At 58.0% G+C, this 55,306-nt stretch carries 59 protein-coding genes and 1 tRNA gene (1 of these 60 cut by a window edge); 30 read left to right on the top strand and 30 right to left on the bottom strand.

Annotated elements, in window-relative coordinates; all coding sequences use genetic code 11:
* From TG4357_RS13880 to TG4357_RS13920, 9 genes are all read left to right on the top strand, one after another.
* A partial coding sequence (locus TG4357_RS13880; protein ID WP_199484655.1) for an electron transfer flavoprotein subunit alpha/FixB family protein occupies window positions 1-321 on the top strand: 321 nt, incomplete at its 5' end.
* 153 nt (window positions 322-474) lie between these two features.
* Window positions 475-852 carry a fluoride efflux transporter CrcB gene (crcB, locus tag TG4357_RS13885; protein WP_058263510.1) on the top strand — a complete coding sequence of 126 codons (378 nt, stop codon included), beginning with the start codon at window positions 475-477 and terminating at the stop codon, window positions 850-852.
* Window positions 849-1,904: an RluA family pseudouridine synthase gene (locus TG4357_RS13890; protein ID WP_058263511.1), complete on the top strand. Its 1,056-nt coding sequence runs from the start codon at window positions 849-851 to the stop codon at window positions 1,902-1,904. Before crcB ends, TG4357_RS13890 begins: the two co-directional genes overlap by 4 nt.
* Window positions 1,901-2,587, top strand: a complete 687-nt coding sequence (locus tag TG4357_RS13895; protein WP_058263512.1) for an HAD-IA family hydrolase — start codon at window positions 1,901-1,903, stop codon at window positions 2,585-2,587. Before TG4357_RS13890 ends, TG4357_RS13895 begins: the two co-directional genes overlap by 4 nt.
* Window positions 2,584-3,297 carry an ATP12 family chaperone protein gene (locus TG4357_RS13900; protein WP_058263513.1) on the top strand — a complete coding sequence of 238 codons (714 nt, stop codon included), beginning with the start codon at window positions 2,584-2,586 and terminating at the stop codon, window positions 3,295-3,297. Before TG4357_RS13895 ends, TG4357_RS13900 begins: the two co-directional genes overlap by 4 nt.
* 221 nt (window positions 3,298-3,518) lie before the next feature.
* Window positions 3,519-4,535 (top strand): amino acid ABC transporter substrate-binding protein, encoded by a 1,017-nt coding sequence (locus tag TG4357_RS13905; RefSeq protein WP_058263514.1) that lies wholly within the window; start codon window positions 3,519-3,521, stop codon window positions 4,533-4,535.
* Between the two features lie 124 nt (window positions 4,536-4,659).
* Window positions 4,660-5,907, top strand: coding sequence for an amino acid ABC transporter permease (locus TG4357_RS13910; RefSeq protein WP_058263515.1), 1,248 nt, complete (start codon window positions 4,660-4,662; stop codon window positions 5,905-5,907).
* A gap of 1 nt (window position 5,908) precedes the next feature.
* On the top strand, window positions 5,909-7,198 hold the full coding sequence (locus tag TG4357_RS13915; protein WP_058263516.1) for an amino acid ABC transporter permease: 1,290 nt from the start codon (window positions 5,909-5,911) through the stop codon (window positions 7,196-7,198).
* 11 nt (window positions 7,199-7,209) lie between these two features.
* Window positions 7,210-8,001 carry an amino acid ABC transporter ATP-binding protein gene (locus tag TG4357_RS13920; RefSeq protein ID WP_058263517.1) on the top strand — a complete coding sequence of 264 codons (792 nt, stop codon included), beginning with the start codon at window positions 7,210-7,212 and terminating at the stop codon, window positions 7,999-8,001.
* Between the two features lie 113 nt (window positions 8,002-8,114).
* Here the strand turns inward: TG4357_RS13920 and TG4357_RS13925 are convergent, their stop codons facing one another.
* A complete protein-coding gene (locus TG4357_RS13925; RefSeq protein ID WP_058263518.1) occupies window positions 8,115-8,609 on the bottom strand; it encodes a MarR family winged helix-turn-helix transcriptional regulator in 495 nt (164 codons plus the stop codon).
* Between the two features lie 86 nt (window positions 8,610-8,695).
* Between TG4357_RS13925 and TG4357_RS13930 the strand changes: the two genes are divergently transcribed.
* Window positions 8,696-9,574, top strand: a complete 879-nt coding sequence (locus TG4357_RS13930) for an EamA family transporter (protein ID WP_058263925.1) — start codon at window positions 8,696-8,698, stop codon at window positions 9,572-9,574.
* Here TG4357_RS13930 and TG4357_RS13935 read toward each other — a convergent pair.
* From TG4357_RS13935 to argB, 4 genes are read right to left on the bottom strand one after another with little or no spacing between them, the layout of a single operon-like run.
* On the bottom strand, window positions 9,571-10,062 hold the full coding sequence (locus TG4357_RS13935) for a SixA phosphatase family protein (protein WP_233487508.1): 492 nt from the start codon (window positions 10,060-10,062) through the stop codon (window positions 9,571-9,573). The genes TG4357_RS13930 and TG4357_RS13935 overlap by 4 nt on opposite strands.
* On the bottom strand, window positions 10,059-10,697 hold the full coding sequence (locus TG4357_RS13940; protein ID WP_058263519.1) for a hypothetical protein: 639 nt from the start codon (window positions 10,695-10,697) through the stop codon (window positions 10,059-10,061). The genes TG4357_RS13935 and TG4357_RS13940 overlap by 4 nt, the downstream gene beginning before the upstream one ends.
* A complete protein-coding gene (locus tag TG4357_RS13945; RefSeq protein WP_058263520.1) occupies window positions 10,694-11,488 on the bottom strand; it encodes a sterol desaturase family protein in 795 nt (264 codons plus the stop codon). The genes TG4357_RS13940 and TG4357_RS13945 overlap by 4 nt, the downstream gene beginning before the upstream one ends.
* Window positions 11,489-11,548: 60 nt before the next feature.
* Entirely contained in the window at window positions 11,549-12,412 is an 864-nt protein-coding gene (gene argB, locus TG4357_RS13950; RefSeq protein WP_058263521.1) for an acetylglutamate kinase, read from the bottom strand.
* 116 nt (window positions 12,413-12,528) lie between these two features.
* Between argB and TG4357_RS13955 the strand changes: the two genes are divergently transcribed.
* Window positions 12,529-13,263: an SDR family NAD(P)-dependent oxidoreductase gene (locus tag TG4357_RS13955; protein WP_058263522.1), complete on the top strand. Its 735-nt coding sequence runs from the start codon at window positions 12,529-12,531 to the stop codon at window positions 13,261-13,263.
* Between the two features lie 52 nt (window positions 13,264-13,315).
* Here TG4357_RS13955 and yihA read toward each other — a convergent pair whose 3' ends face one another.
* The 5 genes from yihA to ttcA all read right to left on the bottom strand — a co-directional run bounded on the left by yihA (window position 13,316) and on the right by ttcA (window position 19,086).
* Entirely contained in the window at window positions 13,316-13,966 is a 651-nt protein-coding gene (yihA, locus tag TG4357_RS13960) for a ribosome biogenesis GTP-binding protein YihA/YsxC (protein WP_058263523.1), read from the bottom strand.
* A complete protein-coding gene (locus TG4357_RS13965; RefSeq protein ID WP_058263524.1) occupies window positions 13,966-14,715 on the bottom strand; it encodes an MOSC domain-containing protein in 750 nt (249 codons plus the stop codon). The genes yihA and TG4357_RS13965 overlap by 1 nt, the downstream gene beginning before the upstream one ends.
* Window positions 14,712-16,523, bottom strand: coding sequence for a membrane protein insertase YidC (yidC, locus tag TG4357_RS13970; RefSeq protein WP_058263525.1), 1,812 nt, complete (start codon window positions 16,521-16,523; stop codon window positions 14,712-14,714). Before yidC ends, TG4357_RS13965 begins: the two co-directional genes overlap by 4 nt.
* 112 nt (window positions 16,524-16,635) lie before the next feature.
* Window positions 16,636-18,156 carry a putative bifunctional diguanylate cyclase/phosphodiesterase gene (locus TG4357_RS13975; protein WP_139193566.1) on the bottom strand — a complete coding sequence of 507 codons (1,521 nt, stop codon included), beginning with the start codon at window positions 18,154-18,156 and terminating at the stop codon, window positions 16,636-16,638.
* Between the two features lie 60 nt (window positions 18,157-18,216).
* Window positions 18,217-19,086 (bottom strand): tRNA 2-thiocytidine(32) synthetase TtcA, encoded by an 870-nt coding sequence (ttcA, locus tag TG4357_RS13980; protein WP_058263526.1) that lies wholly within the window; start codon window positions 19,084-19,086, stop codon window positions 18,217-18,219.
* A 267-nt stretch (window positions 19,087-19,353) separates the two neighbouring features.
* Between ttcA and TG4357_RS13985 the strand changes: the two genes are divergently transcribed.
* Both TG4357_RS13985 and TG4357_RS13990 read left to right on the top strand, forming a co-directional pair.
* Window positions 19,354-20,013: a ferritin-like domain-containing protein gene (locus TG4357_RS13985; protein ID WP_058263527.1), complete on the top strand. Its 660-nt coding sequence runs from the start codon at window positions 19,354-19,356 to the stop codon at window positions 20,011-20,013.
* Between the two features lie 195 nt (window positions 20,014-20,208).
* The gene (locus tag TG4357_RS13990; protein WP_058263528.1) at window positions 20,209-20,538 is read left to right on the top strand and encodes a hypothetical protein; all 330 of its coding nucleotides are present in this window, start codon (window positions 20,209-20,211) and stop codon (window positions 20,536-20,538) included.
* A 22-nt stretch (window positions 20,539-20,560) separates the two neighbouring features.
* On the opposite strand, the gene yidD is transcribed toward TG4357_RS13990, so the two are convergent.
* From yidD to rpmH, 3 genes are read right to left on the bottom strand one after another with little or no spacing between them, the layout of a single operon-like run.
* Window positions 20,561-20,824, bottom strand: coding sequence for a membrane protein insertion efficiency factor YidD (gene yidD / locus TG4357_RS13995; protein ID WP_058263529.1), 264 nt, complete (start codon window positions 20,822-20,824; stop codon window positions 20,561-20,563).
* Window positions 20,821-21,240, bottom strand: coding sequence for a ribonuclease P protein component (rnpA, locus tag TG4357_RS14000; RefSeq protein ID WP_058263530.1), 420 nt, complete (start codon window positions 21,238-21,240; stop codon window positions 20,821-20,823). Before rnpA ends, yidD begins: the two co-directional genes overlap by 4 nt.
* A 22-nt stretch (window positions 21,241-21,262) precedes the next feature.
* A complete protein-coding gene (rpmH, locus tag TG4357_RS14005; protein WP_058263531.1) occupies window positions 21,263-21,397 on the bottom strand; it encodes a 50S ribosomal protein L34 in 135 nt (44 codons plus the stop codon).
* Window positions 21,398-21,685: 288 nt separating this feature from the next.
* Here rpmH and TG4357_RS14010 point away from each other — a divergent pair, with 288 nt between their 5' ends.
* The 11 genes from TG4357_RS14010 to TG4357_RS14060 all read left to right on the top strand — a co-directional run bounded on the left by TG4357_RS14010 (window position 21,686) and on the right by TG4357_RS14060 (window position 34,102).
* Window positions 21,686-22,423, top strand: coding sequence for a TVP38/TMEM64 family protein (locus TG4357_RS14010; protein WP_058263532.1), 738 nt, complete (start codon window positions 21,686-21,688; stop codon window positions 22,421-22,423).
* Window positions 22,423-23,838, top strand: a complete 1,416-nt coding sequence (locus TG4357_RS14015; protein ID WP_058263533.1) for a dihydrolipoyl dehydrogenase family protein — start codon at window positions 22,423-22,425, stop codon at window positions 23,836-23,838. Before TG4357_RS14010 ends, TG4357_RS14015 begins: the two co-directional genes overlap by 1 nt.
* A 19-nt stretch (window positions 23,839-23,857) precedes the next feature.
* Window positions 23,858-25,276: a sensor histidine kinase gene (locus TG4357_RS14020; RefSeq protein WP_058263534.1), complete on the top strand. Its 1,419-nt coding sequence runs from the start codon at window positions 23,858-23,860 to the stop codon at window positions 25,274-25,276.
* 107 nt (window positions 25,277-25,383) lie between these two features.
* A tRNA-Arg gene (locus TG4357_RS14025) sits at window positions 25,384-25,460 on the top strand.
* Between the two features lie 270 nt (window positions 25,461-25,730).
* Window positions 25,731-26,417, top strand: a complete 687-nt coding sequence (locus TG4357_RS14030; RefSeq protein WP_058263535.1) for a hypothetical protein — start codon at window positions 25,731-25,733, stop codon at window positions 26,415-26,417.
* 91 nt (window positions 26,418-26,508) lie between these two features.
* Window positions 26,509-27,357: a serine hydrolase domain-containing protein gene (locus TG4357_RS14035; RefSeq protein WP_058263536.1), complete on the top strand. Its 849-nt coding sequence runs from the start codon at window positions 26,509-26,511 to the stop codon at window positions 27,355-27,357.
* 72 nt (window positions 27,358-27,429) lie between these two features.
* Window positions 27,430-28,287, top strand: a complete 858-nt coding sequence (locus tag TG4357_RS14040) for a PhnD/SsuA/transferrin family substrate-binding protein (RefSeq protein ID WP_058263537.1) — start codon at window positions 27,430-27,432, stop codon at window positions 28,285-28,287.
* Window positions 28,287-29,717, top strand: a complete 1,431-nt coding sequence (locus TG4357_RS14045; protein WP_058263538.1) for an ATP-binding protein — start codon at window positions 28,287-28,289, stop codon at window positions 29,715-29,717. The genes TG4357_RS14040 and TG4357_RS14045 overlap by 1 nt, the downstream gene beginning before the upstream one ends.
* The gene (locus tag TG4357_RS14050) at window positions 29,711-30,952 is read left to right on the top strand and encodes a sigma-54-dependent transcriptional regulator (RefSeq protein WP_058263539.1); all 1,242 of its coding nucleotides are present in this window, start codon (window positions 29,711-29,713) and stop codon (window positions 30,950-30,952) included. Before TG4357_RS14045 ends, TG4357_RS14050 begins: the two co-directional genes overlap by 7 nt.
* Before the next feature lie 159 nt (window positions 30,953-31,111).
* The gene (locus tag TG4357_RS14055) at window positions 31,112-31,630 is read left to right on the top strand and encodes an arsenate reductase (azurin) small subunit (RefSeq protein ID WP_058263540.1); all 519 of its coding nucleotides are present in this window, start codon (window positions 31,112-31,114) and stop codon (window positions 31,628-31,630) included.
* Window positions 31,631-31,645: 15 nt separating this feature from the next.
* A complete protein-coding gene (locus tag TG4357_RS14060) occupies window positions 31,646-34,102 on the top strand; it encodes an arsenate reductase (azurin) large subunit (RefSeq protein WP_058263541.1) in 2,457 nt (818 codons plus the stop codon).
* Between the two features lie 62 nt (window positions 34,103-34,164).
* Here the strand turns inward: TG4357_RS14060 and TG4357_RS14065 are convergent, their stop codons facing one another.
* Genes TG4357_RS14065 through TG4357_RS14085 form a run of 5 tightly spaced genes read right to left on the bottom strand, consistent with a single transcriptional unit; the run spans window position 34,165 to window position 37,083 of the window.
* Window positions 34,165-34,569 carry an OsmC family protein gene (locus TG4357_RS14065; RefSeq protein ID WP_058263542.1) on the bottom strand — a complete coding sequence of 135 codons (405 nt, stop codon included), beginning with the start codon at window positions 34,567-34,569 and terminating at the stop codon, window positions 34,165-34,167.
* Entirely contained in the window at window positions 34,569-35,489 is a 921-nt protein-coding gene (locus tag TG4357_RS14070; protein ID WP_058263543.1) for an MBL fold metallo-hydrolase, read from the bottom strand. The genes TG4357_RS14065 and TG4357_RS14070 overlap by 1 nt, the downstream gene beginning before the upstream one ends.
* Complete coding sequence (locus tag TG4357_RS14075) at window positions 35,486-35,722, bottom strand: thioredoxin family protein (protein WP_058263544.1); 237 nt, start codon at window positions 35,720-35,722, stop codon at window positions 35,486-35,488. Before TG4357_RS14075 ends, TG4357_RS14070 begins: the two co-directional genes overlap by 4 nt.
* Before the next feature lie 12 nt (window positions 35,723-35,734).
* The gene (locus tag TG4357_RS14080; RefSeq protein WP_058263545.1) at window positions 35,735-36,799 is read right to left on the bottom strand and encodes a permease; all 1,065 of its coding nucleotides are present in this window, start codon (window positions 36,797-36,799) and stop codon (window positions 35,735-35,737) included.
* Complete coding sequence (locus tag TG4357_RS14085; RefSeq protein ID WP_058263546.1) at window positions 36,796-37,083, bottom strand: ArsR/SmtB family transcription factor; 288 nt, start codon at window positions 37,081-37,083, stop codon at window positions 36,796-36,798. Before TG4357_RS14085 ends, TG4357_RS14080 begins: the two co-directional genes overlap by 4 nt.
* Before the next feature lie 119 nt (window positions 37,084-37,202).
* Here TG4357_RS14085 and TG4357_RS14090 point away from each other — a divergent pair, with 119 nt between their 5' ends.
* From TG4357_RS14090 to arsB, 4 genes are read left to right on the top strand one after another with little or no spacing between them, the layout of a single operon-like run.
* Window positions 37,203-38,042 (top strand): arsenate reductase/protein-tyrosine-phosphatase family protein, encoded by an 840-nt coding sequence (locus TG4357_RS14090; RefSeq protein WP_058263547.1) that lies wholly within the window; start codon window positions 37,203-37,205, stop codon window positions 38,040-38,042.
* Window positions 38,039-39,037: an ArsJ-associated glyceraldehyde-3-phosphate dehydrogenase gene (locus tag TG4357_RS14095; protein WP_058263548.1), complete on the top strand. Its 999-nt coding sequence runs from the start codon at window positions 38,039-38,041 to the stop codon at window positions 39,035-39,037. The genes TG4357_RS14090 and TG4357_RS14095 overlap by 4 nt, the downstream gene beginning before the upstream one ends.
* Window positions 39,034-40,299 carry an organoarsenical effux MFS transporter ArsJ gene (gene arsJ / locus TG4357_RS14100; protein WP_058263549.1) on the top strand — a complete coding sequence of 422 codons (1,266 nt, stop codon included), beginning with the start codon at window positions 39,034-39,036 and terminating at the stop codon, window positions 40,297-40,299. The genes TG4357_RS14095 and arsJ overlap by 4 nt, the downstream gene beginning before the upstream one ends.
* Window positions 40,296-41,306, top strand: a complete 1,011-nt coding sequence (gene arsB / locus TG4357_RS14105; protein ID WP_058263550.1) for an ACR3 family arsenite efflux transporter — start codon at window positions 40,296-40,298, stop codon at window positions 41,304-41,306. Before arsJ ends, arsB begins: the two co-directional genes overlap by 4 nt.
* 133 nt (window positions 41,307-41,439) lie before the next feature.
* Here the strand turns inward: arsB and hemE are convergent, their stop codons facing one another.
* The gene (hemE, locus tag TG4357_RS14110) at window positions 41,440-42,486 is read right to left on the bottom strand and encodes a uroporphyrinogen decarboxylase (protein ID WP_058263551.1); all 1,047 of its coding nucleotides are present in this window, start codon (window positions 42,484-42,486) and stop codon (window positions 41,440-41,442) included.
* A gap of 131 nt (window positions 42,487-42,617) precedes the next feature.
* On the opposite strand from hemE, the gene hemC reads away from it, so the two are divergent.
* On the top strand, window positions 42,618-43,574 hold the full coding sequence (gene hemC, locus TG4357_RS14115; protein WP_058263552.1) for a hydroxymethylbilane synthase: 957 nt from the start codon (window positions 42,618-42,620) through the stop codon (window positions 43,572-43,574).
* 94 nt (window positions 43,575-43,668) lie between these two features.
* Here hemC and TG4357_RS14120 read toward each other — a convergent pair whose 3' ends face one another.
* The 9 genes from TG4357_RS14120 to TG4357_RS14160 all read right to left on the bottom strand — a co-directional run bounded on the left by TG4357_RS14120 (window position 43,669) and on the right by TG4357_RS14160 (window position 53,032).
* A complete protein-coding gene (locus TG4357_RS14120; RefSeq protein WP_058263553.1) occupies window positions 43,669-44,439 on the bottom strand; it encodes a bestrophin-like domain in 771 nt (256 codons plus the stop codon).
* A 122-nt stretch (window positions 44,440-44,561) separates the two neighbouring features.
* Window positions 44,562-45,857: a flavin-dependent oxidoreductase gene (locus TG4357_RS14125; protein ID WP_058263554.1), complete on the bottom strand. Its 1,296-nt coding sequence runs from the start codon at window positions 45,855-45,857 to the stop codon at window positions 44,562-44,564.
* 73 nt (window positions 45,858-45,930) lie between these two features.
* Window positions 45,931-47,331, bottom strand: a complete 1,401-nt coding sequence (locus TG4357_RS14130; RefSeq protein WP_058263555.1) for an FAD-binding oxidoreductase — start codon at window positions 47,329-47,331, stop codon at window positions 45,931-45,933.
* A 177-nt stretch (window positions 47,332-47,508) separates the two neighbouring features.
* Window positions 47,509-48,309, bottom strand: coding sequence for a 2-oxo-hept-4-ene-1,7-dioate hydratase (hpaH, locus tag TG4357_RS14135; RefSeq protein ID WP_058263556.1), 801 nt, complete (start codon window positions 48,307-48,309; stop codon window positions 47,509-47,511).
* Window positions 48,306-49,163: a fumarylacetoacetate hydrolase family protein gene (locus tag TG4357_RS14140; RefSeq protein ID WP_058263557.1), complete on the bottom strand. Its 858-nt coding sequence runs from the start codon at window positions 49,161-49,163 to the stop codon at window positions 48,306-48,308. The genes hpaH and TG4357_RS14140 overlap by 4 nt, the downstream gene beginning before the upstream one ends.
* A 65-nt stretch (window positions 49,164-49,228) precedes the next feature.
* Window positions 49,229-50,209, bottom strand: a complete 981-nt coding sequence (gene hpaD / locus TG4357_RS14145; RefSeq protein WP_058263558.1) for a 3,4-dihydroxyphenylacetate 2,3-dioxygenase — start codon at window positions 50,207-50,209, stop codon at window positions 49,229-49,231.
* A gap of 25 nt (window positions 50,210-50,234) precedes the next feature.
* A complete protein-coding gene (gene hpaD, locus TG4357_RS14150; RefSeq protein WP_058263559.1) occupies window positions 50,235-51,086 on the bottom strand; it encodes a 3,4-dihydroxyphenylacetate 2,3-dioxygenase in 852 nt (283 codons plus the stop codon).
* 47 nt (window positions 51,087-51,133) lie between these two features.
* Complete coding sequence (gene hpaE, locus TG4357_RS14155) at window positions 51,134-52,645, bottom strand: 5-carboxymethyl-2-hydroxymuconate semialdehyde dehydrogenase (protein WP_058263560.1); 1,512 nt, start codon at window positions 52,643-52,645, stop codon at window positions 51,134-51,136.
* Window positions 52,646-52,648: 3 nt separating this feature from the next.
* A complete protein-coding gene (locus TG4357_RS14160) occupies window positions 52,649-53,032 on the bottom strand; it encodes a 5-carboxymethyl-2-hydroxymuconate Delta-isomerase (RefSeq protein WP_058263561.1) in 384 nt (127 codons plus the stop codon).
* A 105-nt stretch (window positions 53,033-53,137) separates the two neighbouring features.
* Between TG4357_RS14160 and hpaR the strand changes: the two genes are divergently transcribed.
* Window positions 53,138-53,587, top strand: a complete 450-nt coding sequence (gene hpaR / locus TG4357_RS14165; protein WP_058263928.1) for a homoprotocatechuate degradation operon regulator HpaR — start codon at window positions 53,138-53,140, stop codon at window positions 53,585-53,587.
* Between the two features lie 12 nt (window positions 53,588-53,599).
* Here hpaR and TG4357_RS14170 read toward each other — a convergent pair whose 3' ends face one another.
* Together TG4357_RS14170 and TG4357_RS14175 are read right to left on the bottom strand one after the other, a co-directional pair.
* Window positions 53,600-53,926: a hypothetical protein gene (locus tag TG4357_RS14170; RefSeq protein WP_058263562.1), complete on the bottom strand. Its 327-nt coding sequence runs from the start codon at window positions 53,924-53,926 to the stop codon at window positions 53,600-53,602.
* A protein-coding gene (locus tag TG4357_RS14175) for an OmpA family protein (protein ID WP_058263563.1) crosses the window boundary here: on the bottom strand, window positions 53,919-55,306 show its 3' portion. It continues 592 nt past the right edge of the window; 1,388 of the gene's 1,980 nt are visible here — the last part of the coding sequence; the start codon falls outside the window, past its right edge; the stop codon is at window positions 53,919-53,921. Before TG4357_RS14175 ends, TG4357_RS14170 begins: the two co-directional genes overlap by 8 nt.

Raw genomic sequence — 55,306 nt, forward strand, 5'->3', positions numbered from 1 at the left:
GTCGGGTCGGAAGACGATTTCAAGATCATCGAAGCGCTGGCCGACAAGCTCGGCGCCGCTGTCGGGGCGTCGCGCGCCGCGGTCGATTCGGGTTTTGCCCCGAACGATTGGCAGGTCGGGCAGACCGGCAAGGTGGTGGCCCCGGATCTTTACATCGCGGTCGGCATTTCCGGCGCGATCCAGCATCTCGCCGGGATGAAGGATTCCAAGGTGATCGTGGCGATCAACAAGGACGAAGAAGCGCCGATCTTCCAGGTTGCCGATTTCGGCCTCGTGGCCGACCTGTTCCAGGCGGTGCCGGAACTGACCGGGAAGCTCTGAGGCGATCTGTAGCGTTTGGCGCTGCAAATCGCACATATCGCATCAAAAAAATGTGCGAAGGCCCGCCGTTCCTTGCTGCCCGGTTTTGCCTGATTTGCCTGTTCCGGCTATGAAAACTTGACAATCCGGTGGTAGCAGATCAGGAGAGGCCGCATGTTGAACACGGCTTTTCAAGTCGCCCTAGGGGGCGCATTCGGCGCAACGCTGCGCTATCTTTCCGGTGTCGCCATCTTCAAGCTGATGGGGCCCGGTTTTCCTTTGGGTGTGCTTTTCGTCAATATCCTCGGATCGGGGATCATGGGCGCGCTGCTGGTCTTTCTTGGCCAGCGCGGAATGAGCCATCTCAACCCGTTCTTGATGACCGGTGTTCTGGGCGGATTCACCACCTTTTCGGCCTTTTCGCTGGAAGCCTTCACGCTGTATGAACGCGGCGCGGTCGGGCAGGCGGCGCTTTATGTCGGGCTGTCGGTGGGGCTGTCGTTGATGGCGCTGGTGGCCGGGGTAAATCTGATGCGGTGGGCTTTGACATGAGTGCTGTACAAACCTTGACCGTGGGGCCGGAAGATGGCGATCAGCGGCTTGATCGTTGGCTGAAACGGCTGTTTCCGCATCTGGCCCAAGGCCGGATCGAAAAGATGTGCCGCAAAGGCGAATTGCGTGTCGATGGCGGCCGCGTCAAGGCATCGACACGGCTGGAACCCGGGCAACAGGTGCGAATCCCGCCAATTCCGGACCCGGAAGATATGCCGAAGCCGGCGGCCAGACCCAGACCGTCCACGGTGTCGCCAGAGGACGAAAAACTGATCCAATCCTGTGTGTTGTATCGCGACGACGATATCATCGCGCTGAATAAACCCGCCGGCTTGCCAACCCAGGGCGGCAGCAAACAGACCCGCCACGTTGACGGTTTGGCCGAAGCGCTGAAATTCGGGATGGAGGAAAAGCCGCGGCTGGTGCATCGGCTGGACAAGGATACTTCGGGCGTGTTGCTGCTGGCGCGCACCCGGTCGGCGGCGCAGGCATTGACGGCGGCGCTTCGGCACAAGCAGACCCGCAAAATTTACTGGGCCTTGGTGGCCGGGGTGCCAACCCCCTATCTAGGCGAGGTCAAATACGGGCTGGTCAAGGCGGGGGGGCACGGTGCCAAGGGCGAGGGTGAAAAGATGGTTTGCGTGCATCCGCACGACATCGACAGAACCCCCGGTGCCAAACGGGCGCATACGCTTTATGCCACGCTTTACCGGGTTGCCGGGCGGGCGTCATGGGTGGCGATGGAGCCACTGACGGGGCGGACCCACCAGCTGCGCGCGCATATGGCCGAAATCGGTCATCCGATTATCGGCGACGGCAAATATGGCGGTTCCAGACAGGAAAATATGGGCGATGGATGGGGCGCGCAACTGGGCGGGGTGATCAGCAAGAAGCTGCATCTGCACGCCCGCAGCATGACTTTCCTTCACCCGGTGACGAAAAAAGCGGTGACGATCACCGCACCTTTGCCCGAACATATGAAACACAGCTGGGACACCTTCGGCTGGACCGAAGATCTGGCTGCCGACGATCCTTTCGAGACCCTGCAATGAGCGATGCGCTTCGGTTGATCCTGTTTGATGTCGATGGAACGCTGGTGGACAGTCAGGGCGATATCGTTGCCTCGATGACCAGCGCCTTTGCTTCTGAAGGGATGGCTGTTCCCAAGCGCGATGCGATTCTTGGCATTGTCGGCCTGTCGCTTGACGTGGCAATACCGAAGCTGGTGCCGGGTCTGGACGCCGCAGTTTATGCCCGATTGGTCGACGCTTATAAGGCGGCCTATATGGCGCTGCGCGGGGCGCAGGGATCACAGATAAGTTCGCCACTTTACCCGCATATCCGCGCAGTTCTGGATCAACTGTCGGCGGTTGATCATTATCTATTGGGGGTTGCCACGGGCAAATCCCGGCGCGGGCTGGATGCGCTTTTGGCCGGGCATGGCATGGAACATTTGTTTCTGACCCAGCAGGTTGCAGATCATCACCCGTCGAAACCGCATCCGGCGATGATTCTGGCGGCCTTGTCTGAAACCGGGGTGGCCGCGCAAAACGCGGTAATGATCGGAGATACTAGCTTTGATATGGACATGGCGCGGGCAGCCGGGGTCAGGGCACTAGCTGTCGGCTGGGGCTATCATCGGGCCGAAGATCTGGTGGGGCGGGCCGATGACGTAATCTATGATGCCCGCGCTCTGCCCGGCGCAATCGAACGTATTTGGGAGAGCAAGCAATGAGCATCCTTAAACCCAAGCGTTTCTGGAAAGAGGCCACGCCGGAACCGGTCGAAAACGGCTGGCAGGTGGCATTGGACGGACGTCCGGTGCGAACCCCTGCCAAGCGGTTGATGGTGTTGCCCACGCAGGAATTGGCCCAAGCGGTTGCATCCGAATGGGATGCGCAGGAGGCCGAAATCGACCCATCGGTCATGCCATTTACCCGGATGTCGAATTCGGCGCTGGACAAAGTGGCGGTGCAGCATGATGCGGTTGCCGAAATGCTGGCCGAATATGGCGGTTCGGATTTGCTTTGCTACCGCGCGACCCACCCGCAAGCACTGATTTCGCGGCAGGCGGACGCCTGGGACCCGGTGTTGGACTGGGCTGCTCAAAATCTGGGCATTCAGTTGCAGGTCGTGTCGGGGGTGATGCCGGTGGTCCAAAGTCAAGCAGATTTGACCCAGATGCAGCAGTTGGTGCAGCAGCTGGACGATTTCCGCTTGGCGGCATTTCACGACCTTGTGAGTATGTCCGGATCTCTGATCCTAGCCTTTGCGGCGGTGCGGAACTTCAGTGAAACAGAGTATATTTGGCAGGTCTCGCGGGTGGATGAAACATGGCAGGCCGAACAATGGGGCGTCGACGAAGAAGCCGCAGCACAGGCCGAGTATAAGCGGCAGGAATTTCTGCACGCAAAGCGCTTCTTCGATCTCAGCTCGCCTGCATGATCTGACGCCTTATGAGCTCTGCAATGGGAAAAAATGTGATCTTTCCCTCGCGGAAACCCTTTGTAGCGTTTTCTTTTGGTGAAGTGTTACTTGACCTTTTGAGATGAATTCGCCCAAACTTTGGTCACTGACGGGGAAACGACCTGTCATATTCGTCCTCGATTCCGAGTAGGGATCGAAAACCGCTCAACTACAGGGCGGACAATCAGGAAGAGGTAAACATGAAAAAATCCGTATTTCTTGGCGCGCTTACCGTTGCTGGCCTTGCAGCTGGTGTCGCGGCAGCCGGGACACTCGACGATGTGAAAGCACGCGGCAAACTGAATTGCGGTGTGACCACCGGTCTGGTCGGTTTCGCAGCGCCTGACGCAAACGGCCATTGGGAAGGCTTTGATGTTGGCGTCTGTCGTGCGGTTGCCGCAGCTGTCCTTGGTGATAAGGACGCCGTCGAATTTGTCCCGACCACCGGGAAAACACGCTTTACTGCGCTCGCCTCGGGTGAAATCGACATGCTCGCCCGCAATACGACTTGGACCTTCTCTCGTGATGTCGATTTGAAATTCGATTTCATCGGCGTGAACTACTATGATGGTCAGGGCTTCATGGCTCCCAAGGCACTGGGCGTGTCGTCGGCCAAGGAACTGGACGGGGCAACCGTCTGTATCCAGACCGGCACCACCACCGAGCTGAACTTGGCGGATTTCTTCCGTTCCAACAACATCAGCTACGAGCCGGTTCCGATCGAAACCAACGCCGAAGGTCAGCAGCAATTCCTCGCTGGTGCCTGTGACGTTTACACCACCGACGCCTCCGGCTTGGCCGCGACGCGCGCAACTTTCGAAAACCCGGGCGACTATGTCGTTCTGCCGGAAATCATTTCGAAAGAACCGCTAGGTCCGCTGGTCCGTCACGGTGATAATGAATGGGGCGACGTTGTGCGCTGGTCGCTGAACGCGCTGGTTGCCGCTGAAGAGCTGGGCATCACTTCGGCCAATATTGCTGAACTGTCGGCTGGTACCAATAACCCGGAAATCAACCGTATCTTGGGCACCGAAGGCACCTTGGGCGAAATGCTCGGGCTGGATGTCGACTGGGCCAAGCGCGCCATCATGGCGGGCGGCAACTATGGTGAACTGTTCGAAAAGAACATCGGTGAAAGCACCCCAATCGGTCTGGCGCGTGGTCTGAACGCACAGTGGACCGAAGGTGGTCTGCTCTACGCTCCGCCGTTCCGGTAATATTATAAAACTGAAGGGCGCGGCATAGGTCGCGCCCTTTTTCCAACTATCAGTCTGACAAGATCGACCATCGGCCCTTGAGGCCATTGAAAACAATAAGGTCGAATGACGGGGAACATCCCAAATGACAACACTTACCGACCCTCCCAAGGAGTCGTTTCGGCTATCTATGCTGATTTACGACACCCGGTATCGATCGATGACCATTCAGGTCGTCGCCCTGATCGGATTCATGCTGCTGATCGGCTGGCTGGTCAACAATACCGCTCAAAACCTGCTGGATCTCGGAAAAGAACCGAGTTTTAGCTTTCTCGGAGAAGCTGCCGGCTATGATATCAACCAGCGCCTAGTCGATTATGACAATCAAAACAGCCATCTGCGTGCCTCGTTTGTAGGTCTGCTGAACACCCTGTTGGTGGCAGTAATGGGCTGTATCACGGCGACAATTCTAGGCGTGATCATCGGCGTTCTGCGGCTGTCCAAGAATTGGCTGATTTCCAAGCTTATGACGGTTTATGTGGAAACTTTCCGCAATGTGCCGGTGCTTTTGTGGATCGTGTTCACCATGGCGATCCTGATCGAAACGCTGCCGGTGCCAAGATCCTTCAAGGGGGTCGACGTCGGTGCCGTTGTGGTCACCAACCGTGGCATTTATGTTCCCGAGCCACTGTTTTCCCGCAGCTTGGGCGATATCCACCTGTTCGGGGCGTCCAGTTTTCGGTTCGACATTTCGTTGGACCTGATTGCTTTCCTGATCGCATTGGCGTTGGGCCTATTTGTCCGCCATAAGATCAACCAGCGGGCGCATCGCATACAAGAAGAAACCGGCATCCGACCGACCACTTGGTACTTGAGCTTGGCCGCTGTGGCGGTGCCGGTTCTTGTCGTGCTGGTGACGCTGGGGTTCTATCTCGGATATCCCGAATTCAAGGGGTTCAATTTCAGGGGTGGGACCCATATGCGCAATTCGCTGATTGCGCTGTGGCTGGCTTTGTCGCTCTACACGGCCGCTTTCATTGCGGAAAACGTACGTGCGGGCATTTTGGCCATTTCCAAGGGCCAAACCGAAGCCGCCGCTGCATTGGGTCTGCGGTCCAATCGAATCATGAGTCTGGTGATCCTGCCGCAAGCGTTGCGGGTGATCATCCCGCCGCTGATTTCGCAGTATCTGAACCTAACCAAGAATTCATCGCTGGCGATCGCCGTGGGTTATATGGACCTGACCGGTACATTGATGGGCATCACTCTGAATCAGACCGGCCGAGAGCTGGAAACTCTTTTGCTGGGCATGCTGATCTATCTGTTGATCAGTCTGAGCATTTCGTTGGTGATGAACTGGTACAACAACCGTGTCAAACTGGTGGAGAGATAATATGAGCGACGTATTTTTTGTCCGCACCGAAATGTTGCAGCAGCAGGCACCGCCGTCCACGTCGGTCGGGATCGTCGGTTGGATGCGGGAAAATCTGTTCTCGGGATGGCTGAATTCAATTCTGACCGTGGTGTCGGCTTTGTTCATCTTCTTTGTGGCGGGGGGGTTCCTGAGCTGGGCCGTATCGCCGACATGGGGGGCGACGTCTTTGACCGAATGCCGCGAAATCCTGGCTGGCCACGAAGGGGCCTGCTGGGGGGTGATCCGGGATCGATGGGTGCAGTTGCTGTTCGGGTTCTATCCGTCTGAACTGTACTGGCGCCCGATATTGACCTTTGTGTTGCTTGCGGTTGCTTTGGCCCCGGTTCTGTTTGCGGAAAAGGTTCCGGCCAAGCTGGTCTATTTTACTGCCGCGTTCCCGTTCCTGATGCCTTGGCTTTTGTGGGGTGGATCAATCTGGGGCCCGTTGGCTGCGGCTGCTGGCTTTGTGATCGGTTATTTTGTCTATGGCGCGGTGGTCAAAGCCGCCGGGAGCCTCGCCGGGTTGATCGTGGGGGTTGCTGCGGCGTTGATTTGGTGGCTGTTTCTTGCACCGGTCGTGGTGGATTTGCTAAGCGGTACCGTGTCGATCGGTCTGGAAGCCGTGGAAAGCCGGAAATTCGGTGGCATGATGTTGTCGATTACCATCGGTATTGTCGCCATCGCCTGTTCGCTGCCGATTGGCATCGTTCTGGCTTTGGGCCGTCAGTCCGATTTGATGATCCTGAAATCGCTTTGCGTGGGATTTATCGAATTCATCCGCGGGGTGCCGCTGATCACGCTTCTGTTCGTGGCGTCGACCTTGTTGAATATCTTCATGCCGCCGGGAACCAATTTCGACATCATCATGCGGGTCATCATCATGGCGACCCTGTTTGCATCCGCCTATATGGCCGAAGTGATCCGGGGTGGTCTGGCCGCTTTGCCGAAGGGTCAGTATGAGGGGGCCGATTCTCTGGGCCTTAATTACTGGCAGGCGCAGCGGCTGATCATCATGCCGCAGGCGTTGAAGATCTCGATCCCTGGTATCGTGTCCACCTTTATCGGCCTGTTCAAGGATACAACGCTGGTATCCGTGATCGGGTTGCTGGACCCGCTGGGTCTGTCGAACGCTATCCGCGCGGATACGGATTGGAACGGGGTTGTTTGGGAATTGTATGGCTTTATCGCTTTGCTGTTCTTCATCTTCTGTTTCTCCATGTCCCGTTATTCCATGTATCTCGAGCGCAAGCTCAGAACCGACCATCAGTAAGGAGATCGCATATGTCTGATCTTGCAACCGACCGTAAAATCGACCGTTCCAAGATGCAGGTCTCGGATGAGGTCGCCATCGAAATCAATGGAATGAACAAATGGTACGGGGCATTCCACGTGCTGCGTGACATCAACCTGACGGTTAATCAGGGTGAACGGATCGTGATCGCCGGCCCTTCGGGATCGGGGAAATCGACCCTGATCCGCTGCATCAACCGGCTGGAAGAACACCAGCAGGGACGTATCGTGGTGGACGGAACCGAACTGACCTCGGATCTGAAGAATATCGACAAGATCCGATCGGAAGTGGGGATGTGTTTCCAGCACTTCAACCTGTTCCCGCATCTGACGATTCTGGAAAACTGTACGCTGGCACCGATATGGGTGCGCAAGACGCCCCGCAAAGAGGCGATCGAAACAGCGATGCATTTCCTGGAAAAGGTCAAGATCCCCGAACAGGCTGATAAATATCCCGGCCAATTGTCGGGCGGTCAGCAGCAGCGGGTGGCGATTGCCCGAAGCCTGTGCATGAAGCCGCGGATCATGCTGTTCGACGAACCGACTTCGGCGCTGGACCCCGAGATGATCAAGGAAGTGCTCGACACCATGATCGAGCTGGCCGAGGAAGGCATGACCATGCTTTGCGTGACCCACGAAATGGGTTTCGCGCGGCAGGTCGCCAACCGGGTGATCTTCATGGACCAGGGCCAGATCGTGGAACAGAACGAACCGGAAGAGTTCTTCAACAACCCGCAAAGCGAGCGGACCAAGCTGTTCCTGAGCCAGATCCTTGGGCACTGAAGTCTAGCGAGATCGGGGGGCGTTCGTCGCTTCCCACCGGGCGCGCCCTACAAGGCGCGCCTTTTTTATTTGTGCATGGGCCGGTTCGACCCCCGAAGGGCTTTTGCGGGTGATTACCCCTCAGGGGCTTCGAAGGCAGCAAGCCATTTGGCCAATAGCCGGTCGAGTTGTTCCTGTTCTTCAGGATTCAGCGCAGCAGCCAGACGATTCTGATTTGCGACATGCTTGGTAACGCTGTCATTGATCAGGTCCAAACCCTGCGGGGTCAGCTGCACCACCACGCTGCGGGCATCCTGATCCGATTTCTTGCGGTCGATCAGCCCCTGCGCTTGTAGCCGGTCCAACCGGTTGGTCATCGTTCCCGAAGTGACCATGGTCCAATCCATCAATTGCGAAGGTGTCAACGCATAAGGCGCGCCGGAACGGCGTAGGGTGGCCAGAACGTCGAAGCTGGCCGCGTTTAGGCCATAAGCGGAAAAAACCTGATCCAGCCCTTGTGTCAGATGAGTCGTCAATCGGCTCATCCGCCCCAACACCCCCATGGCGCGTAATTTGAATTCCGGGTGTTCGACCCTCCATTGGGCCAGAATTTTATCGACATGATCCATGGTTAGCAGTTTTTCCGAATTATATCTTGACGTCAAGGTTTTTCAATATATCTTGACGTCGAGATAAAATGGACTGGATGTTTGATATGTCACGACACACCGATCTGGCCTTGACCGGCCTGGCTCCGTTGATCTGGGGCAGCAGTTATATCGTCATCACCGAATTGATGCCTGATGGCTTTCCGCTGACCATCGCGATGTTGCGCGCCCTGCTGGCGGGGTTGATCCTTTTGGCGCTGGTACGGCAATTGCCGGGGCGTGACTGGATTGGTCGCCTGCTGCTGCTGGGGGCGCTTAACTTTTCGATCTTCTGGGCGGCTCTTTTCGTGGCGGCCTACCTGCTGCCCGGCGGCGTCGCGGCGACTTTGGGGGCCGTACAGCCTTTGATCGTGCTGGGTCTGGCGCATCTGTTGCTGGGCAACCGGGTAACTGCGATGGGCGTGGGGTCGGCACTGACTGGCATGATTGGTGTTGCCTTGCTGATCCTTGGGCCTGATGCGCGGCTGGATGCGTTCGGCGTGATCGCCGCATTGATCGGGGCGGCTTCGATGGCGACGGGAGTGGTGCTGAGCCGCAAATGGCAGCCGCCGGTTGCGCCGGTCACCTTTGCGGCGTGGCAATTGACCGCCGGAGGGTTGATCTTGCTGCCTGTCGCGATCGTGCTGGAGCCCGGTTTCCCTCGACCCGATTTTGATGTTGCCATCGGTCTTGCCTGGCTGAGCGTTATCGGGGCGGCTGCGACCTATTACCTATGGTTTCGTGGCATTGCCCGGCTGGGACCGGCGGCGATTACCGGATTGGGCTTTCTTAGCCCGCTGAGCGCGGTTTTGCTGGGTTGGCTGGTGCTGGGGCAGGGATTGTCAGCGTTGCAGATCGCAGGCGTTGCCATCGTTCTGGTCAGCATCTGGGCCGGTCAGCGGGCACAGCGCCCCGGCGTGGTGCGGTTTGGGCTGGCCAAGGCCTAGATCAGTTGGCGCGGGATGATGAAATCAGCAAGACTGCCGTTGCCGGTCTTCGCCCTTTCCCAGTCGGCAATTGGCAGGTCGATCACGCTGGTCGCACCGGTGGGATAGCGACGGAAATCGGTATCCCCCGGTGCAGCGATCATCGCCGCCGCGAATGCCGCGATACCGGGATTATGAGCGATCATAAGAACGGTGGGCATCTGTTCCGACTGATGTAGGTGCTGCAACAAGATGCCAGGCGGAGCGAGATAAAGCGCGGACAGGACCCGGGCTTCGGTTTCTAGGTTCAACCGGTCCAAAGTTTCCCGGGTGCGGACCGCATCCGAACACAGCACCAAGTCGGGAAAATAGCCCTCCCGGCGCAGCCAAACCCCCAACGCCGTGGCCGATTGTCGTCCGCGTTTGTTCAGCGGCCGTTCATGGTCGGACAGGCTGGGGTCATCCCAACCGGATTTAGCATGACGCATCAGGATCAGTCGCAGGGTCACAGGAACGCTTTCATATGGAAGGACGATTGTTCAGGCAGCCTGCCAGAGCCTTGGCTGATCGGGCAAGCGCGACGAACAAGGCAGCCACCGGTCATGCAATCGATTCCCGCATCCGTATGCAGGAAAGACTTGCAGGCTGGCACGTCATAGCTTTGCTCTGAAAGGGCTGCGACGGGGCAGGCAGACAGACATGGCTTGTCGGCGCAGCTGTCGCAGGGAGATGCCGCGGAACGAAGGGACATCGGCAACCGATCGGCAAAGCCCAATGCGCCCCTGTAGGACACAAAAAGCCCCGCCTTATCATGCACCAGCAGCTGAACCGGGGATTGCCAAGCCTGGCCACTGTCCAGCGCCCAGCGGTAGAAGGGGCGATGGGGCGGGCCGTCAAAGGGGAAATATGCCGTTGCCCCGAACTCATCCGCCAAGGACCCGATCACTCGGGTCGACCAGCGGTCCATCGCATGGGACCTGTCATCGCGATACTCAGGGCTTTGGCGAAATTCGGACCAGAAGCCGGGTTCGCGCGGTCCCAGCAGGACCAGCGTTGCGATCCCATCCAGATCGGTCGGATGCAACGCCCCGAAAATAGCCAGCGCATGTTCATCGGCGCGGGTTTCCAGCGCGGCCAGCGTCATTTGCGGAAAAACGGCAGGGCCAGCGCCCAGCCAAGTCTGGTGGGTCTGTCATCCTGCCATTGCAGGCCGATAGTCATGCCGTCATGGCCCGCTTGCGGTTGCGCGATATAAGTGTGGAAAACCCGGTCCCAGATTGACAAGGCAAAGCCATAATTGCTGTCATGTTCCTGCCGGAGTACCGAATGATGCACCCGGTGCATGTCCGGCGTGACCAGCACCAGCCGCATAATTGCATCCAACCCCAGAGGCAGACGCAGATTGGCGTGGTTGAACAAAGCAGTGCCATTGAGAATGATCTCGAACAGGATGATTGTTACAGCAGACGGCCCGATCAGATAAACCAATCCTATTTTCAGCAGCATTGAAAAGGCGATTTCTACCGGATGAAAACGGATCGCGGTGGTGACATCGATATCGCGGTCGGCATGATGGACCCGGTGAAACCGCCACAGGATCGGTATTTTATGGGTGATCAGGTGTTGAAACCATATTGCAAGATCGAAAATGAGGATTGCCAGCACGACTTCTGCCCAGACCGGCATCTCGATCCGGTTGAAGACCCCCCAACCATTCTGCCCGGCATCTATCGCCGCACCCACCGCCAGCAACGGCAACACCAAGGCCAGCGTCTTGAGTGCCACAGCGTCGATGATCTGCATCGCCCAATTGGTCGCCCAGCGTTTCGTCAAAGCCTGTGTGCGCGTTTTGCGCGGGACGAGCGTTTCGAGAAGGGCAAACAGCACGAACAGACCCAGAAAGGCAGACAGCCGAATGATGGTTTCGTTTTCCATAGGCCCAATCTAAGCCCTCTGGAGAGTCTGGCAATAGACATATTCCGGAAAATAAATACCTTACCCGCGGATCAACGACCCGGCACCATGTTCAGTATAAAGTTCCAGCAATGCGGCGTTGGGCGCTCGCCCGTCCAGAATTACCACCCCGCGCACACCTTTTTCGATCGCATCGAGCGCGGTTTCGGTTTTCGGGATCATCCCACCGGCAATGGTGCCGTCAGCAATCAGCGCACGCACCTGTTCCGATGTCATTTCGGTCAGAACCTCGCCATCCTTGTTCTTGACCCCCGGTACGTCGGTCAAAAGCAGCAGGCGGTCGGCTTGCAATGCTCCGGCTATGGCCCCGGCTGCGGTGTCGCCATTGACGTTGAAGGTTTCGTTGTCGTTCACGCCAGTACCCACCGGCGCAATCACAGGGATGATACCGGCGTTGTAAAGGTCACGGATCACTTGCACGTTCATTTCGACCGGCTTGCCGACAAAACCCAGTTCCGGATCGTCCGCTTCACAGACCATCAGATCGTCATCCTTGCCGCAGATGCCTACGGCGCGGCCACCTTCGTCGTTGATCGCCTGCACGATTCGTTTGTTGACCAGCCCTGCCAGCACCATTTCGACCACTTCGACAGTAGCTTTGTCGGTGACCCGTTTGCCGCGCACGAATTTGCTTTGGATGCCAAGTTTGTCCAGCATGCTATTGATCATCGGACCGCCGCCATGCACCACGACCGGGTTGACCCCGACCTGTCGCATCAAAACGATGTCACGGGCGAAATCCGCCATCGCTTCGTCGTCGCCCATCGCGTTGCCACCGAATTTCACGACAACAATCGCCCCGGTAAAGCGCTGCAAATACGGAAGAGCCTCGGACAGGGTCCGGGCGGTGGCGATCCAGTCGCGATTCATGCTTTGCTTTCTCATGTGATCCATCCCTAGCCGGGTCCCGTGTTACCGGCTTCGTATCGTTAAGCCAAGTGTCCCGTTGCGCTTGGCCATGCGAATGCTAGGGTCTGCTGGCACAGTTTGAGGCGGCATCAATGGAACAGTATAAGAAAACGCTTTTGTTGACGGGAGCGAGTCGGGGCATCGGCCATGCTACGGTGCGACGGTTCAACCGCGCCGGTTGGCGGGTCATCACCTGTTCGCGGGCCCCGTTTCCCAAGGAATGCCCTTGGGGCGGAGGTGAAGAAAACCATGTGCAGATTGACCTGTCTGATCCTTCCGACACGATCAAGAAGGTCGAGGTGATCCGTGACCGACTCGATGGGCGTCTGGACGCGCTGGTCAACAATGCCGGGATTTCACCCAAAGGCGAAGGCGGTGCGCGGCTGAACACGCTCGACACCGACCTGAAGACCTGGGGTCATGTCTTCCATGTGAATTTCTTTGCCTCGGTGGTGCTGGCACGCGGTCTGCGCGAAGAATTGGCCGCAGCCAAGGGGGCCGTGGTCAATGTGACATCGATTGCGGGCTACCGGGTGCATCCCTTTGCCGGGGCGGCCTATTCCACGTCCAAGGCGGCGCTGGCGGCGCTGACGCGCGAAATGGCCCACGATTTCGGCCCTCTGGGGGTGCGGGTCAACGCGATTGCGCCGGGTGAAATCGAAACCGACATCCTGTCGCCCGGCACAGACAAGATGATCGAAGACATTCCGTTGCGCCGGTTGGGCCATACCGACGAGGTGGCCAATACGATCTATTTCCTGTGTACCGATGCGTCGTCTTATATCTCGGGCACTGAAATAGAAGTGAACGGTGGTCAACACGTCTGAGCGGCCTGAGCGGAGGCACCGGCAGTCCGGAGCCCCGTAACAGGTGATCCCATCAGATCAGCGAGGCGATGGTGCTGCGTAGGGTGGCGATGCCGTCGCCTTTTTCGCTCGATGTCAGGATCAGTTCGGGAAATGCTGCCGGGTGTTTCGCCAATTTTTCACGCACCTGTTTCAGCACCGCGTCGCGATCTTGCGCCTTGATTTTGTCAGCTTTGGTCAGAACGCATTGGAACGTGACGGCGGAACTGTCGAGCAATGACATGATTTCTTCGTCCACCGGTTTGATACCGTGGCGCGCGTCCACCAGAACGAAGGCGCGGCGCAGGTTCTGGCGGCCCGACAGGTATTGTTTCAGCAATTTTTGCCATTTTTCCACCACTGCCAGCGGCGCATTGGCAAAGCCATAGCCGGGCAGGTCGACCAGATAATGGTCGTCATTGACGGTGAAGAAGTTGATTTCCTGCGTCCGCCCCGGCGTGTTGGACGCCCGCGCCAGCCCTTTGCGCCCGGTCAGTGCGTTGATCAGGGAAGATTTTCCGACATTGGAACGCCCGGCGAAACAGACTTCAAGCCGGTCCGAGGGTGGCAGGCCGGACATCGCCACGACCCCTTTCAGGAAATCGGTCTGCCCGGCGAAAAGCTTGCGGCCTTTTTCGGTGCTGATTTCATCGGGGTCATCGGCAAGGGGGAAGGGCAGTTGCATTACAGGGTCTCCACCATGTCATTGATCGTTACCGTGCCCGATTTGACGACCCGGGCATAGACACCAAAATCCTGATGCCCATAGGCGGCGTTCAGCGCGGCCAATGTATCGGCGTCGCAATGGCCTGTTTCGGGATTTACGGTGGTCGCTTGGCAGCGGGTGATGCGGGTTTCTACCTTCAGTTCGGCAGCACCGATCCGAATGGTTTTCCCGATCAGGTCGAATTCGGCGAAAGGGGGCCAGCCTTCGGTCCACAGATTGCCCCGGAAACGGTGAATCGACAGGTCACGCCCCATTCTGTCCCCAAGTGCCTGCAGCGAACCGAGGCTCAGAATCGCGACATAGGGGTCGGGGACATCGGTCATTGCCTGATCTTTCAGGCTGATCACTTGGGTCGGGGCCGGTCGATTGTCGGGCCAGAACGGGCGCAGCCAGTCGATCAGGGCGGGGCCGTCCTCTATCGGTTGTACCGTGATGGTCTCGGCCTCTGGATGGGCCAGGGTCACGGTTGCATTGATTTCGTTCAGGGCTGCTTTGACTGCCATCAGCGGATGCCCCGCCACACCGCGGATGAAATTGCCTTTGGCCATCCATTCGGTTGGCCGTCCATCGAATCGGGCTGCTTCATGCGCCACGGCCCAATGTCGGTCAAAAGGCAGAACGCGCCCCTCTGACAGGGGCGCGCTTTGCAATACCTCGTATCCGACCGACTTGATCGGATGACGGACGATATGGGCCAGGTGGCTCATTTGTCCGCCGGTTTTTTGCGCTTGAAGCTGCTTTTGATGTTACCGAACACGTCCGGTTTGAAGCCGTGGAAGCGCATGATCGAATATTGCTGGATGAAGGTGATCGTATTGTTGGTGATCCAGTACAACACCAAACCGCTGGCAAAGCTGCCCAGCATGAACATGAACACCCAAGGCATCCAGGCAAAGATCATCTGTTGTGCCGGGTCGGTGGGGGCCGGGTTCAGTTTCTGCTGCAACCACATCGATACGCCCAGCAGGATCGGCAGCACGCCCAGAGAAATGATCGCCAGAATCGAGTTCTGATCCGGGGTTGCAAAAGGCAGCAGACCGAACAGGTTCAGGATCGAACTAGGATCGGGCGCCGACAAGTCGCGAATCCAACCCAACCAAGGTGCCTGACGCAGTTCCATCGTGACCGAAATCACCTTGTAGAGCGAGAAGAAGATCGGGATCTGGATCAGAAGCGGCAAACAGCCCGAGGCGGGGTTCACCTTTTCCTTCTTGTACAGTTCCATCATGCCCTGCTGCACCTTCTGGCGGTCGTCGCCAGCGGCTTTTTTCATCTCTTCCATCTTGGGCTGCAATTCCTTCATCTTCGCCATCGAAGCGTAGGATTTATAGGCCAGAGGGAAGACGATCGCCTTGATCACGATGGTCAGGCCGATGATTGCCCAACCCATATTCCCGATCAGCCCGTTGAGCGTGTGTAGCAGCCAGAAGATCGGTTTGGTGAAGAAGAAGAACCAGCCCCAGTCGATCGAATCGATGAAACGGGTGACGTTATCTTCGTCTTCGTAGGTACGGATGGTTTCCCATTCCTTGGCCCCTGCGAACAGACGCATATCCGCTTCAATGGTTTCACCGGGGGCCATGGTCAAGGTCTTGAGCACCGCTTCGGTCTGATAAACATCGCGGGTCTCGTCGTATTTCACCACCGATTTGAAGGCTGTGCCAGCGGCGGGAATCAGGGTCGACATCCAATAGTGATCGGTGAACCCAACCCAACCTGCTTCGGTCACTTGGACGACTTCGGCCAGCGATCCTTCGCGTTCGTTGTAATCGAGCTTGGTGATCTTCTTGTACTTGGTTTCGTTCAATTCACCATCGGACATCGAGATCGATCCCTTGTGCACGATGGGCGAGCTTTTGTCGCTCTGCGGTTCACCGTGGCGGGCGATCACGCCGTAAGGTGCCAATGTCACGGTGGCAGAGCCGTTATTCTGCACGCTCTGACGGACCGAGAACATGTAGTTTTCATCTACCGCCATTTCGCGACGGAAGGTCAGGCCTGCGCCATTGTCCCATGTCAGGGTTACCGGCGTGTCGGTCGACAGCGTGTCGCCGCTTTCCAGCGACCAGATGGTATTGGCACCAGGTACCTGATCCAGCCCAACCCCTGCACCCGGGGCCCAGCCCCACAGCGCGTAATAGGGATGGTCGCTTCCCAGCGGTGCCAGCACTTCGACATTGCCGGAATTCGAATCCAACGTGTCGCGGTAATCCTTCAGCTGCAATTCATCGATCCGCCCACCCTTGAGCGAAATCGATCCGGCCAGGCGCGCGGTGTCGATGGTCAGCCGCGGCGCATCAGCACCGGCTTCAGCCACGGCAGTGGTGGCTGTGGTTGCGGTGCCGGCTGGTGCGACCGTCGGCGCGGTGCCGGTGACGGGGGCTTGTTGGGTTGCCACGGCAGCGTTGGGGTCGGCGGCATCCTGTTCTGGCGGGGGAAACAGAAGGAACCATACCAGGATTACGGCAAAGCTGAGGGCGGTTGCCAAGATGAGGTTTTTGTTCTGATCGTCCATCGGGGGTGCGTGCCTGTCCTTGGAATTCTTCGGTGCCGGTTCAACAGAGTGCGGCCCCAAAGGTCAAGCGGATTCACCCAATACCGCCTCATCTGCGGCGTTTCAACGGGGCTCAGCCGGTGCGACGTCCGATCCGGGGGGTATTCTTGCGTTTTATGTCATTGCTGCGAATCCAGTCCAGGGTCTGGTCGAACGGCATCGGACGGGCAATTCCAAAGCCCTGAACATGGGTGCAGCCAAGCTGCGCCAGCATGGCGTGTTCCCCGGCGGTTTCCACCCCTTCGGCGACGGTTTCCAATCCCAGACGGTCCGCCATTGTCAGAATCGCGGCGACCATTTTTTGCTGCTCGGGATCACTGTCGACCTTCATCACGAAGGATCGGTCGATTTTGATCCGTTTGACATCGAAGCGCCGCACCGATGCGATCGAACTGTGACCGGTGCCGAAATCATCCAGATCGACAATGCAGCCCAGTTGCGCAAGCGCATTGATATTGCGCGCGATGACATCGTCGGGCGAGGCGGAAACGACGGTTTCCAAGACTTCAACCGACAGACGACCGGGGGCCAGGTCCAACCGGTCCAGTTCCCAAGCTACCCGGTCGGAAAGTTTCGGATTGCGCAATTCGGCCGAGGCGAAATTGACCCCGATCCTAGGAACATCGACCCCGGCGGCATCCCATTTGGCCAGCGCCAGCAGGGACTGGGTCAGCATCACCTCGCCCAGGTTTTCGATCAATCCGCAGCGCTCCAACAGCGGCAGGAATTCCGACGGCGGCACCACGCCGCGGCGGGGGTGGATCCAGCGCGCCAGCGCCTCGAACCCGGTGACTTCCCCGGTATCGGTCGAAATCTGGGGTTGGAACCACGGGTGAAACTGGCCGTTTTCCAGCGCCCGTTCGATATCTTGGGTCACTTCAACATGGCCGCGATGCACCGTTTTCATACCCGGGGCATAGCTGCGGATTGCCGAGGGACCGTTGCTGCGGGCATCGTCTAGCGCCGCTTCGGCAGCATCAAGCAGGTCATCGGAATGCAGCGTGCCGATCTGAGCGTCCAGCACGAACCCAATGGAACAAGAAATATAAACGCTGCTGGCGTCGACCGATATCGGGTCCTCGACCGCAGTCTGCAGGCGGCGGGCCAATTGTATCGCGGTTTCCAGATCGATCTGGCGCACCGGTGCCAGAACAACCGCGTATTCCCCGGCATCACGTTGCAGCACAAAGTCACCTTGTCTCAAAACCGATCCGATCCGGTCGACCATCCGACCGGAAATACGATGGGCAACGCTGCGCCCGTGATGGTCGATCAGCCTGTCGAAATCATCCAGCGCCAGCAGGAAACAGCCCAGATGCAGATCCTTGCGCCGGGTCCGGGCCAGACTGTCACGCAGCAGATCGGGCAATTGCGGCGGGCTGTCATTGATCAGTGCGGGACGCCATTGGCTGAACCCGCCCGCGATGCCAAAAAGCACCGGCAATCCCAGCGATACGATCAACAGCCACGTTTCGCCGCCCAACCAGAAGGCTCCCAGCACGACTGCGGGAAGAAAGGCCAGGATATGAGGCCCGGTCAGCGCACTGCGCAGCTTGCGGCGCAATCCGTCCATCGCCTGCGGGATGTGCTGCATGATAAAGGCCCTTTTTCGCAAAACGTGCGGAAAGGCTAGGGCGAGAACCTCAAGAGGGGCTTAACGAAGCTTGGGAATAACGTCAGAAATCTGGTCAATTTTACCATTCCCCAACGTCAATCCGGCGAAGTCGAACAATTTCGGGTCAAGCATATGCGAAGGCCGGATATTCATCAGCGCCCGGAACATCACTTGTCGGCGGCCGGGACTGTTCTTTTCCCACTGATCGAGGATCTGTTTGACCTGTTGCCGCTGCAACCCGTCCTGCGATCCGCACAGGTCGCAGGGGATGATCGGATAATTCATCGCGCGGGCGAATTTTTCGCAATCGGCTTCGGCGATATGGGCCAGCGGGCGATAGACGAACAGATCGCCTTCTTCGTTCACCAGTTTCGGCGGCATGGTGGCAAGCCGTCCGCCATGAAATAGGTTCATGAAAAAGGTTTCCAGAATGTCGTCGCGGTGATGGCCCAGCACCACCGCGCTGCAGCCTTCTTCGCGCGCGATGCGGTAAAGGTTGCCGCGCCGCAGCCGCGAACACAGCGCGCAATAGGTCCGCCCTGCCGGCACCTTGTCCATCACGACGCTATAGGTGTCCTGATATTCGATCCGGTGCGGCACCTGCATTTTTTCCAGAAATTCCGGCAGCACGGTTGCGGGAAATCCCGGCTGGCCCTGATCGAGATTGCAGGCCAGCAATTCGACCGGCAACAGCCCGCGCCATTTCAGTTCGTGCAGCACTGCCAGCAAGGTATAGCTGTCCTTGCCGCCGGACAAACAGACCAGCCACTTGGCACCCTTTTCCACCATGCCATATTGTTCGACCGCTTCGCGGGTATAACGCACGATCCGCTTGCGGAGTTTTTTGAACTCCGTTGTCTGCGGCGCGCTGTGAAACAGCGGGTGAATTTCATCTGCATCGTCAAGCATGGGCTGGCTTTAGAAGAAATGGATCAGTCGGGCAAGGGGCCACGCGTGCCTCGCTTCTATGGCCGCATCTGGTTGCAGGGGCAGGGTGATGTCGGGATTTCGACACGAAAGCAGCCTTTGTTGCAAAGGTTCGGGCGGGGTTTGGCTTGCTCGTTGGCAGGAAACGGCTGGAATGTATCCGGCGCTCTTGCTTCCCTGCTGAATTTTACATATCAATTTTGGAATGTTTTTGAATGAGTGAAACGCGCGCCAATATAAGGAAAGATAATGGTGAAAGCTAAGTTCCAGTATCAATACGGTAAAGATTTCGGAGGCGGGGCAGGCAGGTCCAGCAATCAAATCGAGCAAATCGAAGACACGAGTTTGCAAACCGTTTCTGTAATCTATGACAGCGAAACGACAGTTAAATCGCTCTTTGCCGACAAAAATGCCGGCGCGATGGGGTTCTGGACCGGCGGGACAGACAGGCATACCGTTTCGGCCAGCTATAGCGACGAAGCGATCAGCGAATTGATCTTCATGATCGAAGAGGAAAAGCTTGCCGGTGATGTCTATGAGGCCTTCTATGATCTCTACGGGCTAAGCATTTTTTCGAATATCGCGGCATCCGAAGATCAGCATTTCAACGCGCTGATCAACCAGGCTGAAAGAATCGGTCTGGACGTGGATGAATTCATCTACGAAGAAAGTGGCACGTTTGCCGACGCAGAGTTGCAAGACATGTACGACACGCTGATCTTGCAAGGGAGCGAGTCGGTCACAGCCGCGCTCGAAGTCGGCATGGCGATCGAGAAGAAAGACATCGTCGATATCGCCGACGCGGCTGACGCGGTCGAAGGGACCGCGCTTGCCAATGTTTACGAAAACTTGCTGGCGGGGTCGGCCAATCACCTCGAAGCGTTCCAAGATGCCCTGTTGCTGGCCTGAATCCTAGGGGCCAGAAACAAGAAGGCCGGCCAGCAATGTCGGCCTTCTTTTTCAGCCGAAACTGAGACGACCACTCGGGCTTCCACTTCTATTGTCACGGGTTGATTTGGCTCAATCTTTCCGCGCAAAAATTTGGCTAACGTATCCGCATCGGTGCCGTCCTGCGGTTGGGTGGCAATTCATGGGGGTACGAAAATGGCATCTGTTTCAAGTTTTTCGTTCGATTTGGAGGCGCAAGGCCGCGCGGCCAAGCTGCATATCAAGATCGGGGCCGCACCCGGCATCGAAGAATGGCGTTGTTATCCCCCCGACTTTCTGGGGGCGACCAATGGGACGGTGGCTTGGCGCAAGAACGAAATCGGGCTGTTTTCGGACTCCGGCAATCTGGAAGGGGCCTTTACCTACGGGATTCTGATTATCCCCGAAATCGGGCTGGACAACGTCGCGATTGGCACGGTGGGGGACGCTCGGTTCGAAAACTGGGGGGCAGGCAACTGGATTTTGAAGAACAAGCTGGTGTCCTGATCCCGGTCGCTTCCACTGCTGGTCAGGCCTGATCCTTGTTGTGTTTCGCATCGTGTTCGGGATCGCAGCCCGGCACCGGGTCATACCCATCCCCGCCCAAGGGATGACAGCGTCCGATCCGTTTCGCGGCCAGCCAACTGCCCTTGACTGCGCCGTGCTTTTCCAGTGCCTCCAGCGCATAGGCACTACAGGTGGGTTGATAGCGGCAGTTGAAACCGACCCAAGGGCTGAAGATCAACCGATAGGCCCGCACGGGCAGGGCGGCGATATAGGCGAGCGGGGTCATTTTCGATCCTGATGCAGCTTGTTCAGCGCATAGATAAGATCGCTTTTGAGTTGATCAAAGGGGCGCGACGCTGTGACCTCGGCCTTGCCAATCAGCACATAATCCCAGCCCTCAAGGCCCTGATCCGGCAGGATTTGCCGCGCCACTTCGCGCAGCCGCCGTTTGGCGCGGTTGCGCGCTACTGCATTGCCGACCTTTTTCGAACAGGTAAAGCCGACGCGGATGCCCTGCGTCGGCTCGTCCTTGCTGCGTTCGCGCGCCTGCACCATCATGCCGCCGGTGCCTTGCCTGCGCGCACGGGCGGCACGCAAGAAATCGGGGCGATTTTGCAAGGTAGACAGGCAAACAGAAACCGCCGAGGGGGTGATCCCGGTGTCGGCGCTAACGCCATTCACAGGGGCCTCCGGCGGTGTCATCTGTCCATCAAATCGGCTGAGCTTAAGCGCTCAGCGACTTGCGGCCATGGGCGCGACGCGAATTTAGAATTTTGCGGCCTGCTTTGGTGGCCATGCGCGCGCGAAAACCGTGGCGCCGTTTGCGAACCAGGTTCGAGGGTTGGTAGGTGCGTTTCATCGCTCCGTCTCCAATTCAACTGTGGCTTGGCGAGCGGATTCGCCCGGCCCGATATATCCGAAGCCCGTCCTATAGGGGGGAGTTTCCGACAAGTCAAATACCAGATCGGGCTTTTGCAACAAAAAACCTGAAGAAACCGGCGCGGCGCCGTCGCAATTGTTACAAAAGCCCGATTCAGCGCGGAATATACACGATTTTCATGCTGCGGGATCAAGCCGTTGTGAAGTGCCTGTCAAATCGGTGGTGAAACGCGCATCTTGCTCTTCACACAAACAGAGAAGCGCCCCAATGACGATACCCGGTTCCGAAAAAACGCCCCGCCGCCATGCGGTGCATTACCTTCCAATGATTGCCATTGCCACGGTGGCGGTTCTGGGCGCGGTGTATCTGCGCGACTACCTGTCTTTTGATGCATTGCAGGAAAACCGCCAGACGCTGCTGAATTTTCGTGACCAGAATTTTGTGCTCAGCGTCTTGCTTTTCATGGCGGCTTATGTGGCGATTGTCGCCTTTTCCCTGCCGGGATCGGCGATTTCGACGCTGACGGGCGGGTTCCTGTTCGGCATCTTCCCCGGTGTTTTGTTCAATGTCACGGCTTCGACCATCGGCGCGGCCTTGATTTTCTTGGCGGCAAAATGGGGTCTCGGCGACCGGTTGGCCGACCGGATGGAGGCCAGTACCGGCACCGTGAAGCGGATCAAGGACGGAATCGACGAAAACCAGTGGTCGATGCTGTTTCTGATCCGGCTGGTTCCGGCGGTGCCGTTCTTTGTCGCTAATCTGGTGCCTGCGTTGGTCGGAGTGCCGCTATCGCGTTATCTGGTTTCAACCTTTTTCGGCATCATTCCGGCCGGTCTGGTTTTCACCTCGGTCGGTGCCGGTCTGGGCGAGGTGTTCGCGCGCGGTGAAACCCCTGATCTGGGCGTGTTTTTCGAACCTGCGATTCTGTTGCCGTTGCTGGGGCTATGTGCGCTGGCGTTGCTTCCGGTTATCATCAAGGCCCTGCGTGGCCGGAAAGGAATTTGATGGCACATATCACGACCGACCTTCTGGTCATCGGTGCCGGGTCCGGCGGGTTGTCGGTTGCCGCCGGTGCGGTTCAGATGGGGGCCGATGTGACCTTGCTGGAAGGCCACAAGATGGGTGGCGATTGCCTCAATTACGGCTGCGTACCATCCAAGGCGCTGCTGGCGGCTGGACATGCCGCCCATGCGATGGGGGCAGGGGCCGCGATGGGGATCACGCCAGTTGCGCCAGATATCGACTATGCCGCAGCCAAGGATCACGTGTTGCGCGTGATTGAGCAGATCGCGCCGGTAGACAGTCAGGAACGGTTCGAAGGTCTTGGCGTTCGGGTGATCCGTGAATATGGCCATTTCACCGGGCCGCGCACGGTCCGGGCGGGCGATACCGAAATCACCGCCCGGCGCATCGTGATCGCAACCGGGTCGTCGCCTTTGGTACCACCGATTCCCGGTCTGGATCAGGTGCCCTATCTAACTAATGAAACCCTGTTCGATCTGCGCGACAAGCCCGATCACCTTCTGATCATCGGCGGCGGTCCCATTGGCATGGAAATGGCGCAGGCGCATCGTCGTCTGGGCTGTCAGGTTACGGTGATCGAAGGCATGACCGCGCTGGGGAAGGACGATCCCGAACTGGCTGCCATCGCATTGGAAAACCTGCGTGCCGAAGGTATCGAAATTGTCGAAGGCGCAGCGGCGCAGCAGATTTCCGGTTGGGACGGAGAGGTTAGCGTTGAAACGCCAAAAGGCACGTTCACCGGGTCGCATCTGTTGGTTGCGGTGGGACGGAAGCCGAATATCGACACGCTCGATCTGGAAAAGGCTGGGATCGAAACCACACGGGCGGGGATCAAGGTCGATCGCAGTTTGCGCACCAGCAATCGCAAGGTCTTTGCGATCGGCGACGTGGCGGGTGGGCTGCAATTCACTCATGTCGCGGGATATCATGCCGGGCTGATCATCAAGCAGGCGCTGTTTGGTCTGCCGGCCAAGGTGTCGACCGCTCATATCCCTTGGGCCACCTATACCGACCCCGAAATCGCCCAGGTCGGTCTGACCGAAGCGCAGGCGCGCGACCGCTATGGCGACAAGATGGAGGTCGCCCGGTTCGACTACAGCCATAACGACCGCGCCATCGCGCTCCGACAAGACAAGGGGCTGATCAAGGTGATGGTGGTCAAGGGCCGCCCGGTGGGGGTCTCGATTGTCGGGTATCAAGCGGGCGAATTGATCGCGACATGGTCTTTGGCCATCGCCAATAAAATCAAGATGTCGGGCATTTCCGCGATGATTGCGCCATATCCGACCATTGCAGAGCTTAACAAGCGCGTCGCAGGTGCCTATTTCTCTCCAAGATTGTTTGATAACCTAAAGGTCAAGCGGGTCGTCCGGCTGCTGCAAAAGCTGCTACCGTGATCCGTGTGACGGAGAATATATGCTGAACACGCTTTCAGGCCGCTTTCTGGTACTGACCATCATCTTCGTGATGCTGGCGGAAGTGTTGATCTTTGTGCCGTCGGTCGCCCGGTTCAGGGAAGATTACTTGCTGTCACGTCTGGAACGGGCGCAGATCGCATCCTTGGCCTTGCTGGCCGATGACATGATTTCACCCGATCTGGAAGAGGAATTGCTGCGCAATGCCGAAGTGTTCAACGTGGTGCTGCGCCGGGACGAGGCCCGCCAGCTGATCCTGTCTGCCCCGATGCCGCAATCGATCGGCGCCACGTTCGATCTGCGGGATGCCTCCGCCTTTGCCCTGATCCGGGACGCCATGACCCGGATTGTCGATCCCGAACCGCAGGTCATCCGCGTCATCGGCGATCCGGTGCGCAAAGCTGGGCTGCTGATCGAAATCACGATGGAAACCAGCGGGCTGCGCAGGGCGATGATCGATTACGGGCTTCGCATCCTGCTGTTGTCGGCGCTGATTTCGGTGGTGACAGCGATGTTGCTGTTTCTGGCAGTGCAAAGGTTTCTGGTCCGACCGATCAAAGGCATGGTGCGGCAGGTGCAAACCTATGCCGCCGATCCCGAAGACGCCCGCCGCATCATCCAGCCAAAATCCAGCTTGCGGGAATTGCGCCAGGCCGAAGACGCGCTGGCCAAGATGCAAAGCCAATTGACCAGCGCGTTGAAACAGAAAGAACGACTGGCCCAACTGGGCGGGGCCGTGGCCAAGATCAGCCACGATCTGCGCAACATGCTGACCAGTGCGCAATTGTTCACCGATCGGATCGAGCTGTCCGAAGATCCCGGCGTAAAACGGTTAGCGCCCAAACTGGTAAACTCGATCACCCGCGCGGTGCATCTGTGCGAATCCACCCTGGCCTTTGGCCGGGTCGAAGAACCGGCCCCACGGCTGGAACGGGTCTGTCTGGCCGATCTGGTCAGCGATGTGATCGACAGCGAAAGATTGTCGGTCGGTGATCACGATCTGTCCTTTGCCGAAGACATACCGGCTGATTTCCACCTGCGCGCAGATTCCGAGCAACTGTACCGGGTGATTTTCAATCTGGTGCGCAATGCCCGTCAGGCGATCATCCGATCAGGGGCACCCGGTGAAATCAGCGTCGCCGCCAGCGAAGACGAGGAGCAATGGATTGTCCGGGTGTCTGATACCGGTCCGGGTCTGCCGCCGAAAGCGCAGGAATTCCTGTTCACACCGTTTCAAGGGGGCGTCAGCAAGGGTGGTACCGGTCTGGGGCTGGTCATTTCGCAAGAATTGGTGCGCGGTCATGGTGGACAGTTGCGGCTGCGCCAAACCGGTGCTGACGGCACCGTGTTCGAAATCTGCCTGCCCAAAGGCGATCTCAACGCGTTGACGGTCCCCCAACGGGACAAGGCGGCGCCCTGACCTAGGGGATTGAAAACGTACGGTTTCCAATCCAGTTCAGCGGGTTGGAAGTTTCTTCACTTTTGCCCTTGCAAAGATACGCGGCAAGGTCTAAACCCCGCCTCCACGGACCGATAGCTCAGCTGGATAGAGTACCTGACTACGAATCAGGGGGTCGGGGGTTCGAATCCTCCTCGGTCCGCCACTTCACACTGAAATCATTGTGAAATTTGGCGGCGTTCAGATTTTGCCGGCCAAAATGCCCACCATCTGTGTCGCGCTTGGGTGTCCCATAATGCATACGGGGATCGCTGAGTTTAGACACGTTCTCCACTCTGGATGTCTGAATTGCGGATGACCGCTTAGCGGGCACAATGATCTCCACGGTCAAATCGATGATGCGTGCGGTCATGCTGTTTGGTGTTACAACCGCGTATGTCTTCCTCGAAACCACGACGTTCCGAGGAGACAGGCAATGACACTCAATGTCTTAGGAGGCATCGCCGCTTTAGCCTGTGCGGCCACTTATCTGGTCGGCTTTGCCTTTCTGGTCACCGTTCTGGCCCCGCTGGGTTACGGCACCGATGCCATTGATGCCGCTGCGGTTACGGCCTCTATCGCCGAGCAACCTGGCCTTCTGATTGCTTGGAACACGATCATCTATGTTGTGAATGCGCTAGCGCTCGCCCTGCTTGTGGTTGCCTTTCATCGCCATCTGGCACCGCAAGCGCCAGAGATCGCCTCCGTCACCCGAACCCTTGGCACAATCTGGGCGACTCTCGTTCTGGGCGCGGGCATGATTGCGAATGTTGCGGTCGAGAGGACCCATGCGCTGGCCGCAGACCCTGAGGCCGCTGCTGCCCTTTGGGAGGTATTGCATGCGGTAGAACTGGGCTTGGGGGGCGGTAATGAGATCGCGGGCGGCGCCTGGATCTTGTCCGTTAGCATCGCTGCCTTGGTGGCCCGCGCGCTGTCTCGCTTCACGTTGGGGCTTGGGGCGCTGGCAAGCCTTGCGGGGCTCGCCACGATTGTGCCCGGCCTTGGTGAGACTGCAGGTGCCGTGTTTGGCCTGGGCGCGATTGCCTGGTTCGTGGCGACAGGCATTGAGCTTCTGCTCGGGCCTGACCCGTCCGCAGTCTTGGTACCCAGACAAGCTCGGTGATGAGCGACATGGGGGCATCTTATCACTGGTGCTGAAGTGACTCATTGAGGCCGACATTCGAACAACATGCAGCATACGATTGGAGAGCAGAATGAGTGCGATTGCAAACGACCTGCAAGCATTTTTGGATCAGCAGGCTCTTCGCAAAAATATGCATGGCATCCAGCTTGGGGTGCAATCGGGCGACGGGAGCATTAACTTTGAAGGGGCGGCTGGCGCGGCCACGGCTGATCAGCCGTTCTTCATGGCCAGTATCACCAAAATGTTCACCGCCACGGTTCTCATGCAGTTCGTAGACGAAGGGCTGGTCAGGCTTGACGACAAGGTCGTGTCCCACCTGCCGCACATCGACCTGACAGGCATCCATATGGTGCGCGGGAAGGATTGTTCCAATCAGCTTACCCTGCGCCATCTGGTTCATCAGACATCGGGCCTCGCTGACTATTTCGAGGGTGACTTCGTCGAAGAACTCGAGCGGGGAAAGGACCGCGCCTTTTGTCTCACAGATGTGTTGCAGATGGTGCGCGGAATGGAGGCCCAGGCTGCGACCGACAGCGGCAAGTCCCATTACTCCGACACAAATTACCAGCTTTTTGGAGCAGTCATCGAAGCTGTGACCGGAGAGGGGCTCCAGTCCGTTTTCTCTGCGCGGATCTTCGAACCGGTCGGTATGTGCGACACCTTCATCTTTGACCACACCACAAGCCAGACCCATCCAGCGCCTGTACCGCTCTTTCACAGGTCTCTCCGTCTCGACCTGCCGCTGGCCTTGTCCAACATGGCGTCAGATGGGGGCGGCGTTTGGACCCTCACTGACGGATTGCGCTTCCTGCGGGCCTACTTCGCGGGTGTTGCCCGACGACTTCGAAATAACATGGCAGAACCGGGTCAAGGTAGCCGTCCGAAACCCCAAATCTGGCGCAGATCGTTTCGGATATGACCTTTGCGCAAACATGAGACTTGGCTCATATTGTTCTTTAACGGATTGTTCTTTGATGGATAGTGTGCGGACATGATCGAATTCACCCGGCGAAAATTGCTTGGCTCCAGTACCGCCGCGCTTTTCCTCGAGGCTATTTCATCGAAAGCGGAAGACGCGTTTCGACTGGGGCTTACGCCCGTATTCCTCGACAATGATGCTGAAGTCATAGATCAGCTGCGCACGGCGCTTGCTGCGGCTTTGGGTGTCCCGATCGAATTGGAGCAACGCCGCACCTATGAAGAAGTAACCGGGTTGCTGCTTGAAGGGTCGGTGGATGCCGCTTGGCTGTGTGGGTATCCTTATCTGCAACACCGGGACGCCTTATCGCTAGTGGCGGTGCCAGTTTGGAACGGCAAGTCTTTGTATCAGTCCTACCTGATCGCAGGCAAAGACGACACCGCAATGACGCTTGAAGATTTGCGGGGAGGGACGCACGCATTTTCCGATCCCGATTCGAACTCTGGCTATTTGGTAACGGCATCCGATCTTGCGCGGCTTGGTCTTCGCCCCGAAGGTTTCTTTCGCCGCACGATATTCACCTATGGGCACCGCAACGTGGTGCGGGCCGTGTCTGACGGGTTGGTTCGATCCGGCAGCGTGGATGGGTATGTCTGGGAAGCCTTGGCGAAAGCAGAACCAGGCCTGACGGCAGGCACTCGGGTGATCGCGCGTTCGGAATGGTTGGGATTTCCGCCGTTCTGTGCCCGATCGGATCGGATGAAAGACAACCGGTTGCTGGCCTTGGGCGATGCCCTGCTTGGGCTGGATCAAACGGACGAAGGCCGGGTTGCATTGGGGGTGCTGCAACTTGACGGGATGACGACGGGCGGTCCCGAACTGTATGACGGCATCGAAAGCCGCATTCGGGACTACGAGAATTTGCGCTGATGGACGGCTTCCGACGCATTCCGCTTTCTTTGCGCGTGCCGTTGCTGACGGCAGGTTTGATGGTCCTTTTGGGTGTTGTCGCCTCGCAACAGGTGCTGTCGACGCTGGGCAAAGTGCAGGATGCCCGCATCCGGGAACTGGCGCAGTTGCAGATCGAAGCTCTTTCTGTGGCGCTTGGTCCGCATGTGTTGCGCGACGATATTTGGGAAATATACGATACGCTGGAACGCGCCGCTGGCGAAACCAAAGGTCGCCGCATGATCTTTACCGTCGTGGCAGACGAGAATGGGCGTGTTATGGCCGCGACCGACCCTGTTCGCGCACCACTCGATAGCCCGATCAGCGCATTGACCGAAGGCGCACAGACAGCACAGACTCTTTCGGTGACAGGCGACGCAGTGCAGGTCCGTTTGCTTGCGCCATTGCGGTATCAAGGGCGAACAGTTGGGCAAATCATGACCGAACTGGACGTGGCAGACCTTATTTCCGAACGCTTGCGTGCCGGACAATTGCTTTTGTTGGGAAATGCTGTGGCAACCGGGGTGCTTTCGATTTTGGGGTATCTGGCAATGCGCAGGATGTTGATGCCGATTGCCAGACTGGTCCGGCGCATGCGCGAAACTGCCGATGCCCCCGAACCTATTCCGGAAAGCGATCTGCCACGCGGAGACACCGAAATGACGCGCTTGGTGAAGACCTATAACGCCATGACGGATGCCGTGGAAGCCAAGGCCGAAACCGAACGCCGTCTGGCGGAGCGTGAACGATTCGTGAGCCTTGGTCGCCTGTCTTCGTCTCTGGCGCATGAGATCAACAATCCGCTGGGCGGGTTGTTGAATGCAGCGGATACGATACGCCAATATTCTGACCGTCCTGACGTGGTCAGACAATCGGCTGACATCCTAACGCGCGGCTTGAACCATTTGCGCGATGTGGCTCAGGCAACGTTGGACCAAAACCGACTGGACCGCTCAAGCGCGCCTTTGACCTTCGAAGACTTCGAAGATCTGCGTTTGTTGATCGGGCCGGAAGTTTCCCGGCAAGAACAGAAACTGCGGTGGCAAATCGGCGCGTCAGGGGAAGCGTTGTCGACTTTTGCATCTGCCCCAATACGCCAGATATTGCTCAATCTTCTCTTGAACGCTTCGGCTGCGGCCGGAGCGAAAGGTGAGGTATCCTTGTTGGTATCGGAAAAGCCCGGTGTTTTGTGTCTGATTGTTGAGGACAGTGGTGATGGGCTGTCTGATGCGGCGCGCACACGGTTGCTTTCTGACGCACCTGTGCCACCGGGTGGCGGGGTTGGTCTTCGTTTGGTTCATGATCTGGTTAAAGAACTGAATGGGTGTATCCGCTCTGAGCGAGCCGATCACATAACAATTGTTGATGTCACTGTCCCCTTGCAACAGTCTGGGATGCCGCCGCCATGTTGAAAGGATACCGGATTGCCTTGGTTGAGGATGACGAGATCATGGGGATGTCTTTGGTTCAGAGGCTGGAGATTGAAGGCGCTGAAGTGATATGGCTCAAACAGGTCAACCGTGCGATCGGAGCACTTAGAACGCCGCGCGCACCCATCGATGCGGTGATCAGCGACATACGTTTGCCGGACGGAACCGGCGAGGAATTGTTTAATACTTTGTGCCGCACCGCGACGCCGCCTCCGTTTTTGTTCATCACCGGACATGGTGGGATCGAACAGGCTGTTCGCCTGATGCAGGCCGGGGCTGCGGATTACGTAACAAAGCCATTTGAAATGGCTGTGTTTCTAGAACGACTCGCGATGCTGCTTTCACCGCACACACATAAGGATTTGCCGCCGTTGCTTGGCGTGTCCCCGGCCGCGCGACGGGTTGACGAATTGGCGCTCAGGGCGGCAGGCGACGATCATCCGGTTCTGATCCGTGGCGGTCCGGGAACAGGCAAGGGGCTGGTCGCCCGTCGGATACATGAAATGTCCGACCGGCGGTCGGCGCCATTTGTAACGGTCAATATCGCGCGCGAACCGGATGTGGGGGCCAAGTTGTTCGGACCCACCGGCGCGATCCGGCGGGTCGGTGAAGGTGTGCTGTTTCTGCATGCTCTCAGCCGTCTGCCCGAGACCGAACAGTCGGCTCTGATAGACGCGCTCGAAAACAGCTTCACGGGACGGGTCATAGCCTCTTGCGGGCATGAAATGACCGAAATCGTTGCCCAAGGCGGGGCATGTGCCGATTTGTTCTACCGACTGGATATGATGGAAATTCCAGTTCCCCCGCTTGGCGAACGGACGGAAGATGCGGTTTGGCTGATGGGGCAGCTTTTTGACGATCTGAATACCCGGCGTGGTACCCGTTTGCTGGGCATCAGCCGGCTTAGCGAAGAGGCGGTTCGTGCGCATGACTGGCCCGGAGGTGGCCGCGAGTTGCGATCGCGGCTTGTGCGCGGGATCGAAACAGCGAAGGGTGATGTGTTGCAACCGACTGATTTGTTCCCTGAACGGATTACACAAGGGGACCGGATAAAGACACTCGCCGAAGTCCGTCAAACAGCCGAGAAACAGCAGATTATCGAAGCGTTGGAACGCATGGATGGACAGATCGGCCAGGCCGCAAAAGCTTTGAAAGTATCGCGCACTACCCTTTGGGAAAAAATGCAGAAACTGGGTATCGACATCGATTCAGATTGAGAAAGCCGACAGCTTCGTTTCCACGTTCGGATTTCCGAACATTTGAAAAAAATAGATTATTTACAACTACATAAATTGCGCTGTCCGGGAGCCGCAAACCGGCTTTCAAATTGGGATGCGTGGTATCCTGTTCGAATAATTGAATGGGAGGAACCAGCCATGAGATGCAAAAAAATGGTCAACGTGGGGCGGCGTCAGTTCTTGCGTGGCAGTGCGGTTGCCGGCGTCGGAGCCGCAGCCACAATGATGACCGGGGTACAGGCGCACGCGGCGACGCCTGGTGCGCAAGTGGATTACCCGTCCACGAAGTTGGGCAACATCTCGGATCTGACAGTCAACGAACCGGTCGATATTGAATTTCCGGATGCCGATAGTCCCGGCGTCTTGTTGAAAATGGGAGAAGCTGTCGAAGGTGGCGCCGGCCCGGATAGCGACATCGTCGCCTTTTCGGTGCTGTGTCCGCACAAGGGCTGGTACATGTCCTACAACAGCGAAGATCGTACGCTGAACTGCCCCGGCCATTATTCGCGTTTTGACGCCGAAGCTGGCGGTCAGCAGGTTTGGGGCCATGCAACACAGAACCTGCCGCAATTCACCCTGCGCATCGACGACAAGGGCGACATCTATGCCGAGGGCGCAAGCGACCTGATTTTCGGCCGCCCGTCGAACGTATTGTAAGAGGAGGAACAAGACATGGCTTACAAGAGACAAATTGATCGCCTGCCGATCCCTCCGGCGGATGCCAAGGTACACAACGTGACCTGTCACTATTGCATCGTGGGATGTGGATACAAAGCCTACACTTGGCCGCGTAACAAGCAGGGAACGACAACCGAAAACGCCTTTGGGATCGATCTTGGCGAACAGCAGCCGGCTGACGGGACATGGATTGCTCCGTCAATGTACAACATGGTGCAACAGGATGGTCAGGATGTGCATTTGGCCGTTGTGCCCGATCATGACTGCGTGGTGAATTCCGGCTTGGCGTCGATCCGCGGTGCGCGCATGGCGGAAAACCGTCCCAGCCGCGTGACCGGTACCCAGCAACAACGCCTGTCCGACCCGCTGGTCTGGCGTAACGGGGTCTGGCAGCCGACCACGTGGAACGACGCGCTGGATCTGGTGGCGCGGGTCACGGCCCGGATCGTGACCGAAGGGTCGGAAGACGACCTTGTGGTGTCGATGTTCGACCATGGAGGGTCCGCAGGTGGGTATGAAAACACCTGGGGGACTGGCAAGCTCTATTTCGACAGCATGAAGATCAAGAACTGTCGGATCCACAATCGACCCGCCTATAACTCCGAAGTTCATTCCAGTCGTGACATGGGTGTGGACGAACTGAATTATTCCTACAGCGACTACGAAATCACCGACACTATCGTGATGGTCGGGGCCAACCCGCTGGAAACCCAGACCAACGCCTTTCTCAACCACATGGTGCCGGGGATGCTCAACGGGGCCCGGTTTATCATGGTCGATCCGCGTCGCTCCGTCACGGTGAACGCTTGTGAAGAAGTTGCCGGTACTGAAAACGTGCTGCATCTGGCGATCAAGCCGGGCACCGATATGGCCCTGTTCAACACTCTCCTGACCTATATTGTGGATCAAGGTTGGACGGATGACGCGTTCATCGCCAATAGCACCTTCCAAGGCGGCGAAGCCGTTGGCGAAGGATCGGGCCAACCTGCCGGGTTGGGTAGTCTCGACTTTGCGATGCAGGACATTCGCACCGCACTTTCGGAAGGTGCGGAAATCTGTGGCGTGGCAGAGGCGGATATCGTCAAAGCCGCGGAATGGATCGCCAAACCCAAAGACGACGGGTCGCGCCGCAAATGTGTGACCGGTTATGAAAAGGGAATCATCTGGGGCAACGACAACTATCGCACCATCGGTGCGGTCGTGAACCTGTCGCTGGCAACGGGCAACATTGGCCGCGAAGGCACCGGGTGTTGCCGGATGGGGGGGCATCAGGAGGGGTATTATCGCCCGTCTGATGCCCATGTTGGCCGTCCGGCCACTTATGTTGACCAGTTGCTGATCCGCGGCGGCGGCAAGATCCATCACGTCTGGGCCTGTGATCACTACAAAACGACGTTGAATGCGGCGCAGTTCAAGCGCGTACACAAGCGCCGTTCGGATATGGTGAAGGATGCCATGGATGCGGCGGCCGGCGGTTCACGCGAACAGTTGGTGGATGCAATCGTTTCGGCAGTCAATGCTGGCGGCCTGTTCGTTGTCGATGTGGATATCATCCACAGCCAGATCGGCCAGAACGCGCATGTGGTCCTGCCCGCCTGCGAAGCCAATGAGATGAATCTCACCTCGATGAATGGCGAACGGCGGTTGCGTCTATCCGAACGGTATATGGATCCGTTCGGCAACTCGAAACCCGATTGCCTGATCGCGGCCGGTGTTGCCCAGCATATGGAATCCGTTCTGCGCGAAATGGGCAACGACGCATATGCCGACCAGTTCAAAGGCTATGACTGGTCATCCGAAGAAGACGCCTTCATGGATGGCTACAATCAAGGCAACCCGGAGGTGACCTATGACCGCTTGCGCGCGATGGGCAACAACGGAGTGCAAGAACCGGTTACCGGTTTCGAAAACGGCGCACTGATCGGCACACCGCGTTTGTATACGGATGGGGTCTTTACCCGTCACGGGCGCGAGGATGGAAAGGCGTTGTTCCTCGCCGCCGGTTGGCGGGGCTGGCAAGCGCCCGGCAAGGCGCAGGAAGAAGCGAACCACGAATTCTGGATCAACAACGTTCGTGCCAATATTTTCTGGCAGAACCAATTCTTGGATCAGGACAACGATTTCGTTCAGGATCGCTTCCCCTATCCGTTTATCGAAATGAACGGGGATGACATGGCGCGTCTGGGTATCTCGACCGGCGATCTCATTGAAATCTCGAACGGGAACGGCGCGACACAGGGGATGGCCTATCCCACCGATACCGCCAAGCCGGGGCAGGTCGCGATGGTGTTCGGCTCTCCTGCCGGTTCACAAGGCAACGTGGTGAACCCCGGTGTCAACGAATTGGTCTTGCCAGACTACAAACACACTTGGGGCAACATCCGCAAACTCGCGGATGCACCGCCGCAAGCCAAGGCAATTTCCTTCAAGTCGAAGGAATACACAGCCTGATCATGGTGTATGCACAATTAAACGGGCGGCGTTCGTGCCGCCCGTTTTTATCGGGTATGCCATCAGGATTTACGTTTGATCGTTCCCGAAAGCGTCAGTGCCGCGTCGAGCGTATTGGAAATGGTCCCATATTTGCGGATGTTCTTGTGCAAAAGCTCGATCCGTTCATCTGTTTCAGAAGTATCAACGACCAACTCGTAGTCAATCGCCAGCATTTTCGGCGGGCTGTCCTGCCTCTTGCCTTGCAGTGATACTTCAAGGCCGCGCAGATCAAATTTGATCATCGGGGTCACGCGCTCGGCCCCTTTGATCATGCAGGCCGCCAAAGAAGCCAGAAGCAACTCGGCAGGATTGAAGGCATCCGGTCGCCCGGCCATACCGGTATCAAGGATGATGCATGCCCCATCGGCAGCCGCTTCGGACCCGGTGTCATCCAGCCGTTTAGCCTTGATCGAATATTCTAGCATTATTCCCACTCCATCTGTTCATAGGTGGTTTGGGCATTACGACCCGCAAGGCTGTCGAATTGATCCAAATAAGAAAACGCGGACTGGTCGATTTTCGGGGCATCGATGATGTCGCCGCCATCTTCGATCAGAGCCCCGATCCGGGTACGTAAATTGACAAGGTAGTCATAGGTATCAGCCGTGGCTTTTTCTAATGTCGTGGCATGTCCATGACCTGGAACCACATGGGTGGGCTTCAAGGCTGCCATCGCCTCGAATGTGGCAATCCAGCTTTTCGCATTCGACTGCCCGCCATTGCCCAGAATGCGTTCGACATAAACGATATCGCCGGTGAAAACCGTGTCTTTCGCGGCCAGCCAGACAAAGCTGTCGCCCGGCGTGTGGGCCTGTCCCGCATGTGTGATTTCAAATGTGACCCCACCGAGTTCCAGCATGTAGCTGTCTTCAAACGTCACATTGGCATAGGCGGGGTTGGTGCCGGATAACTGATCTCCCAAGAACTGGGTAAGTGCGCTGAGCTGTTGCGAGCCGCGCGCCTTGTGGTCTTCGACAGCCGCTTGCGACGCTATGACCGTGGCCCCCTGCGCCTGCCAGTAGCCATTGCCGAGCCAGCGATGGTCTTGCCCCCCGGTGTCGATCACATAGCGCACCGGTTGGTCAGTGATTTCGCGGATCTGTGCATGGATCGCTTCGGCCCCTTTCCAGCTTCCGCCGGGGTCCATCAGGACGACACCCTCATCGGTGACGACAACGCCAAATGTTGCATTGTTGGCAAGGTTCGCCGCCGACCGTTGTTCCATCGGGCCGACCAAGGCAAAGACTCCATCGGTGACATTTTGAACTTCAAGCATGTCAGCCTGTGCTACCGAGGACGCGAAAGCCAGGGCAAACGCCGCCCCGAAAAGCCTGTAAATCTTCATGTTGTCAGCCATCCTTCCAATTTGGCCGCATCTGGCAGACCGCCCGCATGGACCAGCTTTCCATCAACACTTATGCCGGGTGTCGACATCACTCCGGCCATCGCAATCGCGCGCGGGTTCGAAACTTTTTCGACCTCGACCTCAATCCCCAGTTTCACAGCCGCATCGCGGACCATTGTTTCGGTGGTTTCACAGCGTTTGCAGCCGGGGCCGTAGACTTTGATGTTTTTCATTTTTTTCTCTCCTCAGAAGATCATATTGAACAGGAAGCCAACGGACAGAATGCCGCTGGCGACAACGCCGACGAATACCGCGATCAGGCGCATCGTCAGCACCTGACGCAGGATAATCATTTCAGGCAAAGACAGGGCGATCACGCTCATCATAAAGGCAAGCACGGTTCCAAGCGCGGCCCCTTTGCCCAGCAGGGCTTCGACGATTGGAATGACACCAGCGGCATTGGTGTACATTGGGATGCCCATCACAACTGCAGCCGGTACCGACCACCATGCATCGGCCCCCATGATTTGCACCATCAGATCTTCGGGGACATAGCCGTGGATCAGCGCCCCCATGCCGATGCCGAGGATGATCCAAATCCAGACCTTCGAAAAAATTTCCCGTACCGCTTCGATACCCAACCGATAGCGGGCGGAGAAGGTCAGGGATTCATCTTCGGGAACGGCAACATCCGTCGCCCCGGAATGGATGTCTTGCACCCAATCTTGCAGCCAGCCTTCAAGATGCAGTTTACCAATCACAAACCCCGCAACGATCGCAATTGCCAGACCAAAGAACAGATAGGTCATTGCGACCTGCCAGCCGACCAGACCCACCAGAAGAACCAGTGCGACTTCGTTCACCATCGGTGCGGCAATCAGAAAGGAAAAGGTGACACCCAAAGGCACCCCGGCGGAAACAAAGCCTATGAACAACGGTACCGCAGAACAGGAACAAAAGGGTGTCAGGATACCAAGACCGGCAGACATCGCATTCCCGATGCCTTCGCGTTTTCCAGACAACAGCGCGCGTGTTTTCTCTGGGCTGAAAAAGCTGCGTACGACGCCCATGGCAAAGACAATGAGGGTCAACAGCATCATGACTTTGGGGACATCATAGAAGAAAAACGCCAAAGCTTCGCCGGTGTGGCTGTGACGATCCACCGGTAGAAGCGATACAATCCATTCGGAAACCGGGATCAATTGGCTGTACATCGCATACCAGACAAGGACAAAGGCAATGACCCCAAGATGCCAGGCCCAGCCGGGCAGGGGACGAGGTGCCCCCGAAATATGCGTTTGGGTGCTCATGCTACATTCCTTTTGTCATGCTGTTCAGCGTTAAGAACGGCTTCGATGATTGCATTGTATTCGTCCGGCAAATCAGTGTTGCGGCGGTAGCGCACCCATTGCGCGTCGCGTCGGTCCACCACGATCCCAGCCAGTTTCAAGGCTTTCATGTGTCGGGACATTCGACTTTGGGTCACGCCCAATTTCGCCATCAGTTCACAAACGCAATGTTCACCGCCATCCCAAATAATGCTGAGCGCACCCCGACGGACCGGGTCTGCTATGGCTACCAAGAAGTCTTGCATCTGTCATTTCCTAGTAATTGCGTTTATCCGCATATGCGCTTAAGCGAATATATGTGCAATGGGCAGAGTGTCGCAGCTAAGGGATTGCTCCGCGATTATATTTCTAATATTCATGAAATATGGAAAAAATGATTCTTGATCGCCTGACAACTCTTGGCCATGCGCAAAGGATGGCGGTGTTCCGATTGCTTGTCCGTCGTTTTCCCGACGAGATTCCGGCGGGCGAGATCGGGGCTGCGCTCAATTTGAAGCCCAGCACATTGTCGGTCTACCTTTCGGCGCTGAACGCGGTGGGGCTTATCGTGCAGCGCCGTCAAGGCACATCACTGTTGTATCGAGCCAACATGGCCGGTGCAGAAGACTTGATTGAGTATCTTTTTCAGGACTGTTGCAACAATCGACCTCAACTTTGTTTGGCTTTCGCTGGACCCCCAAAAAACGGACATGGGAACATGAAACCTGAAAAATACAATGCGTTGTTTATCTGTACGGGCAATTCCGCCAGATCGATTTTTGCCGAAGCCATTCTGAACGAACTGGGCGGCGACAAATTTAACGTCTTTTCAGCCGGCACAAAGCCTGCATCGACATTGAACCCGATCGCCGTGGAAATGCTTGAAACAAAGGGGCATGATCTGTCCAACCTTCGGGCCAAGCACATTTCCGAATTCCAGACGGAAAATGCCCCGGTAATGGATTTTGTGTTTACGGTTTGTGATCAGGCGGCGAACGAAGAATGCCCGGCTTGGGCTGGTCAACCGATCACCGCGCATTGGGGTGTGCCGGACCCTGTAAAGGCCACCGGGACGGATGCTGAAAAGCATCTGGCTTTTCAACAAGCCTACGGGATCCTGAAAAACCGAATTTCGCTGTTTACAGCGCTGCACCCTGAAAACTTGGAACGTGCGGCCCTGCAGGCGCGTGTGGACGAAATTTCATTGGAAGGAAAATCCCTATGACCGTCTATGCAATCAACGGCCTTGGCCGCATGGGGAAGCTGGCATTGCGGCCGCTGCTGGAAAAGGGCGTGCAGATTGCGTTCATCAACGACGCCATAGGCGATCCGGAAATGCATGCGCACCTGTTGGAGTTCGACACGGTGCATGGGCGCTGGCAGGCTGACTTCAAACATGACGAAACCAGCGTGACTATCAATGGCGTACGCATTCCCGTCTTGACTACGCGCAATCTAAGCGACCTGCCGCTTGAAGGGGTGGACGTGGTGATCGAATGCACTGGTGCGTTCAAGACATCCGAGAAACTTGCTCCTTATTTTGCTGCCGGAGTAAAAAAGGTCGTTGTTTCTGCGCCAGTAAAGGAAGATGAAGCGGCCAATATCGTTGTCGGTGTAAACCACGATACCTATGATCCCGAAAAACACCGCATCGTCACGGCTGCCAGTTGCACCACAAACTGTCTGGCTCCTGTCGTCAAAGTCGTGTTGGAAGAATTCGGGATCAAACACGGTTCGATGACCACGATCCATGACGTGACCAATACCCAGACCATCGTGGATCGCCCGGCAAAGGACCTGCGCCGCGCCCGTTCGGCGCTCAACAGTCTCATCCCCACCACGACGGGTTCAGCCAAAGCGATCACCCAGATTTTTCCCCAACTCACCGGCAAACTGAATGGTCACGCCGTCCGTGTGCCGCTTTTGAACGCATCGCTTACCGATATGGTGTTTGAACTTGAACGCGCGACGACGGTCGAAGAGGTCAATGCCAAATTCAAAGCCGCCGCAGAAGGACCGCTCAAGGGAATTCTCGGCTATGAAGAACGGCCGCTTGTGTCGACCGATTACACAAATGATGACCGCAGCTCGATCATCGATGCACCGTCGACGATGGTCGTCAACGGGACGCAACTGAAGGTCTATGCCTGGTATGACAACGAATGGGGCTATGCGTACCGATTGGTGGATGTCGCGCTGATGGTGGGCAATTCGCTATGAGCAAACCGCAGGGGTTGGCAGCCTACATGGCTGTCACCGCAGCCTATTGGGCCTTTATGCTGACGGACGGGGCATTGCGCATGCTGGTCCTGCTGCATTTCCACACGCTTGGCTTTTCGCCTGTTCAATTGGCCTATCTATTCGTCTTGTATGAAATCGCTGGCATGGTGACCAATCTGTCGGCGGGATGGCTTGCCGCTCGGTTTGGGCTGACTTCGACGCTCTATGCCGGTCTTGGTTTGCAAGTGCTGGCCCTTTTGGCGCTGGCGCAGCTTGATCCGGCTTGGTCAATCGCGGCGTCTGTCGCCTATGTGATGTTGGTTCAAGGCCTGTCTGGGGTTGCCAAGGACCTTGCCAAGATGAGTTCCAAAAGCGCCGTGAAGTTGCTGGCACCTTCGGCGCAAGGCGGGTTGTTTCGTTGGGTTGCCATATTGACCGGCTCTAAGAACGCGGTGAAGGGGGCGGGTTTTCTGTTGGGGGCAATTCTGCTTGCTTCTGTCGGTTTCGTGCCGTCCGTTCTGGCAATGGCTGCGGTCCTTGCCGTGATCCTTGTTGCAACTGTGCTGGGGATGCCTGCGGGCCTACCTGAGGGGCGAAAGGACGCAAAGTTCCGCGAAGTCTTTTCCAAAAACCACAACGTCAATTGGCTGAGCGCCGCGAGAATTTTTCTGTTCGGAGCACGTGACGTTTGGTTCGTCGTCGGTATCCCGATCTATTTCTACGCTGTCTTGTCCGATGGAACAGAGGCGGGAAACCGGGCGGCCTTTTTCCTGATTGGCAGCTTCATGGCCGTTTGGACCATTCTCTATGGGGCCGTTCAGGGCGCGGCTCCGCGCATTCTGCGCGCCAAGGACCGAACCCAGCCAGAAATCATTGCGCAGGCGCGCGTTTGGGTTTTGGGGCTTGCGGTCATTCCTGCGTCACTTTCGGCGCTGGTTTGGTTTGCAGTCGAACCTTCGCCTTTCCTGACGGCTGCCATTGTGGCTGCTTTGCTGATCTTCGGGGGTGTTTTCGCGGTGAATTCCTCCCTTCATTCCTATCTTATCCTGGCGTTTACCAGTTCTCACCGGGTCACGATGGATGTCGGATTTTACTATATGTCCAACGCGGCCGGGCGATTGATAGGAACGTTGCTTTCAGGTGTGACCTACCAGATTGGTGGGCTTCCCTTGTGCCTTGGGACTGCGGCGGTGATGATCGGCCTAAGCTGGATCGGCACCACAAAACTGCATGCTGACACGGTACAGGAAGTTCCATCATGAGTGTATTTGAACGCTATTTGTCTGTCTGGATCGCGTTGGCGATGTTGGCCGGTGTTCTGCTGGGCAATATTGCCCCGGGTTTGGTTGGCGCCATCGCAACGGCCGAGGTTGCCAGCGTCAACCTGGTCGTTGCAGTTCTGATTTGGGCAATGGTCTATCCGATGATGGTCGGTGTGGACCCGGCTTCGCTGAAAGATGTCGCACGTCAGCCTCGCGGATTACTGATCACCTTGGTCGTGAACTGGATGATCAAGCCGTTTACCATGGCCGCCCTTGCTGTCTTGTTCTTTGAACACATTTTTGCGCCATGGATTCAGCCCGAGGATGCGTCGCAATACATCGCGGGCTTGATTTTGCTGGGTGCGGCCCCTTGTACGGCGATGGTGTTTGTCTGGTCTCAACTCACGCGAGGGGACGAAACCTATACATTGCTCCAGGTATCTGTAAATGACCTGATCATGGTCATTGCTTTCGCGCCGATCGTCGCTTTTCTGTTGGGCGTTACCGACATCACGGTGCCTTGGGAAACGTTGGTGCTTTCAGTCGTGCTTTTCATTGCGCTGCCGCTGGGCGCGGGGGTGTTGACGCGTCGGCATCTCGGGTCTGAGACGGAGATCGAGGCTTTTCAGGCAAAAGCAAAACCATTTTCGGTGATTGGCCTGATCGTGACAGTGATGATCCTGTTTGGACTTCAGGGACAGGTCATCATTTCCCGCCCTTCGGTGATCGCGCTTATTGCTGTCCCAATCGTCCTGCAAAGCTACGGCATTTTTGCAATTGCATATGCCGCCGCTTTCGCTCTCAAAGTCCCCCACAGGATCGCAGCACCTTGCGCTTTGATCGGAACGTCGAACTTCTTTGAACTGGCAGTGGCTGTCGCGATCAGCCTGTTTGGCCTGAATTCCGGCGCAGCCCTTGCAACGGTTGTCGGCGTTTTGGTTGAAGTACCCGTCATGCTGACGCTGGTGGCATTTGCCAACCGAACACGGCGGCGATTTGTCGAATGACCTGAAGCGCCCGAGGACCGTTTGAGGTTTGGTTTCTGTCCCATTTGACAGATGGGTGGGGGGGCGCAGCCCGCCGAGCGGGCTGCGGCAAACGCATTGCAATGCGCGGATTGAACAATACTATGACAGGTATTCAGTCGCCGCGCACCGTATCGACCATCAGTTGTACATTGTCGGGATCGGCATCCGGGGTGATGCCATGGCCCAGATTGAAGATATGCGGCCCCTTCGAGAACGCTTTCACGATGCGGCGGGTTTCGTCGATCAGGCCCTGACCACCGGAAACCATGTGGCGCGACGCCAGATTGCCCTGCACGCAGCCATCGACCTGTACATGTTCGGCGGCCCATTCGGCGGTCACGCTATCGTCGATCGCAACGCAATCGGCACCGGTTGCCTTGGCAAAACCGATATATTTATCACCTGCTTCACGCGGGAAGGCGATGACCGGGATGCCGGGATGGCGTTTTTTCAATTCGGTGATGATCTTCTTCGCAGGTTCCAGCGCGTAGCGGTCGAAATCTTCGCCTTTCAGCGACCCGGCCCAGCTGTCGAACAGCTTCACGACCTCGGCCCCGGCGTCGATCTGTTTCGACAGATATTCGATGGTACCTTCGGTCAGCAGGTCGATGATACCTTCGAACACGGCGCGGTTTTCCGCCTTCAGCGCATGCGCCGGACCCTGATCTTTGGTGCCGCGCCCGGCGATCATGTAGGTCGCCACGGTCCACGGTGCGCCGGCGAAGCCGATCAGGGTGGTTTCTTTCGGCAATTCGCTCGTCAGGATGCGCACGGTCTCATAGACTGGGTTCAAAACCTCGTGGATCGCGTCCTTGTCCTTCAGTGCCTTCAACTGGTCTTCGGTCGTGGTGGTGGACAAGCGCGGCCCTTCGCCGGTGACGAACCACAGATCTGCGCCCAAAGCCTGCGGCAGCAGCAGGATATCAGCGAACAGGATGGCGGCGTCGAACCCATAGCGGCGGATCGGCTGCAAGGTCACCTCGGCGGCCAGATCGCTGTTATAGCACAGCGACAGGAAATCCCCGGCTTTTTCCCGGGTGGCGCGGTATTCGGGCAGGTAACGGCCCGCTTGCCGCATCATCCAGATCGGCGGCGTGGGCAGGGTTTCGCCCGCAAGGGCGCGGAGGATCAGTTTCTGCTCGGATTTCTGCTCGGACATCGGGTTTCCTTTCGCTTGCCCGGTTTCGTCCCCTTCCCAAGCGCCGATGTCAAGCTTTGAGGCCGTATCAGGCCCAAAGGCCGCAGCAGAGGGGCTTGTCGCTGGGCAAAACGCCGTCTAAGCCTTGGCGCATGACACTGACTTTGCCCAGCCCCGCCTCACCGCTGAAAATCGGCACCCGTGGTTCCCCGCTTGCGCTGGCGCAGGCCTATGAAACGCGCGCGCGGCTCTCTGCCACTTTCGACCTTCCGGAAGACGCGTTCGAAATCGTGGTGATCAAGACCACCGGTGACAATCGCGCATTGATCGCGGCGGACAAGCCGTTGAAGGATATCGGCGGCAAGGGGTTGTTCACCAAGGAAATTGAAGAGGCGATGCTGTCGGGGGCCATCGACATTGCGGTGCATTCGATGAAGGACATGCCGGTGGCACAACCCGAGGGTCTTTGCCTGGATTGTTACCTGCCGCGCGAAGACGTGCGCGACGCCTTCGTATCGCTGAAATACGAGACGCTTCAGGACATGCCCGAAGGCGCGCTGATCGGATCGTCTTCACTGCGCCGCCGGGCGCAACTGCTGCACCGGTTCCCGCATCTCACAGCGGTCGAATTTCGCGGCAATGTGCAGACCCGGATGCAGAAATTGGGTGATGGCGTCGCCGATGCGACCTTCTTGGCGATGGCGGGGCTGAACCGGCTTGGTATGGCCGACGTGGCGCGCTCGGGCATGGCTCCTGACGATATGCTGCCAGCAGTGGCACAGGGCGCGATCGGCATTGAACGGCGTTCGGACGACGACCGCGCCGCAGAAATGCTGGCGGCGATCCATGACGTTGAAACCGCTCAGCGGCTGGCGGCGGAACGGGCATTTCTGGAAGCGCTGGATGGGTCCTGCGAAACCCCGATTGCCGGGCTGGCGGAACTGTCGGGCGGCACGTTGCGCCTGCGCGGCGAGGTTCTGCGCCCTGACGGGTCCGAGGTGATCGCCGAGGACCGCAGTTGCGCCATCGAGGACGGAGTGGAACTGGGTCGGGACATGGCCCGCGACATGCTGCAACAGGCGGGGCCGAATTTCTTCAGTTGGCGTTGAGGCGCGTCTTGTCCTCATTGCGCCTGCTATAGCGAGACTTTCTTGCCTCGGGGTGCCAGCGCGCTGGGCTTGAAGTCGCCATCACTCTGCACTTTCAGAACTTCATGGCCGCAACGGTGGACAGGAGTTTCGATTGGTCAACTTCGATGAGTCCACGGCGGGGGCGGTCAAGATCGATGATCAAGAATACCAGAATGACGATCAATATCATCATCGCATAGACCGGTACGCCGGGTCTGATATTTGAAATCGCAGAGGAATAGCCGACAACCGCGCCGAGCAGAATGAATGTCCCGAATAGAAGAAAAAGGACCAATTCAGGCACATGCCGGTTCACGGCGGCATCCCGCGCCGAAAGCGCATCGATCATGTCATTCAAGCTTGATGCGAATCCCATTGTTACAGGATTGCTGATTTCGCGGGCTTCTGTCGAAGCCAGCCGCCAAAGGCTGTCGAACAGGGCTTCTGCTTTTGCAATAAGTTTGTCCCTTTCGTCATCATTCGCCGCAGAAATCTGCGAGGTTTCAAGCCGGATCAAACCATATTGATGAAGCAGTGTCTTGGCGTCGTCACGGCGCGCATCCGCGACAAGATCGGTCCGCAACCATGCGGTTCCGATCGCATTCGCCTCGTTGACCACTTCGATGGATCGTTGATCGTAACGCCCGAGAGACAGTGAAAACGTGAAACCCAGCAACAACGCCAACATGCCAAGTAGAGAGCCTTGAACCGTGTTCGCCTGATTTTTGCTGTCTTCGGTTTCCCGGGCCTGCCTTCGCTTTCCGACCAGAATACCCAATTGCATCACCACCAACATCAAGCCCAAAAGAGCAATTGCGATGAAATAAGATGGAAAATCATACATCAATTCAGGCCTACCCAATGCCAGTGCTCCGAATTCTCAGGTCATAATGTCAGGATATACACTGGGGTCGATTGCAGGCAAGCGGGGTTTTTCCGCCGCGCAGACAGCGGCTCCTGTCGGGATCAGTCGAGGACCGCGTCGACCCGCGCTCCTTGCGCAATCATCCGGTCGGCCGTGTTCAGCTTCTCGATCGCAAACCCGGCGGCGGATTTGTACTTGGCCATGAACTCAGCGCGTTCCTCAGCTGGGATCACCTCGTCGATTTCATCGAATTCGCCGCCGCAACGGTCGTTCACCATGTTCAGCAATCCGAACGGTCCGGCGCCGCGGTTGCGCAGGATCAGTTCCGATACCGGGCCGCACAGCTTGTCGTCATAGGCCTGCAACGCCGCCGCCGTCACCCCGTGTTCCAGCATCGCCGCGCCCAGCTCGCGCGCGTCGATCACCGCCTGGCTGGCGCCGTTCGATCCCGTAGGGTACATCGCATGGGCCGCGTCGCCCATCAGCGCCACCGCGCCGTCGCGCCAGGTCGGCACCGGGTCGCGGTCGATCATCGGGTTCTCGTATGCCACCTCGGCCCCGCGCAGCAGTTCCGGCACGTTCAGCCAGTCATATTCCCAGCCGTCGAAATGATGCGCGAAATCCGATAGGTCCACCTGCCGGAACCATCCAGTGGTTTCATGCGCCGACGGATCGTCATAGGTGACCTCGGCGATCCAGTTGACCTGCGCCAGCCCGGTATCGGGATCGGGGTGCGAGATGGGATAGATCACCATCCGGTGCTTATGCGTGCCCAAGCCGACGAAGGAAGACCCGGTGCGGATCGGTTTCGCCATCGTGGTGCCGCGCCACATCACCGCGCCGCCCCAGTGAATCGGGGGCTGGTCGGGATGCATCTGGGCGCGCACCGCCGAATGAATGCCGTCGGCACCGATCAGGATCGTGCCGGTCTCGCGCGTCACGGACCCGTCGGCCTGCTCTATGATCGCGGTGACGCTGCCGTCGACGTTGTTTTCATAGCCGGTGACGCGCTGGCCCAGCCGCACCGCGTCTTTGCCCGCGCGTTCGACGAATTTTGTGTAAAGCAGCATGTGGAACTTGCCGCGATGCACCGCGTATTGCGGCCAGTTGTAACCGGCCAGTTCGCCGCGCGGTTCGGAATAGATGTCGTTGCCGTTTAGCCCGACCAGCGCCCATTCCCGCGCCGGAACGCCGACTTGATCCAGATCCCCGGCCCCGATGTCGAGGTCGTAAAGCTCGCGCACGGCGTTGGGCTGAATGTTGATGCCGACACCCAAGGGGCGCAATTCCTGCACCGCTTCGAACACCAAGCAGGGCACACCGATCTGGTGAAGCGTCAGCGCCAGCGACAGCCCGCCAATACCGCCACCGGCAATCATTACAAGGGGATGCGACATGGTTTATCTCCCGGTTCCAAACCTGGCGGTTTGTAACAAGACATAACTATCTTCGGAAGGCCAAATCCGCCCGTCAGGGCAGCATCTTGCCGGGGTTCAGAATGCCGTTGGGATCAAGCGCCGCCTTGATCGCCTGCATCGCTTGCAACGCCACCGGATTTTTGCGCCGCCGCATTGAAGGCAGCTTCGAGGTGCCGATCCCATGCTCGGCGGAGAAACTGCCACCCATCGCCAGTACTTCGTCCTCGACCGCTTCCATGATCGCGTCATGCACCTGCGGGTCTTGGCTGGCGGGCCAGACGGTGTAATGCACATTGCCATCGCCCAGATGCGATACGATGATCGGTTCGGCGCCAGAATCGACCTTGGGCAGCACCTGTTCCATCCGCTCAAGGAAGGGTGCGACCTTGTCCAGCGGTACCGCGATGTCGTTGACGATGACCGGGCGGCGCGACATGGCGATCTCGGCGGCGGCTTCGCGGCGTTCCCACATTTCGCGCCGCTGCGCTTCGTTCTGCGCCACCACCGCATCCAGCAGCATGCCTTGTTCGAACATGCCCGCCAACACCTCTTCCAGATAGGCGGCAATCGGCACCTGCCCATCGGGGCCGGGTGTGCAATCGCGCGGCGCGGAGGCGCCGACCTCGACCAGGATATTGATCTCCTGCGGGGCCTCGAAGGGTTCGCGGGCGTCCGGTTTGATCTGGCTATAGACCTCGATATGCTTGCGCGGCATGTATTCAAAGGCCTCGACCGCGCCGCCGGTTTCCTGTTGCAGCCGGTTCAGCAGCACCAACGCGTCGGGCAGGGAAGGCACGGCCACCATCGCGGTGGCATAGGCGCGCGGCTTTGGGTGCAGCTTCAAAACGGCGGCGGTGATAATACCCAGCGTCCCCTCGGCCCCGATCAGCAGGTGTTTCAGGTTGTAGCCGGAATTGTCCTTGTGCAGTTCGCTCATGATTTCCATGATCTCGCCGTTGGGCAAAACCGCCTCGATCCCCAGCACCAGATCGCGGGTATTGCCGTAGCGCAGCACGTTGGACCCGCCCGCATTGGTCGACAGGCAACCGCCGATCATCGCCGATCCCTTGGCGCCGAAGGTCAGCGGGAAAATCAGGTCCTCCGCCTCGGCGGCGTCGTGCAGGTTGGACAGGATAACGCCCGCCTCGACGATGGCGATGCGGGATTCTGGGCGGATTTCGCGGATCTCGTTCATCCGGTCAAGCGACAGCATCATCGCACCATCGGCTTTGGTGCCGCCGGACAGTCCGGTATTGCCCGATACCGGTACGATTGCGGTGCCTGTCCGGTTGGCCCATTTGATGATCTGCGCCACCTCGCCGGTGTTGGCTGGGCGCAGGACGGCAAGCGGATTGAATTGATAGGTTCCGGTCCAGTCCTGCGACCAAGAAGTCAGGTCGGCCCCGGTCAGTACATGGGGTTCGCCCAAGATTGCGCGCAGTTCTTCGATCATCTTCGTCCTCCCTCAAGGTTCTGCCAAATGACGCAAAACCGCCCATAATGGCAAGGCTTTGACGCCTTGTTTCCGCTTTCACCGGGCCCAAAATACCCCAGAGGTGAATTAACCGAAAGACAAGAGGGGACAGCGCCCCTTTCTTCCTAGTGCCTAGCCACGGTGCGCCGGATCTGCTCAGGCAAAGCCGACCGACACCTGTCCGAAGGTGTCGAAATCGGCCTCGATCAAGCAACCCGAGGGCGCCTCTAAGGGGCGGATGAAGCTGCCGGACAGGATCACCTGGCCAGCTTCGATCCGCTGGCCATATTGATCCATCCGCCGCGCCAACCAGACAATGCCTTCGACCGGATCGTTCTGCACGCCCGCGCCCAGGCCCGTTTCTTCTACCTCACCGTCGCGGCTGACAATGGCGCCGACCCAACGCAGGTCAAAGGCATCGACCGCGTGGCGGGTGCGGCCCAGAACCAGCCCGGCATTGGCAGCATTGTCGGAAATCGTGTCGGTGATGATCCGCGCTTGCCCGGTCACGGGATCGGCCCGCAAAATGCGGGTGTCGAGGATTTCCAGCGACGGCATGACATAATCGGTGGCAGCGATCACGTCGTCGCGCGTTACGTTCCCACCGGCCAGGGGAGACTTCATCACGAAAGCGACCTCGGCTTCGACGCGGGGCTGGATGAAACGGTCCGCGGGCACCGTGCTGCCGGTTTCGAACAGCATGTCGTCCATCAACACGCCGCTGTCGGGAATGTCGATATTCAACGCCTGCTGCATCGCTTTTGAGGTCAGCCCGATCTTCCAGCCGATCACGTTCCGCCCTGCGTCCCGTCGGGCCGTGACCAATGCGGCCTGAACGGCATAGGCATCGTCCATCGTCATGCCCGGATATTGCAGCGACAACAGCCCGATCTGGCGGCCGCTCTGTTCGGCCTGCCATAAAGCGGCGGCAGCAGCTTCATGCTCTTCCGGTGTCACGCCTCATCCTCCACCGTGTTGCGCAAGGTTCCGATGCCGGTCGCTTCTACCTCGACCAGGTCGCCCGGTTTCAGATACCGCGGCGGGTCGAACCGCGCACCGGCGCCGGTTGGGGTGCCGGTAATGATGATGTCGCCCGGCACCAGCGTGGTGAAGGTGCTGATATAGGCGATTTCCTCGCGGATCGGGAACATCATGCGGGACAGTTCATCGTCTTGGCGCAGCTCGCCATTCACCCGCGTCTGGATTCGCGCCTCGTCCAGCTGCGCGGCATCGGTGAAGGGCACCAGCCACGGCCCGATCGCGCCGGAATTGTCCCAGTTCTTGCCTTGGGTGACGTTGAATTTGGCGTGGCGCACCCAATCGCGGATGGTGCCCTCGTTGCACAGCGTCAGCGCAGCGATGTGATCATATGCGTTTTCAGATGCGATCCGCCGCCCGGGTTTGCCGATTACCACGGCGACCTCGCCTTCGTAATCCAGCGTGTGGTTTTCCGGCGGCCGGATCAGCGGGCGATCATGGCCGGTGAAACTGCGCGCGAAACGCGGGAACAGCGACATATGCTTGGGCTGTGCCGTTCCGTCTTTGTATTCGGCGTTGCGGTCGGGGAAATTCACCCCGACGCAGATGATCTTTTCCGGGTTCGGCACCGGGATCTCATAGCGGAAAGTCCCATTCGGATGAGACACCGCGCGGCCCGCCGCCGCTTCGCCCAGTCGGGCTAACCCACCGGCCGCGATCACTTCGCGCAAGCTGGGCCAATCGGGGAAATCGGGCGACAGTGCAATGAACCCTTCCGCGACCACCGCGCCGTAAAGCTGCATTCCTTCAGCGTGGACCGTTGCAAACTTCATCCCAGCTATCCTTTCATTGTTCCCGAAATACTCCCGCCGGAGGCGTGCCGCCCCGGCACCTGCGCCTAGGGTGCGATGATCGGCTGCGCCTTCATCTTCGAATCCCGACTGTCGACCCCAGCAAACGCGCTGCCATGCTCGAACCAGCTTTTGGGCGCTGGCGCGCCCCACAGGGTCTGCCGCTGTGGGTCAGTCAGGTCCCATTTGATCGGTTCCAGATCCGGGTCCACGGTCTGATAATCCGAACAGTATATCTCAATCCGGTGCCCGTCCGGGTCGAGGATATAGAGGAAGAAGGCATTGGAAATCCCATGCCGCCCCGGTCCGCGTTCGATATTGCTCAGGTACCCGGTGGTGCTCATCAGATCGAGCAGGTCGATGATATTCAACGGTGTCGGCACCCAAAACGCGGTGTGATGCAGTCGCGGGCCACGGCCATTGGTGAAGGCGATGTCGTGGATGCCGCCCTTCCGATGCATCCAGGCGGCCCACAGGTTGCCGCTTTCCTCGTCCTCGGTGTATTCGGTGACGCGGAAGCCCATTTCGTTATAGAAGGCGACGCTTTCGTCCACATCGGGGCTGAAGCAGTTGAAATGGTCGATGCGCAGCGGCTTGACCCCGTGATAAAGCGCGTATTTCTGATGGATCGGCTGCAACCGGTCCATCTTGAAATAGAACTCCATCGGCGATCCGAACAGGTCTGTGGTGCGCAATGTGCGGCCCTGATAGGGGCGGGTGACCCACTCCACCGGCAGGCCTTTGGCTGCGAACCAATCCCGGGCCTTGTCCAGATCGTCTTCGGAATAGAGCTTGTAGGACAGGGAATTGACTTCCGGCGTGCCGCCCTTGCGCAGGATCATGCAGTGATGGCCGCGTTCTTCCATCGCACGCAGATAGATCACTTGATCGTCCTCGTCAGTGACTTGCAGGCCCAGCGTATCGACATAGAATGCCCGGCTGGCGGCCAGATCGGTGACCATCAGTTCGACATGGCTTAGTCGAACGATATTGAAGGCCGGGTAAAGGTTCGGGGCGGGAATGGGCATTGTTGCTTTCCTTCGGGGCCGGTTGTCACACCGGGAAGATCACGTTGGTCTGGCCGGTGCCGGAACTGGGGAAATAGTCGGTCACCACCTCGCATTTACCATCATACTGGTCCCAGCCAAGCGCGCCGTAAAGCATCGCGGTGTCATGCATCGCCCCTTCGCCGCAGCAGAATTGCGCATAATCGCCCAGCATCTTCAGAAACGTCGCGTGATCGCCGCGCTGCCACATGTCCAGCACATGCAGGTCCATCTGCCGGTTGAATTCGGAACTGATGGTGAAGGTGCCGTTATTGGCGGCATAGTCCTTGTTGGCCCAGATCTTGTGAGACAGGCTGCCGCTGGCGACCAGCAATACCTTGTTGTCGCTGGCTTCGACCGCGGTACGGATGGCTTCGCCGACGATCCGGCTCTCGTCGTGACCATGCACGGTACACCAGGCGGCGATCGATACCACCTTCATGTCATGTTCACGGCTCATGAAACGCATCGGCACCAGCGTACCATATTCCAGTTCCAGACTGTCGAGGTGATGCGACAGGGTAAAGGCCCCCATGTCGCTGGCCGCTTTGGCGATGGCGTCCCCTAATTCGGGATTGCCATCATAGCCGTAGGGCAAATCCTGAATGAATTGCGGGAATTCGTTCGAGGTGAACACCCCCTCGAACCGGCTGTTGGCGTTGATGTGAAACCCAGCATTGATCACCCAATGGGTGTCGCAGATCACCACCGTGTCGGCACCAAGCGCCTTGGCGCGCCGCGCGATTTCACGATGGCCGTCGATGGCGGCTTGCCGCTTGCCTTTGATCGGGCCTTCCTGTTCCGACATCAGCATGGTCGGGACATGGGTCATCTTGGCGGCCAGAACGATTTCTCCCATTTTCTTCTCCTCCTTGAAGAAACTGTCGCGCGTTACCCCGGTGGGGATCAGGCCCCCAGTCGGGGAATGGCGTGCTGGCCGGTGGCCAGTCCGATATGTTTCTGTTCCATGTAGAATTCAAACGACCAGTCGCCGCCGTCGCGGCCGATACCGCTGGCCTTGACGCCGCCGAAGGGGGTGGGCAGGTGGCGAACGTTTTCACTGTTGACCCAGATCATTCCCGCTTCAAGACTGTTGGTGAAGCGCAATGCGCGGGTCAAGTCGTTAGTCCAGACATAGCCGGTCAGGCCATATTCAACACCATTTGCAATTTCCAGCGCCTGATCTTCGGTGTCGAACTGGATCGCGGTTAGGACCGGGCCAAAGATTTCTTCCTGCGCGATGCGCATGTCGCTTTTTGCTTGCGTGAACAGCGTCGGGCGCACGTAATAGCCTGGCTGATCCAGCGCCGCGCCGCCTGCCGCAACGGTGGCGCCATCGGATTTGGCAATGTCGAAATAGGAACAAACCTTGTCGAAATGGGTCTGGTGGATCAGCGGCCCGATTTCGGTCGTCGGATCCAGCGGATGGCCAACCTTGATCCGATTTACTCGTTCGATCAGTTTGGCGGTGAACTCTTTGGCAATGCTTGATTGCAGCAACAACCGCGAAGACGAAGTGCAGCGCTCACCGTTCAGCGAATAGATCATGAAAATTGCGGCATCCAAAGCGCGGTCCAGATCGGCGTCGTCAAAGACAATCACCGGGTTCTTGCCGCCCAGTTCGAAATGCACCCGCTTCAGCGTGTCAGCCCCCTGTTTCATGATCATCGAGCCGGTTTTCGATTCCCCGACAAAAGCGATGGCCTTGATATCGGGATGTTCGGTCAGCGCGCGGCCGGCGTCTTCACCAAAGCCGTTGACGAGGTTCCACACGCCCGTCGGCAGACCAGCCTGTTCGGCGATTTCCATCAGGATGCGGGCAGTGACGGGGCTGAATTCGGCCGGTTTATGGACCACCGTGCACCCGGCCGCCAACGCCGGGGCGATTTTCCAGGTCGATAACATGAAGGGCGTGTTCCACGGGGTGATCACACCGACCGGACCGATGGGCACCCGGGTGGTAATGTTCATCAACGTGGGCGACACTAGGTGCTGACCATCGCGGGCGGTCAGCGCACGCTCGGCGAAGAAGCGGAAATTCTCCGCCCCGCGCAGCGCCGCCTTGGACATGAAACGCAGCGCCTGACCGGTGTCCCAGCATTCGCAGAATGCGATTTCCTCGGCCCGTTCGACAATTCCGTCGGCGATCTTGTGCAGGATTTTCTTGCGCTCGGTCGCGGCCATGTCGCGCCAAGCCGGGAACGCGGCCTTGGCGGCCTGTGCCGCCGCATCGATATCGGCAGTACCGGATTTTGCAACGTTGCAGATCAAGGTTTCATCCACCGGCGAATGATTTTCAAAGGTCGCGCCGCTTTGCGCGGGTTCATCCTTTCCCGCGATCCGGTTCAGTACACCGGTGTCGCGGAAACGGGCCAGATAGCCGTTCAGTTTTTCGATATTGGCGTGCAGATCGGACATGGGTCAGCCTTTCAGATGATCGCGGATGGTGCCGGTTTTGGGCGCGAGATCGGGATCGATGTCACGCATTTCCAGCGACAACGCGATGGAGCGGGTCGCCATTAACGGGTTCAGGTAGGTTTCGATGGCCGCGAATATTTCGGTCGTGGCGCGTTTGCGCACCTCCAGCGTGCGGCCCGCACGCAACCGAATGGAAATATCGATATAGCCGTGTTCGGGATTGCCATCGGCGATGCTGACATGATCGGCGCGAAAGGCCCGGACCCGGACCCCGGCCATGGGAAACACACCGGTGTCAATCGCCGCGCGCCGGATTAAATCGCACAGCACGGGCCAATCCACCGCCTGTTCCAGATTGGCGGAATAGTCGATTGCGAAATGTGCCATGCTACCTTCCCTTCAATATAATTAACATGTTAAATACAAAGATAAGCCTGCGTCAACCCTCCATCTTGCCCATTCGCAAAAACGAGGGCAAACAAGGTTATGGGTATGAACCAGCCAAGACCGACCGAAACGAATCGATCCCTGCCGATTGCGCTGCTGCGGGCACGGGAAAAGGTGATGGGGCCGATCCGGAACATGCTGTCCAATGCTGGTGTCACCGAACAGCAATGGCGCGTGTTACGGGTGTTGGATGAAATGGGGACGCTGGACCCGACCGAAATCGCTGACCGGTCCTGCCTGTTGCTGCCATCGCTGACCCGGATCCTGCAGACGCTGGAAGGCAAGAACTTGATTCTGCGCGAACCGCATCCGACAGACCGGCGCAAACAGCAGATTTCGATTTCCAAATCCGGACGGCAGCTTATCTTGGACAATATGGAAGAAAGCCAACGTCTGACGGCGTGGCTTCGGGACGAATTCGGGCAGGATAAGCTGGATGCGCTGCTGGATCTGCTGAACGAGCTGGATCAGCTGGACCGGCACACCCCGTCATAGCCGCGGGCCGGATCAGCCCGCATTTTGTTTTTCGATGTAAGAGCGCAATTCTTCGGCTTCATGCCGTGCTTCGCGCAACCCATCCATCGTGGCCGACAGTTCCGCTTCGGTCTGGGCCAGCTGATTGGTCAGCTCGGCTTCACGTTGCTGCATGTAGGTGATCGCCTGATCGCGGGTTTCTTCCGCTTCGTGCAGTTCCTGCGCCATGCGTTCCAATTCGCCGATATCCGCTTTGGACACACGGGTGAATTTGTGGAGCAGCCAATAGGCGAACCAGCCCATGCAGAAGGCCACGAACAAAATGACAGCTGTGGCAATGATGAACTCGGTTCTATTCATTCTGGGTTCCTTCTTCGGCTGCCCCGGCCTCGATGGCGGCTTCATCCTCGGGGGCGTCCGTGGTGGTGTCACCGGTTTCTTCTTCAACAGCGTTGCCGTCGTTGTTTTCGGCGGCTTCACTGGCGATGATTTCAAGCGTGGTTTCGGTTTCGATCGCTGTCGGTTCGGGGCGGATCAGCTTGAATTCGATCCGGCGGTTGGCGTCGCGACCTTCTTCGGTTTCATTGCTGGCCACCGGCATGGATTCGCCATAGCCCCTGGCCGCGAAGGTCGAAGTCAGAACCCGCCGTTCGCGCAGCGCATTCAGCACGGCTTGCGCCCGTAACTGACTAAGCGCTTCGTTCATGCTTTCGCGGCCCTGACTGTCGGTATGCCCCCCGACTTCCATGCGGATTTCGCCGCATAGTTTCAGGATTTCGGCAATGTCATTCAACACCCCCTGCGCGTCTGCATCAGGCGTGTCCGAACCAGGTTCGAAATTGATTTTCCGGGTTTTCAGGATTTCGCTAATCTCGAATTCGCATTCCTCGGGCGTCGGGATCGACGCGACGGGATCAAGCTTTTCCAGATATTCGACATGGATGTCGAATTGCGTATTTTCGCCCAGCTTGTCGACCAGCAGGCGGGAAATTTCGGCGCTGGCATCAGGTTTGCCGGTCTTGCCGGAAATCGCGATCATGTCGGGTGTCACCGTGGCGACGCCGTTGGACAAATGCGACAGGGCTTCCAACCCGGCCAGCACCCGCATCGGCCAACTGCCCGGTAAAGTGTCATCCAGCCGCGCGGCGACATAGACTGAATCCGATCCGAACCGCGCCTTGGCATAGCTGTCAGTGGCAGAGCGGGAGAGTTCATCGCTCAGCCGCCCGCGCAATTGTACTTGACCTTCGGGCGACAGGGTGGCGGTGAACTCCGGAGTTCCGCCGCTTTCGACCGTTTTGGGTTTGGGCAATGCCGGGTGCAGTGCGAACAGATCGGGTAGGGAATTTTCCAATTCCCCAACCACCCGATCAAACAGTGCCTGATTGGTACCTTCCGGCGCGGCAAGGGTGATATCGGCATCCGCAAATGTAACAGATCCGCCCCCCAGTTCGGCCACCGCCGCAATTGCTAGTTCAACCGCTTCGGCCCAGCGTGGCGAAGGAACGCCCAGACCAATGGTACAGGTGGCCTCGCCTTGCAACCCGGCGGTTTGCGCAGCGGCCAGAATACGTTTCTGACCCTTTGCATCCGACGCTGAACAGGCATCAAAGCGGGCGGTTCCGTCTTCTATCAGGAACCGCAGGGTGAAGGGGGTGATCACCGGACGTGGTGCGGAAATATCCAGCGCCAGTTTCAAGTCGTGACCGGCCGAGCGCGACAGGTCGCGTTCCAGGCTGC

It is taken from the genome of Thalassovita gelatinovora (genome assembly GCF_001458355.1).
Lineage (GTDB): Bacteria > Pseudomonadota > Alphaproteobacteria > Rhodobacterales > Rhodobacteraceae > Thalassobius > Thalassobius gelatinovorus.

Coding starts and splice junctions, on each gene's coding strand:
- TG4357_RS14125 (WP_058263554.1), bottom strand. CDS start 45,857: ATGTCGCATCCCCTTGTAATGATTGCCGGTGGCGGTATTGGCGGGCTG.
- TG4357_RS13990 (WP_058263528.1), top strand. CDS start 20,209: ATGGCATCTGTTTCAAGTTTTTCGTTCGATTTGGAGGCGCAAGGCCGC.
- hpaD (WP_058263559.1), bottom strand. CDS start 51,086: ATGGGAGAAATCGTTCTGGCCGCCAAGATGACCCATGTCCCGACCATG.
- TG4357_RS14170 (WP_058263562.1), bottom strand. CDS start 53,926: ATGAATAGAACCGAGTTCATCATTGCCACAGCTGTCATTTTGTTCGTG.
- TG4357_RS14070 (WP_058263543.1), bottom strand. CDS start 35,489: ATGAAGATTTACAGGCTTTTCGGGGCGGCGTTTGCCCTGGCTTTCGCG.
- hpaR (WP_058263928.1), top strand. CDS start 53,138: ATGAACCAGCCAAGACCGACCGAAACGAATCGATCCCTGCCGATTGCG.
- TG4357_RS14140 (WP_058263557.1), bottom strand. CDS start 49,163: ATGAAGTTTGCAACGGTCCACGCTGAAGGAATGCAGCTTTACGGCGCG.
- yidC (WP_058263525.1), bottom strand. CDS start 16,523: ATGGACGATCAGAACAAAAACCTCATCTTGGCAACCGCCCTCAGCTTT.
- TG4357_RS13925 (WP_058263518.1), bottom strand. CDS start 8,609: ATGGATCATGTCGATAAAATTCTGGCCCAATGGAGGGTCGAACACCCG.
- TG4357_RS13930 (WP_058263925.1), top strand. CDS start 8,696: ATGTCACGACACACCGATCTGGCCTTGACCGGCCTGGCTCCGTTGATC.
- TG4357_RS13905 (WP_058263514.1), top strand. CDS start 3,519: ATGAAAAAATCCGTATTTCTTGGCGCGCTTACCGTTGCTGGCCTTGCA.
- hemE (WP_058263551.1), bottom strand. CDS start 42,486: ATGTCCGAGCAGAAATCCGAGCAGAAACTGATCCTCCGCGCCCTTGCG.
- TG4357_RS13915 (WP_058263516.1), top strand. CDS start 5,909: ATGAGCGACGTATTTTTTGTCCGCACCGAAATGTTGCAGCAGCAGGCA.
- TG4357_RS14080 (WP_058263545.1), bottom strand. CDS start 36,799: ATGAGCACCCAAACGCATATTTCGGGGGCACCTCGTCCCCTGCCCGGC.
- hpaE (WP_058263560.1), bottom strand. CDS start 52,645: ATGTCCGATCTGCACGCCAATATCGAAAAACTGAACGGCTATCTGGCC.
- TG4357_RS13910 (WP_058263515.1), top strand. CDS start 4,660: ATGACAACACTTACCGACCCTCCCAAGGAGTCGTTTCGGCTATCTATG.
- rnpA (WP_058263530.1), bottom strand. CDS start 21,240: ATGACACCGCCGGAGGCCCCTGTGAATGGCGTTAGCGCCGACACCGGG.
- TG4357_RS13920 (WP_058263517.1), top strand. CDS start 7,210: ATGTCTGATCTTGCAACCGACCGTAAAATCGACCGTTCCAAGATGCAG.
- TG4357_RS13900 (WP_058263513.1), top strand. CDS start 2,584: ATGAGCATCCTTAAACCCAAGCGTTTCTGGAAAGAGGCCACGCCGGAA.
- TG4357_RS14130 (WP_058263555.1), bottom strand. CDS start 47,331: ATGATCGAAGAACTGCGCGCAATCTTGGGCGAACCCCATGTACTGACC.
- rpmH (WP_058263531.1), bottom strand. CDS start 21,397: ATGAAACGCACCTACCAACCCTCGAACCTGGTTCGCAAACGGCGCCAC.
- TG4357_RS13940 (WP_058263519.1), bottom strand. CDS start 10,697: ATGACGCTGGCCGCGCTGGAAACCCGCGCCGATGAACATGCGCTGGCT.
- TG4357_RS14095 (WP_058263548.1), top strand. CDS start 38,039: ATGACCGTCTATGCAATCAACGGCCTTGGCCGCATGGGGAAGCTGGCA.
- TG4357_RS14030 (WP_058263535.1), top strand. CDS start 25,731: ATGACACTCAATGTCTTAGGAGGCATCGCCGCTTTAGCCTGTGCGGCC.
- TG4357_RS13945 (WP_058263520.1), bottom strand. CDS start 11,488: ATGGAAAACGAAACCATCATTCGGCTGTCTGCCTTTCTGGGTCTGTTC.
- TG4357_RS14010 (WP_058263532.1), top strand. CDS start 21,686: ATGACGATACCCGGTTCCGAAAAAACGCCCCGCCGCCATGCGGTGCAT.
- TG4357_RS14085 (WP_058263546.1), bottom strand. CDS start 37,083: ATGCAAGACTTCTTGGTAGCCATAGCAGACCCGGTCCGTCGGGGTGCG.
- yidD (WP_058263529.1), bottom strand. CDS start 20,824: ATGACCCCGCTCGCCTATATCGCCGCCCTGCCCGTGCGGGCCTATCGG.
- TG4357_RS14075 (WP_058263544.1), bottom strand. CDS start 35,722: ATGAAAAACATCAAAGTCTACGGCCCCGGCTGCAAACGCTGTGAAACC.
- argB (WP_058263521.1), bottom strand. CDS start 12,412: ATGAGAAAGCAAAGCATGAATCGCGACTGGATCGCCACCGCCCGGACC.
- TG4357_RS14090 (WP_058263547.1), top strand. CDS start 37,203: ATGGAAAAAATGATTCTTGATCGCCTGACAACTCTTGGCCATGCGCAA.
- TG4357_RS14040 (WP_058263537.1), top strand. CDS start 27,430: ATGATCGAATTCACCCGGCGAAAATTGCTTGGCTCCAGTACCGCCGCG.
- TG4357_RS13975 (WP_139193566.1), bottom strand. CDS start 18,156: ATGCAGCACATCCCGCAGGCGATGGACGGATTGCGCCGCAAGCTGCGC.
- arsJ (WP_058263549.1), top strand. CDS start 39,034: ATGAGCAAACCGCAGGGGTTGGCAGCCTACATGGCTGTCACCGCAGCC.
- ttcA (WP_058263526.1), bottom strand. CDS start 19,086: ATGCTTGACGATGCAGATGAAATTCACCCGCTGTTTCACAGCGCGCCG.
- TG4357_RS13985 (WP_058263527.1), top strand. CDS start 19,354: ATGGTGAAAGCTAAGTTCCAGTATCAATACGGTAAAGATTTCGGAGGC.
- hpaD (WP_058263558.1), bottom strand. CDS start 50,209: ATGCCCATTCCCGCCCCGAACCTTTACCCGGCCTTCAATATCGTTCGA.
- hemC (WP_058263552.1), top strand. CDS start 42,618: ATGACACTGACTTTGCCCAGCCCCGCCTCACCGCTGAAAATCGGCACC.
- TG4357_RS13895 (WP_058263512.1), top strand. CDS start 1,901: ATGAGCGATGCGCTTCGGTTGATCCTGTTTGATGTCGATGGAACGCTG.
- TG4357_RS14065 (WP_058263542.1), bottom strand. CDS start 34,569: ATGCTAGAATATTCGATCAAGGCTAAACGGCTGGATGACACCGGGTCC.
- TG4357_RS14160 (WP_058263561.1), bottom strand. CDS start 53,032: ATGGCACATTTCGCAATCGACTATTCCGCCAATCTGGAACAGGCGGTG.
- yihA (WP_058263523.1), bottom strand. CDS start 13,966: ATGCAACTGCCCTTCCCCCTTGCCGATGACCCCGATGAAATCAGCACC.
- crcB (WP_058263510.1), top strand. CDS start 475: ATGTTGAACACGGCTTTTCAAGTCGCCCTAGGGGGCGCATTCGGCGCA.
- TG4357_RS14120 (WP_058263553.1), bottom strand. CDS start 44,439: ATGTATGATTTTCCATCTTATTTCATCGCAATTGCTCTTTTGGGCTTG.
- TG4357_RS14045 (WP_058263538.1), top strand. CDS start 28,287: ATGGACGGCTTCCGACGCATTCCGCTTTCTTTGCGCGTGCCGTTGCTG.
- arsB (WP_058263550.1), top strand. CDS start 40,296: ATGAGTGTATTTGAACGCTATTTGTCTGTCTGGATCGCGTTGGCGATG.
- TG4357_RS13890 (WP_058263511.1), top strand. CDS start 849: ATGAGTGCTGTACAAACCTTGACCGTGGGGCCGGAAGATGGCGATCAG.
- TG4357_RS14015 (WP_058263533.1), top strand. CDS start 22,423: ATGGCACATATCACGACCGACCTTCTGGTCATCGGTGCCGGGTCCGGC.
- TG4357_RS14060 (WP_058263541.1), top strand. CDS start 31,646: ATGGCTTACAAGAGACAAATTGATCGCCTGCCGATCCCTCCGGCGGAT.
- TG4357_RS14035 (WP_058263536.1), top strand. CDS start 26,509: ATGAGTGCGATTGCAAACGACCTGCAAGCATTTTTGGATCAGCAGGCT.
- TG4357_RS13965 (WP_058263524.1), bottom strand. CDS start 14,715: ATGAGCCACCTGGCCCATATCGTCCGTCATCCGATCAAGTCGGTCGGA.
- TG4357_RS14020 (WP_058263534.1), top strand. CDS start 23,858: ATGCTGAACACGCTTTCAGGCCGCTTTCTGGTACTGACCATCATCTTC.
- TG4357_RS14055 (WP_058263540.1), top strand. CDS start 31,112: ATGAGATGCAAAAAAATGGTCAACGTGGGGCGGCGTCAGTTCTTGCGT.
- TG4357_RS14050 (WP_058263539.1), top strand. CDS start 29,711: ATGTTGAAAGGATACCGGATTGCCTTGGTTGAGGATGACGAGATCATG.
- TG4357_RS13955 (WP_058263522.1), top strand. CDS start 12,529: ATGGAACAGTATAAGAAAACGCTTTTGTTGACGGGAGCGAGTCGGGGC.